The following is a 56229-nucleotide window of genomic DNA, read 5'->3' as shown; positions in this document are numbered from 1 at the left end:
CCAGCCCTCTCCCCCAAGGGGGCGAGGGGGAAAGGGAGCAGATCGGGGTTGTTCAGAATCTGAGTACGACTCGATTTTTCAGGTCGATGTCGAGTGCAAGAACACCTCAATCAGTCCCCTCTCCTTCCGGGAGAGGGCTAGGGTGAGGGTGCCTTTCGGCTTTTCAGCCCTTCATGACCTGCGCCAACAACTCATAGGAATGCACGCGATCGGCGTGTTCGTAGAGATCACTGGTAAAAATCAGCTCATCCGCCTGGGTCTGCTCAACCAGCACCTCCAGCTTCGCGCGAATCTTCTGCGGGCTGCCGACCATCGCCAGACCGAGGAAGTCACCGACGGCTTCACGCTCATGGGGCAACCACAGGCCATCCATGGTTTTCACCGGCGGACGTTGCACCAGACTCTGCCCACGCATCAAGGCGAGAATGCGCTGATACACCGAGGTCGCCAGGTAATCGGCTTGTTCATCGGTATCCGCCGCCACCAAAGGCACACCGAGCATCACGTACGGCTTGTCGAGCACCGCCGACGGCTTGAAGTGATTGCGATAAACGCGGATCGCTTCATGCATGAAGCGCGGGGCGAAATGCGAGGCAAAGGCGTAGGGCAAACCGCGCTCACCGGCCAGTTGCGCACTGAACAGGCTGGAACCCAGCAACCAGATCGGCACATTGGTGCCCGTGCCCGGCATAGCAATCACGCGCTGATCCGGGGTACGCGGGCCGAGGTAGCGCATCAGTTCGGCAACATCTTCGGGGAAATCATCGGCGCTGCCGGAGCGTTCACGGCGCAAGGCACGGGCGGTCATCTGGTCGGAACCCGGCGCGCGGCCCAGGCCGAGGTCGATCCGTCCCGGATACAGGCTTTCCAGCGTGCCGAACTGCTCGGCAATCACCAGCGGCGCATGGTTGGGCAGCATCACACCGCCGGAGCCGACACGAATGGTCGATGTACCGCCGGCCAGATAACCGAGCAGCACAGACGTCGCCGAGCTGGCGATGCCGTCCATGTTGTGGTGTTCAGCCACCCAGAACCGCGTGTAGCCAAACTTCTCGACATGCTGCGCCAGATCCAGCGAGTTGCGCAGCGATTGCGCCGGGCTGCCGTTTTCGCGCACCGGTACCAGATCGAGGGTGGAAAACTTTACGTCGGACAGTTGCTTCATAAACCTGCGTCTCCGAGTCGGGAGGCAGGTTTTTCTTGCGAACGAAAACCTGCCGAATTCATAAGCGTGTTTTGTGCAATGAGGGCATATACCCGAGTTTCAATAGCAGCGATGAAATTTCCTACTAAAAAAGTCAACGATTCAGCCGGGCTGAACTTTGTTCCGACGTCTATCCTCAGAAGCCTTGCAAGTAAAACCACGACGGCGCGGCGTTTCCGCGCCAGATCTTGAGGAGGCAGACATGGCTATCGTGAAGAAAGCATCCGCACATTGGGCAGGCGATCTGAAAACCGGCATCGGCTCGATCTCCACCGAAACCGGTGTCCTCAGAGAAGCCCCCTACGGTTTCAAGGCGCGCTTTGAGGGCGGTAAGGGCACCAACCCGGAAGAGCTGATCGGCGCCGCGCATGCCGGTTGTTTCTCCATGGCGTTTTCGATGATTCTGGGCGATGCGGGCCTCAAGGCCGACAGCATCGACACTCAGGCTGAAGTGACCCTTGATCAGGTGGATGGCGGGTTCGCGATCACCGCGGTGAAGCTGATCCTGAAGGCGAAAATCCCGGGGGCGACTCAGGCGCAGTTCGAAGAGCTGAGCAACAAGGCCAAGGAAGGGTGCCCGGTGTCGAAGGTGCTGAATGCGAAGATTACGCTTGAGGCTTCACTGATTTCTTAAGGTTCGAATCAGGCGTTGCCTTTGCCGACGCCTTCGCGAGCAAGCTCGCTCCCACAATGAACGGGTCTAGCCAGAACCAATGTGGGAGCGAGCTTGCTCGCGAAGGCGATTTCACAATCAACCCGGAGCTTGAAACCGAAACACAACTTGTGAGCGAAGTCAGAACCCTCGCCATCAAAATGTGGTCGAATAAATGACAGCAGCTTCAGCGCACGCCCGTGCGCGCTGCCTCAGGGAGCTTCACTCATGAAACGTATTGGCTTGGCGATTCTCTGCAGTGCACTGGCCACTTCTGTCATTGCGGCGCCCAAAGATTGCGAAGAACTCAAGAAAGAGATCGAAATCAAGATTCAGGCCAAAGCAGTGCCATCCTACACACTGGAAATCGTAAGCAAGGAAGAAGCGGCAAAACATGACATCGCCATGGTGGTCGGTTCATGTGAGAACGGCACCAAAGCGATCATCTATCAGAAGAACGACAGCTGAGTTGCCTCAGATAATGCAGTTGTATTCGTAATCCTCGGCGACGATTTCGCGCTTGGCGTTGTAGAGCCGGGCACTCGGGGTGAACGCCAGCGAACGGCCCTCCAGCGTGTAACGCTGGCCGGCTTCGAAATGGTCGTAGCGGATGTACATGTAACACAACCGCTCTACCGGGCCGTTCATCAAGCTGCCGCCACCACCAAATACTTCGAAATCGAACCGCACGCGCAGTTCGTGACTGCCGGGGGTGACCTGAAAGTAGCGCCCGTCATTCAGTCGTTGTTTGTCTAGACGCTCGGCCATGAGCACTTTACCGCCGGGTGTCGGTGTCGAAAAATCGACCCAGGCCATGTGCGGATCGGCCGGAGGCAAAGGCGTCTGACAACCGGCCAAAAGACTGGAAGCGAGCAACAACAGCAACTGGCGCATGATGAATTTCCACGTATGTGAATCCTCAGCATAGCGCCGATCAGGTGCGCTGACAGCCTGCCGGCGTGCCCTGGCCTACCACTTTGCGCTGCTCGTCATAAAGCTTGGCCCATGGCCGGAAGCCGATACTGCCGGCCTGCAACTGATAACGCTGGCCGGCGTTGAAGTCCTTGAATTTCACGCTCAACTGGCAATCGCGCCACAGCGGCTCGGCGTCGGGACCGATGTTGGTCGCCGCCACCGGAAACTGATAACGCACCTTCAATTCATGGCTGCCGGGCTGCACTTCAAAATAACGTTTATCGTCGGTCACGCTGCTATCGACCTTCAGCGCTTGCAAGGTTGTGTCCTGTTGCCGGGCATCGAGATCGATCCAGGCTTGCGAAGGGTCAGGATCGGGTATTCCGAATCCGGCACAACCGGCCAGCGTCAGCAGGCCTCCTGACAGCATCAACATGCGCATAGCGGTGCTCCTTTAGGCGGGATAGTCTTGCGAACAGACTCTCCGGGGGATTTCTTATTTTGAGCAGGCCGTTTCCAAGCCTTGGGTTACTTGATCGCGTTTTTCGGGTTTTGTTTCCGGGTGTGTTGTTTTTGTTGCTCAACGGTTGCGCCAGCGTCAGCTATTACAGTCAGTTGACCAGCGGCCAACTGCAATTGCTGCGCGCGCGCGAGCCGGTGGACAACGTCATCGCCGACCCGAGCCGCGATGAAAAATTGCGCAGCCACCTGGCCCAGTCGCAAAAGGCCCGTGCTTTCGCCAGCGAGCAATTGCACCTGCCGGACAACCAGAGTTATCGCCTTTACGCCGACATTGGCCGGCCATTCGTGGTGTGGAACGTGTTCGCTACTCAGGAGTTTTCCCTGACACCGCAGAACCATTGCTTCCCGATTGCCGGCTGCGTGGCCTATCGCGGTTACTACAGCCAGAGCGCCGCACGCGGCGAAGCGGCAATCCAGCGATTGCAGGGCATGGACGTGTCGATTGGCGGCGTGGAGGCTTATTCAACACTGGGCTGGTTTAACGACCCGATCCTTAATTCGATGATGGGCTGGGGCGATGAGCGCCTGGCCACGCTGATCTTTCATGAACTGGCGCACCAACGCTTTTATGTGAAGGACGACACCGAATTCAACGAGTCCTTCGCCACGTTTGTCGAACAGGAAGGCACGCGGCAGTGGCGGGCGTTTCGCGGGTTGCCGGCGGATACAGATTCACGGCTGAAGCAGCGCGATCAGTTTATAGAATTGGTCCTAGATACCCGCTCACGGCTGGAAAAGCTCTACGCGCAGTCAATGCCGGTTGAGCAAATGCGCGAGCGCAAAGCAGCCGAGTTCGAACAGTTTCGCCGGGATTATCGGGTGATGAGGGACAGCCAGTGGGCCGGGGACAAGCGTTATGACGCTTGGGTGAATACACCGTTAAACAATGCGCGGTTGTTACCGTTTGGGCTTTATGACCAGTGGGTGCCGGCGTTTGCAGCGTTGTTCAAAAACAACGGGGGGGATTGGCTGAGGTTTTATGCGGAGGTAGAGAAGTTGGGTGGGCTGCCGGTGGCTGAGCGTAAGGCGGCGCTGAAAGCGTTGGCAAAATCCTGATTTCGCATTGGCTGAGCCGGCCCCTTCGCGAGCAAGCTCGCTCCCACAGGGGGAATGCATTCCAAATGTGGGAGCGAGCTTGCTCGCGAAGGCAATTTAATCAGCGCTGCAGAAATGCCTGATGCAACTCGGCCAGTGATTCAAAGTGATAAGCCGGCGCTTCGGCATTCAACTCTTCAAAACTGCCAAACCCATAACCGACCGCCGCTGCATCCAGCCCATTGCTCCGGGCACCGATCAAGTCATGCTTGCGATCGCCAATCATCAGTGTATTCGCAGGATCCAGCCCTTCTTCCTTGATCAGATGCGCAATCAACTCAACCTTGTTGGTCCGCGTGCCGTCGAGCTCACTGCCGTAGATCACCTTGAAGTGCCGGGCAAAACCAAAATACCGGGCAATCTCGCGGGCGAATTCCCATGGCTTTGAGGTGGCGATGTACAACTGCCGGCCTTGGCCACTGAGAGTCTCCAGCAACGGCGTAACACCCTCAAACACACGGTTCTCGTACAGACCAGTGACCTTGAAGCGTTCGCGGTAAAAATTCACCGCCTGCCACGCCTTGGCTTCATCAAAATCGTAGAACTGCATAAACGCCTGCAACAACGGCGGGCCGATGAAGTGTTCGAGTTTGGTCAGATCCGGCTCGTCAATACCGAGCTTGGCGAGGGCAAACTGGATGGAACGGGTGATGCCCTCACGCGGGTCGGTCAGAGTGCCATCAAGGTCGAACAGTACGGTCTGGTAATGCATGAGTATTCCTGAGCAGTCGCGAATTCGATTCAGATTTGGTCGTAGCCTTCGGCCAGGTGCAGATCCTTGAGCTTCACGTAGTTGGCGGCGCTGTAGGTGAAGAAGGCTTTTTCCTTGTCGGTGAGCGGACGGATCTGTTTCACCGGGCTACCCACATAAAGGAAGCCACTTTGCAGACGCTTGCCCGGCGGTACCAGGCTGCCGGCGCCGATGATCACATCGTCCTCGACCACCGCGCCGTCCATGACAACGCTGCCCATGCCGATCAACACTCGGCTGCCAACGCTGCAGCCGTGCAGCATGACTTTGTGGGCGATGGTCACATCATCGCCGATCAGCAGCGGAAAGCCGTCAGGGTTGAACGGGCCGGCGTGGGTGATGTGCAGCACGCAGCCGTCCTGGACGCTGGTGCGCGCACCGATGCGGATGCGGTGCATGTCGCCTCGGATCACGGTCAGCGGCCAGACCGAGCTGTCTTCACCGATTTCGACGTCGCCGATCACCACCGCCGAACCGTCGACAAACGCGCCTTTGCTTAGGCTGGGGGTGTGATTCTGGTACTTGCGAACGGACACGATAATTTCTCTCTCTGTCGCCGATAGCTGCGGATGATGCCGATTGTAATTAAGATGGGGCAATGTTTCCCCAGCCAAGGTGCCAACCGTGAGCGTGAACAACCCTCTGCTGCAGTCCTACGACCTGCCACCGTTCTCCACGATCCGTGCCGAACACGTCCTGCCCGCCATCGAAACGATCCTGGCCGACAACCGCGTCGCCATTGCCGAAATCCTCAAGACCCAAGTCCAGAACCCGACCTGGGCCGGCTTGGTACTGGCGATGGACGAACTCAATGACCGCCTCGGCGCTGCCTGGAGCCCGGTCAGCCACCTCAATGCCGTGTGCAACAGCGCCGAACTGCGCGAAGCCTACGAGTCGTGCCTGCCGGCCCTGAGCGCCTACTCCACCGAGATGGGTCAGAACCGCGAGCTGTTCCAGGCTTATGAAGCGCTGGCCAACAGCCCGGAAGCCGCCGGTTTCGACGTGGCGCAAAAGACTATTCTGGAACACGCCCTGCGTGACTTCCGTCTGTCGGGTATCGACTTGCCGGAAGCCGAACAGAAACGCTACGCCGAAGTGCAGAGCAAACTGTCCGAGCTGGGCAGCCGCTTCTCCAATCAACTGCTCGACGCCACTCAGGCATGGACCAAGCACATCACCGACGAAGCAGCCCTCGCCGGCCTGACCGATTCGGCCAAGGCGCAAATGGCTGCTGCGGCACAAGCCAAAGGCCTCGACGGCTGGCTGATCACTTTGGAATTCCCGAGCTACTACGCAGTGATGACATACGCGCAAGACCGTGCGCTGCGTGAAGAAGTCTACGCCGCCTACTGCACCCGCGCCTCCGATCAAGGCCCGAACGCCGGTCAGAACGACAACGGCCCGGTGATGGAAGAGATCCTCGACCTGCGTCAGGAATTGGCCAAACTGCTGGGCTTCGCCAGCTTCTCCGAACTGAGCCTGGCGACGAAAATGGCCGAGTCCAGCGATCAGGTGCTGAGCTTCCTGCGTGATCTGGCCAAGCGCAGCAAACCGTTCGCCGCGCAGGATCTGCAACAGCTGCGCGCTTACGCCGCCGAACAGGGCTGCGCCGATCTGCAAAGCTGGGACAGCGGTTTCTACGGTGAAAAACTCCGTGAACAACGCTACAGCGTTGCTCAGGAAACCCTGCGCGCCTACTTCCCGATCGATAAAGTGCTGGGCGGTCTGTTCGCCATCGTGCAGCGTCTGTACGGCATCGAAATCGCCGAGCAGAAAGGCTTCGACACCTGGCACCCGGATGTTCGCCTGTTCGAAATCAAGGAAAACGGCCAGCACGTCGGCCGCTTCTTCTTCGACCTCTACGCCCGCGCCAACAAGCGTGGCGGGGCGTGGATGGACGGCGCCCGCGACCGTCGCCGCACGGTTGATGGCGTGCTGCAAAGTCCGGTGGCCAATCTGGTGTGCAACTTCACCCCGGCGGACAGCGGCAAGCCAGCGCTGCTGACCCACGATGAAGTGACCACCCTGTTCCACGAATTCGGTCATGGCCTGCATCACCTGCTGACCCGCGTTGATCACGCCGGTGTTTCCGGTATCAACGGCGTGGCGTGGGATGCGGTCGAGCTGCCAAGCCAGTTTATGGAAAACTGGTGCTGGGAGCCGGAAGGCCTCGCGCTGATTTCCGGTCATTACGAAAGCGGCGAGCCGCTGCCGCAGGATCTGCTGGAAAAAATGCTCGCGGCGAAGAACTTCCAGTCCGGCCTGATGATGGTCCGTCAGCTCGAGTTCTCGCTGTTCGACTTCGAACTGCATGCCACCCACGGTGACGGACGCAGCGTGCTGCAAGTGCTCGAAGGCGTGCGTGACGAGGTGTCGGTAATGCGTCCGCCGGCCTATAACCGCTTCCCGAACAGCTTCGCGCACATCTTCGCCGGCGGTTACGCGGCGGGTTACTACAGCTACAAGTGGGCTGAAGTGCTGTCGGCGGATGCCTTCTCGAAGTTTGAAGAAGACGGCGTGCTCAACGCAGAAACCGGTCGTGCCTTCCGCGAAGCGATTTTGGCGCGCGGCGGTTCGCAGGCACCGATGGTGCTGTTCGTCGACTTCCGTGGCCGTGAGCCGTCGATTGACGCACTGTTGCGCCACAGCGGCCTGAGTGAGGACGCGGCAGCATGAGTGAGGGGCCTGTGATTACCAAAAAACGCTTTATCGCCGGGGCGGTCTGCCCGGCGTGCAGCGAGCCGGACAAGTTGATGATGTGGAACGAAGACAGCGTGCCGCACCGTGAATGTGTGGCTTGCGGTTACTCCGACACGCTCAACGAGCAAGGGCTGTCGGTGCCGAGGGAGCTGGGCACGCGAGTCAATACCAGCGCGCTGAACAAACCTGCGCCGGACAAGAGTGTGCAGGCGGTGCAGTTCTTTCCGAATCCGAAGCTGAAGAAAAAGTCCGAAGACTGATTCGCTGCTTAGCCTTCCACGACGCAATGTCGTGGAAGGTCTCGGTTACTTCAGATTGACCGACTGAAACCAGCTCTTCATCGAGCAGGTGGCGAACGCGCTGGTGCTGCAGTCACCATTGGCAAGCGCCGTGCGCAGCTTGTCGACATCGGCCTGCATCACGTAGCGAACGCTATCGCGAAAATGCCCGCTTTCACCAAATCCGCCTTGGGTCATCTCGCTCAAGGCATCCTCTTTGCTCCAGCCCTGCACTACCACGCGGTACATCGCTGCCATCAGGCCAGTGCGGTCGGAGCCGTGTTTGCAATGCATCAACACCGGACCGTTGGCTTCGGCAGACTGAATAGCCCGCAAGGTCTTGAGCACATCGGCGTCGTCAACGTGGTTAGTGCGATACGGCAGTTGCACCTGGTTAATGCCCGGCTCGGACAACCAGTTGCTGTCGGCTTCCGGGAGGAAGTTGATCACCGTGGCGACCTTGAGATTTTTCAGCAACGGCACGGCGCCGCCATCCGGTAATGCGCTGCGATAGAGCGTCGGCGACATCTGGAACAGGTTGTATTGCACTTCGACCGGTTGCGCCCAATCAGCGGGACGGGCCGTCGCGGTTGCCGCAGCCTGGGCCGGCAGCCAGTGCAGCAGTGCTACAAGCGATAACCATAAAGCAGGGAACAAACGCACTCGGGACATGCTGGGTGACCGTGTCGGGATTCATCGATGAGAGGAGCCGCAGCTTCGATGTTCGGCGGTCAAAGCCCCGTGAGCCATTTGTAAAAGAATCGTGAATCAGCGCTGTTTCATTGAGTTCGGCCAAGAAAAACCGGTCTTTTTTCCACTGAATCGGTTCACCTCGAAGCTTAGCCTGCTACCATTTGTCACACGATGTTGCAGACGCGTCCCCCTTTCCCGGGTCAGACCGAATCCGTCTCGACGATAAATCCTCAAGCCGTTCGCAGAAACGGCCACCCCTGATGCCTGATGAGGTGCACTCCATGTCTGATGAAAGTCGAGACAACCCGCGGCGTGAGTTTTTGCGCAAATCCCTGACCCTGATTCCAGTGGTCACCCTGGCCGGCACCGGTCTGGGTAGCAGCGTCCTGCAAGCTGCGCCTGAAGCGGCACCGGCTGCGCCCGCGCCACAACCGGTTCGTGCTGACGCCAGCGTCTACCAACCGAACTATTTCACCGCCGAAGAGTGGGCGTTCATCAATGCCGCCGTCGCGCAGTTGATCCCCAACGATGCCCAAGGCCCGGGCGCGCTGGAAGCCGGCGTGCCGGAATACATCGACCGGCAGATGAACACGCCGTACGCCGCCGGCGCCCTCTGGTACATGCAAGGCCCGTTCAACGCCGACGCCGCTCCGGAAATGGGCTGGCAGAGCAAACTGGTGCCCAAAGAGATCTATCGCCTCGGCATCGCCGCCACGGATCAGTGGGCAAAATCCCTCAACGGTAAAGTATTTGCTGAGCAAGACAGCGCTACCCGAGACGATTTGCTCAAGCAACTTGAAGCCGGCAAACCACAGTTCGATGCGGTTCCGGCGAAGATTTTCTTCAATCTGCTGCTGCAAAACACCAAGGAAGGGTTTTTCTGCGACCCGATCCACGGTGGCAACAAAGGCATGGTCGGCTGGACCATGATCGGCTTCCCCGGCGCCCGCGCCGATTTCATGGATTGGGTGGAACGCAACGAGCAATACCCCTTCCCGGCAGTTTCGATTCGCGGCGAGAGGGCGTAAGCATGGCAACGGTAATGAAGAAGGTTGACGCAGTCATCGTTGGTTTTGGCTGGACCGGCGCGATCATGGCCAAGGAACTCACCGAAGCGGGCCTCAACGTGCTGGCGCTGGAGCGCGGGCCGATGCAGGACACCTACCCCGACGGCAACTACCCGCAGGTGATCGACGAACTCACCTACAGCGTGCGCAAAAAACTCTTTCAGGACATTTCGAAAGAAACCGTCACCATCCGTCACAGCGTCAACGACATCGCCCTGCCGAACCGCCAGTTGGGCGCGTTCCTGCCGGGCAACGGCGTTGGCGGTGCCGGCCTGCACTGGTCGGGCGTGCACTTCCGCGTCGACCCGATCGAGTTGCGCATGCGCAGCCACTACGAAGAGCGCTACGGCAAAAGCTTTATCCCCAAGGACATGACCATCCAGGACTTCGGTGTCAGCTATGAAGAGCTGGAGCCGTTCTTCGATTTCGCTGAGAAAGTCTTCGGCACCTCCGGCCAGGCGTGGACGGTGAAAGGTCAACTGGTCGGTCAGGGCAAGGGTGGCAACCCTTATGCGCCCGATCGCTCCAACCCGTTCCCGCTGGAAGCGCAGAAGAACACGGTGTCCGCACAGCTTTTCGGCAAAGCGGCCACAGAAGTCGGCTATAAACCTTACAACCTGCCTTCGGCGAACACGTCCGGGCCGTACACCAACCCTTACGGCGCGCAGATGGGTCCGTGCAACTTCTGCGGTTTCTGCAGCGGCTATGTCTGCTACATGTATTCCAAAGCATCGCCGAACGTGAACATTCTGCCGGCGCTGAAGCCGCTGCCGAATTTCGAGCTGCGCGCCAATGCCCACGTGCTGCGGATCAACCTCGACAGCACCAAAAGCAAAGCCACTGGCGTCACCTACGTCGACGGCCAAGGCCGCGAGATCGAGCAACCGGCGGATCTTGTGATCCTCGGCGCGTTCCAGTTGCACAACGTGCGTCTGATGCTGCTGTCCGGCATCGGCAAGCCGTACGACCCGATCAGCGGCGAAGGCGTGGTCGGGCGTAACTTCGCCTACCAGAACATGGCGACCATCAAGGCGTTCTTCGACAAGGACACCCACACCAACAACTTTATCGGCGCCGGCGGCAACGGCGTGGCGCTGGACGACTTCAACGCCGACAACTTTGACCACGGCCCGCACGGCTTCGTCGGCGGCTCGCCGATGTGGGTCAACCAGGCTGGCAGCCGACCGATTGCCGGCACCTCGAACCCGCCGGGCACACCCGCGTGGGGCAGTGCCTGGAAACGTGCAACCGCCGATTACTACACCCACCAGGTGTCGATGGACGCCCACGGCGCGCATCAGTCCTACCGTGGCAACTACCTTGATCTCGACCCGGTGTACCGCGATGCCTACGGTTTGCCACTGCTGCGGATGACCTTCGACTGGCAGGAAAACGACATCAAGATGAACCGCTTCATGGTTGAGAAAATGGGCAAGGTCGCCGAAGCGATGGGGCCGAAAGCGATTGCAGTGATCGGCAAGAAAGTCGGCGATCACTTCAACACCGCGTCTTACCAGACCACGCACCTCAACGGTGGCGCGATCATGGGCACCGATCCGAAGAAGAGCGCGCTGAACCGCTACTTGCAGAGCTGGGACGTGCACAACGTCTTCGTCCCGGGCGCCTCGGCGTTCCCGCAGGGCCTGGGCTACAACCCGACCGGCCTGGTTGCCGCACTGACCTATTGGTCGGCGAAGGCGATCCGCGAACAGTACCTGAAAAATCCCGGCCCGCTGGTTCAGGCTTAAGGAGCGATGACCATGAAAAATCTCATTATCGCGACTTTGGCGCTGCTCGGCAGTGCCTCCATTCATGCGGCCGACGTTGATCAAGCTTTGATCAAGCAAGGCGAATACCTCGCCCGCGCCGGTGATTGCGTGGCTTGCCACACCGCCAAGAACGGCAAACCGTTCGCGGGTGGCCTGCCAATGGAAACGCCGATCGGCACGATCTACTCCACCAACATCACCCCGGACAAGACCGGCGTCGGTGAATACAGCTTCGAAGACTTCGATCAGGCCGTACGCCATGGCGTCGCCAAAAACGGCAGTACGTTGTATCCGGCGATGCCGTATCCCTCCTACGCGCGTGTCAGCGAAACCGACATGCAGGCGCTTTACGCGTACTTCATGCACGGCGTAGAACCGGTGGCGCAGGAGAACAAGGCCAGCGAAATTCCGTGGCCATTGAGCATGCGCTGGCCGCTGATGGGCTGGCGCTGGATGTTTGCGCCGAAGGTCGAGGACTACAAAACGACAAGTGCCGACCCGGTGATCGACCGTGGCGCCTATCTGGTTGAAGGCCTCGGTCATTGCGGCGCCTGCCATACGCCACGCGCGCTGACCATGCAGGAAAAATCCCTGACCGCTGCCGATGGCAGCAACTTCCTCGCCGGCAGTGCACCGCTGGAAGGCTGGATCGCCAAGAGCCTGCGCGGCGATCACAAGGATGGCCTCGGCGGCTGGAGCGAAGAGCAACTGGTGCAATTCCTCAAGACCGGACGCAGTGATCGCAGCGCCGTGTTCGGCGGCATGAGTGATGTGGTCACCCACAGCATGCAATACATGACTGACGCTGATCTGACGGCGATTGCCCGCTACCTCAAATCGCTGCCGGCCACTGATCCGAACGACCAGCCGCATCAGTACGATGAGAAAGCCGCCAAGGCGCTGTGGAACGGTGACGACAGTCAACGCGGTGCCTCGGTGTACATCGACAACTGCGCGGCGTGCCACCGCACCGATGGCCACGGCTATACCCGGGTGTTCCCGGCGCTGGCAGGCAATCCGGTGTTGCAATCGGAAGACCCGACTTCGTTGATCCACATCGTGCTCAAGGGCGGTACGCTGCCTGCGACACACACCGCACCGTCGACCTTCACCATGCCCGGTTTCGCCTGGCGCCTGTCGGATCAGGAAGTGGCGGATGTGGTGAGTTTCATCCGTGGCAGTTGGGGTAATAAAGGTGCGCCGGTCACGGCTGCTGATGTTGCCGAGCTGCGCAAGGAGGATATGAAACACACCTCCAGCGATGACCTCGGTCAGGTGACACAACACAACTGACCAGTCGCCCGACGGCACTAGCCAGATGCGTGACGCCCCGATACTGTGTGCATATACAGTGTCGGGGCGTTTTCATGTCTACTCCATTACCACCTCGCGGTCGCGGCACCGCGACCAATCCGCACAATCGCTTCGCCCCGAATCGCTCGGTGGCGGAGGATGACGGCTGGTATCAGGAAGTGCCGCTGACCCAAGGCACCGAGGTGATGATCGAAACCGCAAAAACCATCATCACCCGCAACACCTCTCCGGATCTGCCTTTCGACCGCTCGATCAACCCTTATCGAGGCTGCGAGCATGGCTGCATCTACTGCTACGCACGGCCCAGCCACGCCTATTGGGACATGTCGCCGGGGCTGGATTTCGAAACCAAGCTGATTGCCAAGACCAACGCCGCCCAAGTGCTGGAAGAACAGCTCGGGAAAAAAGGCTATCAATGCGCGCCGATCAATCTGGGCTCCAATACCGATCCGTATCAGCCGATCGAACGCGAACACAAAATCACCCGCCAGACCCTCGAAGTGCTGCTGCGCTATCGGCACCCGGTGACCATCGTCACCAAGGGTTCGCTGATTCTTCGCGATCTAGATCTGCTGACCGAGCTGGCCCAGCAACGGCTGGTCGCGGTGATGATCAGCCTGACCACGCTGGATGACGAACTCAAACGCATCCTCGAACCGCGCGCCGCTGCCCCCAAAGCGCGGTTGCGCGCCATTCGGGTGATGCGCGAGGCCGGCATTCCGGTTGGTGTGCTGTGTTCGCCAATGATTCCGATGATCAACGACAGCGAGATCGAGAGTCTGCTCACCGAAGCCCACGCCGCCGGTGCGCAAAGCGCGGCCTACATGATGCTGCGCCTGCCGCTGGAAGTGGCGCCGTTGTTCGAGGAATGGCTGCAAGCGCACTATCCACAAAGGGCGGCGCATGTGCTGAGCCTGATCCGCCAGAGCCGTGGCGGCGAGCTCTACGACAGCCGTTTTGGCGCGCGCATGCGCGGTGAAGGGGTGTTCGCCGAGCTGCTCGCGCAACGATTTGCCAAAGCGATCAAGCGTCTTGGCATGAATCATCGCGAAGGCTACAACCTCGATTGCACTGCCTTCTGTCCGCCGGGTCGCCAGATGTCGTTGATTTAGCGACAATTGGCCTATGGTTGAGGGGTTGGAATCCTTCCGCCGAAATCACCCAGTCACGTTTTTTGTGACCTGGAACACACGTTCTAGAGCGTTTGATTCAGTTTGAGTTAAGTTTCGGCGGCTACCTTGTTCATCGAGTGACTGACGGGTCGGGATGACCCGGATGTTTTAAACAGCCACTGGCTTCATACCGGAATACATGGGAATGACTCCCCTAATCCGCCAAAGAGGATGAATCATGAGTGACAAGGATAAACAGCCGTTGGCTGCGTCGGCGCAAACCCCTGAAGCGGAATCCGCCGATGCAGCGCTGCGACAGATCGTAGACGGCTTTTTGCATTTTCATCATGAGGTCTTCCCACAGCAGGAAGAACTCTTCAAGAAACTCGCCACGGCCCAGGCGCCCAAGGCGATGTTCATCACTTGCGCCGACTCGCGCATCGTCCCCGAGCTGATTACCCACAGCTCGCCCGGCGATCTGTTCGTGACCCGTAACGTCGGCAACGTCGTGCCGCCTTACGGGCAGATGAACGGCGGCGTTTCCACCGCAATCGAATACGCGGTACTGGCGCTCGGCGTGCAGCACATCATCATCTGCGGCCACTCCGATTGCGGCGCCATGCGTGCGGTGCTCAACCCGGACAGCCTGGAAAAAATGCCCACGGTCAAAGCCTGGCTGCGCCACGCTGAAGTCGCGAAAACCATGGTGCATGAAAACTGTAACTGCGCCGACGAAAAAGAAAGCATGCCGATCCTCACCGAGGAAAACGTCATCGCCCAATTGCAGCACTTGCGTACCCATCCTTCGGTAGCCTCGCGCATGGCGAACGGTCATCTGTTCATCCATGGCTGGGTCTACGACATCGAAACCAGCGAAATCAAAGCTTACGACGCGGATCAGGGCCGTTTCCTGCCGCTCGACGGCAGCCATCCGATTCCGGTGGCGACGCCCAAAGCGCGCTTCTAAATCCTCCTAAACATCTGTGTGGTTTGACGCCGGTCGCTGATTCAGCGACCCGGCCTTGCCATGCCTGAAGAAAACTTCGGGAGAATCGCCATGCGTGCGGCTCAATTGAAAGCGGTGTTGCCACGGGAGCTGCTCGCTTCAGTGGTTGTGTTTCTGGTCGCCCTGCCTCTGTGCATGGGTATTGCGATCGCCTCAGGATTGCCGCCGGCCAAGGGTTTGATCACCGGGATCATCGGTGGTCTGGTGGTTGGCTGGCTGGCGGGGTCGCCGTTGCAGGTCAGCGGGCCGGCGGCGGGTCTGGCGGTGTTGGTGTTCGAACTGGTGCGCCAGCACGGCATCGAGATGCTCGGACCGATTCTGCTGCTCGCCGGTTTTCTGCAACTGGTCGCCGGCCGCTTGAAACTGGGTTGCTGGTTTCGGGTCACGGCGCCAGCGGTGGTGTACGGGATGCTGGCGGGGATTGGCGTGTTGATCGTGCTGTCGCAGGTGCATGTAATGCTCGATGCGTCACCGAAGCCCTCTGGGCTGGATAACCTGACGGCATTCCCGGCAGCCGTGGCGCAGGCCTTGCCGTCGTTCGGCTGGCAGGCCGGGCTGCTCGGGCTGTCGACGATTGCGGTGATGTGGTTGTGGGAGAAGTTTCGTCCGCATTCGCTGCGCTTCGTGCCTGGGGCATTGCTCGGCGTCGGTCTGGCGACCGGGGCGAGTCTGTTGCTGGCGTTGCAGGTGAAACGCGTCGAGGTGCCGGCGAATCTGGCGGAAGCTATTGATTGGCTGAAACCGGCGGACCTGCTCAGCCTGGCCGACCCGACGCTGCTGATTGCTGCGTTTGCGGTGGCGTTTATCGCCAGCGCGGAAACCCTGTTGTCCGCCGCAGCGGTGGATCGCATGCACAGCGGCGTGCGTTCGGACTTCGACCGTGAACTGTCGGCGCAGGGTGTCGGCAACATGCTCTGCGGTCTGCTCGGCGCGCTGCCGATGACCGGGGTGATCGTGCGCAGTTCGGCTAACGTCCAGGCCGGCGCGACCACGCGTTACTCGACGATCTTCCATGGTCTGTGGCTGCTGGCGTTCGTGTTGCTGCTGTCGAGTGTGCTGCAAAGCATTCCGGTGGCGAGTCTGGCGGGGGTGCTGGTGTACACCGGTTTCAAACTGGTGGATCTCAAAGCGTTTCGAGGTCTGAGTCGTTATGGACGCATGCCGATGTTCACCTACGCGGCGACGGCGCTGGCGATCATCTTCACTGACCTGCTGACAGGCGTGTTGATCGGTTTCGGTTTGACGATGTTGAAACTGGCGTTCAAGGCGTCGCGCCTGAAGATCAGCCTGATCGATCTGCCGCAGGATGGCGAGATGGAGTTGCGTCTGGTCGGCGCGGCGACATTCCTCAAGGTGCCGGCGCTGACGCAAGTGCTGGGCAGTATTCCGCAGGGGACGACGGTACATGTGCCGCTCAATAACCTGAGCTACATCGACCATTCGTGTCTGGAGTTGCTGGAAGAGTGGGGCCGGGCAAATGCGGCGAAGGGGTCGAAGCTGTCGATCGAGTCGCGGGGGTTGAAGCGCAGGCTTGAGGGACGGATTCGCACAACAACAGGCATCGGTGCAGCCGGCTAAATTTGCTGGCTGAACTCAACCGCTGTAGGAGCTGCCGCAGGCTGCGATCTTTTGATGTTGTTTTTAACAATCAAGATCAAAAGATCGCAGCCTGCGGCAGCTCCTACATTGGATCGGGTGAACTCAGGCAGCAGGCTGGTCGAGTTCCAGGCCCACACCCAGTCGGCGGCCCATGCACGGCCAGCGTTTCCACGCCGCACCGGTGTCCGGGCTGCTGAGTTTGCCGCGGTAGGCTTCTACCGATTCCAGCGCAAAACTCTCGTCGTTGAGCATCTCGTCGATCGCGTGATGCACCGCTTCGTCCAGTTGGTTGGCAAATTCCTCACCGATCAATTGGTGAGCAATCAAGTTGGCGACCGTCATGTCCAAGGGGATCAGTGGCTGGCCGAAATGCTTGATGTACAGGTCGTTGACCTCTTCGACAAAACGGTGCGCCAGATAGGCTTCGTCGAGCAGGCTGTCCAGGCCAACGTGCCCGGCCATGATGGCTGGCGGCTGGAGGAAATACTGCTCGGCGATTTTCAGCACCGGTTTGATCTGCGATTCGATTCCCGCTTCCCTGGCAACTTCATTGGCTGCATCCAGCAGGTCTGGCACTTCATCGATATAGGCGGCGACAAAACGCGTCAGCACACCATTGGCGTCGGCTTCCGGCAATTGGATCGCCGGGTGTAAATGAGGCAGCTTGCTTTCCAGCTGACGGGTCAGCAGGCCGGTTTCTTTTTCGTGTTGTTGGGCTTTTTGGATCTGCTCGCGCAATGCGGCGGTGTTCATGAAAACTCCAGGAAACAAGGCAATGAAATAGGGAAGACATAACTTAGCTGGCTTACGAAAAATGCTAAGACGCATTTGTCATAATTATTTCATCCTTGATGCACCTGCGTTATATCGGTTTGCCACCACTCGTCTGCATCCTTCTCCATTCGTGCCCTTGAACGCAAGTGCCAGCTGTTTCAGTTCATTTACGTGTGCACATTGCAATTTCCCGTCGCTGTCTATACTCGCCATTGAATGGAGTTAGCTGATGACGCCCGACTGCACCCGCAGCAAGGCCCGGCGATTCAAGTTCGTAGTCTGATGCAGCCGCTCCCTTGCCGCAGGCGAAAGCCGGCGGGATAACAAGAACGATAAGGGGAACCCGCAATGATGCGACATCCACACGTCTGGATGGGCCTCCTGTTGTGGTCGATTTTCAGTCCGGCGCACGCCGCCTGGACTGTGAATATGGCGCCTGGAGCGACTGAAATCAGTCACGCAGTATTCGACCTGCACATGACCATTTTCTGGATCTGTGTGGTGATCGGGATCATCGTCTTCGGCGCCATGTTCTGGTCGATGATGGTGCACCGCCGTTCTACCGGGCAGGTCGCCGCAAAATTCCACGAAAGCACCACCGTCGAAATTCTCTGGACCGTCGTACCGTTTCTGATTCTGGTGGCGATGGCCGTGCCGGCGACCGCCACCCTGATCAAGATGTACGACACCAGTGAGCCGGATATCGATATCCAGATCACCGGTTATCAGTGGAAGTGGCACTACAAATACCTGGGTCAGGACGTCGAGTTCTTCAGCAACCTGGCCACCCCCGCCGAGCAGATCCACAACAAGGAAGCCAAGGGCGAGCACTACTTGCTCGAGGTCGACAAGCCGCTCGTGCTGCCGACCGGGGCCAAGGTGCGCTTCCTCGTGACCTCCGCCGACGTTATTCATTCGTGGTGGGTGCCGGCCTTCGCGGTGAAACGCGATGCGATTCCGGGGTTCGTCAACGAGGCGTGGACGCGCATCGACAAGCCCGGCATTTACCGTGGCCAGTGCGCCGAATTGTGCGGCAAGGATCACGGCTTCATGCCGATCGTGGTCGAGGTCAAAGAGAAGGCCGACTACGACAAGTGGCTCGCCGAGCGCAAAGCCGAAGCTGCGCAGCTCAAAGAACTGACCAGCAAGGACTGGACCCTCGATGAACTCAAGGAGCGTGGCGACAAGATCTATCACACCACCTGCGTGTCCTGTCACCAGGCCGAAGGTCAGGGCCTGCCGCCGATGTTCCCGGCGCTCAAGGGCTCGGAACTGATCATGAAAGGCAGCAAGGCCGATCACCTGCATCGCGTGGTCTTCGGCAAACCGGGCACCGCCATGGCGGCCTTCGGCAAGCAGCTGTCGGAAGTCGATATCGCAGCGGTCGTGACTTACGAACGTAACGCCTGGGGCAACAACAAGGGCGACATGGTCACGCCAAAAGAAGTGCTGGAGATGAAACAGGCGGGGGACAAATGAGCCGGCCTATCGCATCTACCCGCCACGGTTCGCGGCTCAGCGCCGCGAACCACCTCGCCTGTTCACGTAAAGGAGACCGGCCATGAGCGCTGTAATCGATGACCATGGTCATGCCGACCACGCCCACGGCCCCGCCAAAGGCCTGATGCGCTGGGTGCTGACCACCAACCACAAGGACATCGGCACGTTGTACCTGTGGTTTGCGTTCTGCATGTTCCTGCTCGGCGGTACGTTCGCGATGGTGATTCGCGCCGAACTGTTCCAGCCGGGGCTGCAAATCGTCGAGCCGGCTTTCTTCAACCAGATGACCACCATGCACGGCCTGGTGATGGTCTTCGGTGCGGTGATGCCAGCGTTCGTCGGCCTCGCCAACTGGATGATCCCGTTGATGATCGGCGCGCCAGACATGGCCCTGCCGCGGATGAACAACTTCAGTTTCTGGCTGTTGCCGGCGGCATTCCTGATCCTCGTCTCGACCCTGTTCACCCCCGGTGGCGGGCCGAACTTTGGCTGGACGTTCTATGCGCCGCTGTCGACCACTTACGCGCCGGAAAGCGTGACGTTCTTCATCTTCGCCATCCACTTGATGGGGATCAGTTCGATCATGGGCGCGATCAACGTGATCGCGACCATCCTCAACCTGCGCGCCCCCGGCATGACGCTGATGAAAATGCCGCTGTTCGTCTGGACCTGGCTGATCACCGCGTTCCTGCTGATCGCGGTGATGCCGGTACTGGCCGGCTGCGTGACGATGATGCTGATGGACATCCACTTCGGCACCAGTTTCTTCAGTGCCGCCGGTGGCGGTGACCCGGTGTTGTTCCAGCATGTGTTCTGGTTCTTCGGGCACCCCGAGGTGTACATCATGATCCTGCCGGCGTTCGGCGCCGTCAGCTCGATCATCCCGACCTTCTCGCGCAAGCCGCTGTTCGGCTACACCTCGATGGTCTACGCGACGGCGAGCATCGCCTTTCTGTCGTTCATTGTCTGGGCGCACCACATGTTCGTGGTCGGCATCCCATTGGTGGGCGAGCTGTTCTTCATGTACGCCACGCTGTTGATCGCGGTGCCGACAGGGGTGAAGGTGTTCAACTGGGCCAGCACCATGTGGCAAGGCTCGCTGACCTTTGAGACACCGATGCTGTTTGCCGTGGCGTTCGTGATCCTGTTTTCCATCGGCGGTTTCTCCGGGTTGATGCTGGCCATCGCCCCGGCGGACTTCCAGTATCAGGACACCTACTTTGTGGTCGCGCACTTCCACTACGTGCTGGTGCCGGGGGCGATTTTCGGGATCTTCGCTTCGACCTATTACTGGCTGCCGAAATGGACCGGCCACATGTACGACGAAACCCTCGGCAAGCTGCATTTCTGGCTGTCGTTCGTCGGCATGAACCTGACCTTCTTCCCGATGCACTTCGTCGGTCTTGCGGGGATGCCGCGACGGATTCCGGACTACAACCTGCAGTTCGCCGACTTCAACATGGTCTCCTCGATCGGCGCGTTCATGTTTGGTGCGACGCAGATCTTCTTCCTGTTCATCGTTATCAAGACCATACGCGGCGGCCCGCCAGCACCGGCCAAACCGTGGGATGGCGCGGAAGGCCTGGAGTGGAGCGTGCCGTCACCGGCGCCGTATCACACCTTCACCACACCGCCGGAAGTGAAATGACTGTGGGAGCGAGCTTGCTCGCGAAGAACGATAACTCGGTTTCACTGAGAAACCGCAGCGCCTGCTTCGCGAGCAAGCTCGCTCCCACAGAGATTCATGTGGAGGCTGAAAATCATGGCTGACTCGATCTCGCTGAAAAAACTCGTCACTCGTCTGCTCGGTGTAGTGGTGGCGATGTTTGTCTTCGGTTTTGCCCTGGTGCCGATCTACGACGTGATGTGCAAAGCCTTCGGCATCAATGGCAAGACTGCCGGGCAGTACGAGGGTGAGCAAGTGGTCGACACTTCCCGCCAGGTCCGTGTGCAGTTTCTCTCGACCAACACCGCCGATATGCCGTGGGACTTCTACCCCAAGCATGACGAACTCACCGCCAATCCCGGCGCGGTCAACGAGATGATCTTCATCGCACGCAACCCCACCGATAAACCGATGAGTGCGCAAGCCGTGCCGAGCATCGCGCCGAGCAATGCGGCGGCGTACTTCCACAAGACCGAATGCTTTTGCTTTACCCAGCAGGTGCTGCAGCCCGGTCAGCAGATCGAGATGCCGGTGCGCTTCATTGTTGACCGCGACATGCCCAAGGATGTGAAGCACCTGACGCTGTCCTACACGCTGTTCGATATCACCGCCCGACATCCGCCGGTGGCTGTAAACACTGGCGGTTGAGCGTGCCCGATAAGGAGAACAATAAATGGCAACTCATGAGCACTATTACGTACCGGCCCAGAGCAAATGGCCGATCATCGCCACTTTCGGCATGGCCATTACCGTGTACGGCCTCGCCACCTGGTTCAACGATCTGAAAGCGGCGCGCCCGGAATCCCACGGCCCGTACATCTTTTTCGTCGGTGGCCTGTTACTGGCGTACATGCTGTTCGGCTGGTTCGGTACGGTGATCAAGGAAAGCCGCGCGGGACTTTACAGCGCGCAGCTGGATCGCTCGTTCCGCTGGGGCATGAGTTGGTTCATCTTCTCCGAGGTGATGTTCTTCGTCGCCTTCTTCGGCGCGCTGTTTTACGTGCGCCACGTCTCCGGCCCGGCGCTCGGCGGGGAAGGCACCAAAGGCATCGCGCATATGCTCTGGCCGAACTTCCAGTTCACCTGGCCGCTGCTGCACACGCCGGATCCGAAACTGTTTCCGCCACCGAAAGAAGTCATCAGCCCCTGGGGCCTGCCGCTGATCAACACGATTCTGCTGGTCAGCTCCAGCGTGACCATCACCATCGCCCACCATGCTTTGAAAAAGGGCCATCGCGGCGCGCTGAAAATCTGGCTGGCGATCACCGTGCTGCTCGGCTGCGCGTTTCTCGGTTTCCAGGCTGAAGAATACATGCACGCCTATCACGAACTGGGGCTGACCCTCGGTTCGGGCATTTATGGCGCAACGTTCTTCATGCTCACCGGTTTCCACGGCGCCCACGTGACCATCGGCACAATCATTCTGTTTGTGATGCTGATGCGCATCATGAAGGGCCATTTCGACAACGAGCACCAGTTCGGCTTCGAAGCGGCGAGCTGGTATTGGCACTTCGTCGACGTGGTGTGGATCGGCCTGTTTATCTTCGTCTACGTACTTTAACAACAGCTGCAAGCCACAACAAAAGCTGCGAGCTGCAAGCTTCAAGGCAAAGCGGTAAGGCTTTTAACTTATAGCTTGCCGCTTGCCGCTAGTGTCTACCACGTCACGTGCGACACCAATTGGCCGCTGTAAAAGCCCCAGGCGATCAAGCCGACGGTGGCGGCGGCCAATGCCACCCGAACACTCAAGGCGATGACCAGGCGATTGGAGCTGCTGTCGTCCTTGACCAGGAAAAACAGGCCGCTGAACAGGCTGATCACCGTGGCAATCAGCATCAGGACGATCGCTGTTTTGAGCATGGGAAGAACTCCGGGGGACAGGCGATGCAGTTGAGTATAGCGATCGCGACGACTGACTTTGTGGCGCAGCCATGAAGCGTTTTCGTCCGGGCGTAATTCCCACCGTAGTGGTGGCGTTGTTGCTGCCGCTGCTGGTGTCGCTGGGCTTCTGGCAACTGAGCCGGGGCGCCGAGAAAACCGCCCTGCTCGCCAGTTACGCCGAACGCCGCGCGGCCGAACCGATGGCCAGCACCGAGTTGCCGAGCAGCGCCGATCCGGCTTATCGCCGCGTGCATCTGCACGGCCAGTTCGATGCTGCGCACAGTTTGTTGCTGGATAACCGCCAACGTAACGGCAAGGTCGGCGTCGAGTTGCTGCAACCGTTTCAGGATCAACGCACCGGTCTTTGGATGCTGGTCAATCGCGGCTGGTTACCGTGGCCGGATCGCCGCGTGCCGCCGCAATTCACCACGCCCACTGATGCATTGAATGTCGATGCCTGGGTCTACGTCGCCCCCGGCGCTACTTTTCAACTGCACGCCGATCCGGACAGCAGCACCTGGCCGCAAACCATCACCGCCGTCGAACCCGCCAAGCTGTGGAAAACCCTCGACCGCGACGGCTTCGCCTACGAATTACGCGCCGAACCCGGCCCGGCCAGCTACGAGGCCGATTGGCCGGTGGTCGCCATGGGCCCGGAAAAACACCTCGGTTACGCCGTGCAGTGGTTCGCCATGGCCACCGCCCTGCTCGGCCTCTACGTCTATTTGGGCTTGCACAACGCAAAGGAGAAACACCATGGGAACGGCCATGAATCCACCCAGCATGTCTGAGGCGAAACCTGCCGCCAGCCGTCGTCGCGGGCGCATTCAATTGCTGCTGATATTGCTCGGCGTGATTGGCCCGATGGTGCTCGCCACCGGCATGTACAAATTGCAGTTCTGGGTGCCGGAAGGTCGCAGCTATCACGGCGAACTGATCGGCAACGGCCAGACCCGCGCCGACCTCGGTGTGCAGGCCGATGAAGAGCGTTGGCAGATCCTGGTCACCGCGCCGAAGGATTGCGCGGTGGACTGCCAGCAACTGGTGTACCTGGCGCGGCAGATCCAGATCGGCCTCGGTCGTGATGCCGGCCGCGCCAGCCATGCCCTCGCCGCTGCGCAACCGGTCAGCGCTGATTACGACGCCAAGCTGAGCCGCGAATACCCGCAACTGCAACGCTATCCGCTGGACGCCAGTGTGTTCAGCAAGACCACGGGCGATAAAGCCACGCCGCAACTGTGGATCATCGACCCGCACGGCAACCTCGTGCTGCGCTACGAGCCGAATGTGAAAGGCAAGGATCTGCTCAACGACCTGCGGCACCTGCTGAAACTGTCGAACATCGGATAAGGGCATCGTCATGGCCAAACCTGGATTTCGCCTCGCGCTGTTTGCCACCCTGCTGGCACTGATTGTGGTGCTGCTCGGCGCCTACACGCGCCTGACCCACGCCGGCCTCGGCTGTCCGGACTGGCCGGGTTGCTACGGCTTTATCAGCGTGCCGAAAAGCGAAGCCCAACTGGCCCATGCCGAACTGCATTACCCCGACTCGCCGGTAGAGGCGCACAAGGGCTGGAACGAGATGATCCACCGCTACTTCGCCGGCACCCTCGGCATGCTGATTTCGATTCTGGCCGGGCGGGCGTGGGTCAATCGACGTCATCCGGGGCAGCCGTTGAAACTGCCGTTGTTTCTGCTCGCGGTGGTGTTCGCACAAGCGGCGTTCGGCATGTGGACGGTGACGCTCAAGCTTTGGCCGCAGGTGGTCACCGGACATTTGCTCGGCGGGTTTGCGACCTTGAGTCTGTTGTTTTTACTGACGTTGCGATTGTCCGGGGTGCTGCCGGCGCTGACCGTGCCCAAGCGTTTGCAGTATTGGGCGACGGCGGGACTGTTGTTGGTGATTGGTCAGATTGCACTAGGTGGCTGGGTCAGTTCCAACTACGCGGCGGTGGCGTGCATCGACTTCCCGACCTGCCACGGGCAGTGGTTGCCGACAGCGGATTTCGCCAATGGCTTTCATCTGACGCAACACATCGGCCCGAATTATCTCGGCGGGCAACTCGACAGTGATGCGCGCACGGCGATTCATCTGACTCACCGGATCGGCGCGCTGCTGGTGACGTTGGTGCTGCTCGGTCTTGCGTGGCAATTGAAAGTGGTCGGCATGACAAGGCTGGCCGGTCTGGTGCTGATCGCCCTCGCGGCGCAGATCACCCTCGGCATCAGCAACGTGTTGTTCCATCTACCGCTGCCAGTGGCGGTCGCACATAACGCTGGCGGTGCGGCGCTGCTGCTGACCATGGTGCTGGTCAATTATCACGCGCGAACCAGTCTCGTTCGGGTCAAACAACCGGTGCTCGCACGCTGGCGCCTCAGCCCGCGCAAACATTCCGCCGCGCCCATCACAATAAAAGGAGAAACGCCGTGGCGATTCTGATTGGCGAACGCCCGCATCAGGCGATCTGGCGTGATTACCTGGAACTGACCAAACCGAAAGTCGTGGTGCTGATGCTGATCACCTCGCTGGTCGGCATGTTTCTGGCAACTCGTGCCGGGGTGCCGTGGACGGTGCTGGTGTTCGGCAATCTGGGTATCGCGTTGTGTGCTGGTGGGGCGGCGGCGGTCAATCATGTGGTCGATCGGCGCATCGATGCGGTGATGGCGCGCACGCACAAACGGCCGCTCGCTGAAGGACGGGTTTCGCCGGCGGCGGCGCTGACCTTTGCGTTGGTACTGGCGCTGCTCGGTCAGGCCTTGTTGCTGACCTTCACCAATCCGCTGACGGCGTGGCTGACGCTCGCTTCACTGCTCGGTTACGCGGTGATCTATACCGGTTTCCTCAAACGCGCGACGCCGCAGAACATCGTCATCGGTGGCCTCGCCGGCGCCGCCCCGCCACTGCTCGGCTGGACAGCTGCCACTGGCCACGTCAGCGCCGAACCGTTGCTGCTGGTGCTGATCATCTTCGCCTGGACGCCACCGCACTTCTGGGCGCTGGCGATTCATCGCAAAGAGGAATACGCCAAAGCCGACATTCCGATGCTGCCGGTCACTCACGGCGAGCACTACACCAAAGTGCACATTCTGTTGTACACCTTCGCGCTGCTGGCGGTGAGCCTGCTGCCGTACGTGATCCACATGAGCGGCGTGCTCTACCTGATTTGCGCGCTCGCTCTGGGCGCAAGGTTTCTGCAATGGGCCGTGGTGCTGTACCGTGGCACTCGGCCGCACGCGGCGATCAACACCTTCAAGTACTCTATTTGGTACTTGTTTCTGCTGTTCATCGCCCTGCTCGTAGACCACTACTTACTGTTGAACCTATGACTCGAACCCAGAAAACCGTCTTCATCCTCGTCGCCGTGATCGCGCTGATCCTGGGACTTACCGTCAACAAAGTGCTGAGCGGCAAGGGCCAGGGCGACCCGACGGCGCTGATCGACGCCGGCATCATCCTGCTGCCGCAGAGCCGTAATTTGCCGGACGTGACGATGACCGATCAGGACGGCAAACCGGTGGCGATCAATGAGTTGAAAGGTAAATGGAGCCTGTTGTTCTTCGGCTACACCTTCTGCCCGGACATCTGCCCGACCACGCTGGCGCAGCTGCGGCAGATCAAGAGCGAGTTGCCCAAAGACGCTGTGGACAAGTTGCAGATCGTGCTGGTCAGCGTTGACCCGAACCGCGATAACCCCAAGCAGTTGAAGCAGTATCTGGGTTACTTCGATCCGCAGTTTGTCGGCCTGACGCCGACCTCGATTGAAGAGCTGCAGAAGGTCGCAAATGCGGTGAGTATCCCGTTTATTCCGGCGGATACCAGCAAGCCGAATTACACCGTCGACCATAGCGGAAACCTCGCGGTAATCGGGCCGGACGGGACGCAGCGGGGGTTTATTCGGGCGCCGTTGAACAACGCCAAACTGGTTGCGCAACTCCCGGTCATGCTTAACCGTAAGTGACAGTTTAAAAGCCAAGAGCCCCTCACCCTAACCCTCTCCCGGAGGGAGAGGGGACTGAATGGGGGATGGTGAAGAAATACGCCGACCTGTAAGCGCTGTGCTGAATCCATAATCGCCAGGATCGTTCAGGTCGATGTGCTGTGTCGAATCCATAATCGACTGGATCTTTCAGGTCGATGTAGAACGCAAGACACCTCGGTCTGCCCCCTCTCCCTCTGGGAGAGGGCTGGGGTGAGGGGCCGCTTCACTGCAGGTTCAAAGCCAAACACCAGACACAAAAAAGGGGACGCTCATGGTGTCCCCTTTTCGTTGCAGCCACCCAAATCAGAACGCCGGCAACACCGCGCCTTTGTACTTCTCGGTGATGAATTTCTTCACTTCCGGGCTGTGCAGGGCTGCAGCCAGTTTCTTCATCGAGTCGCTGTCCTTGTTGTCCGCACGGGACACGAGGATGTTCACGTACGGCGAATCATTACCCTCGATCACCAGTGCATCCTTGGACGGATCAAGCTTGGCTTCCAGCGCGTAGTTGGTGTTGATCAGCGCCAGATCGACCTGGGTCAGCACGCGCGGGATGGTCGCGGCTTCCAGTTCACGGATCTTCAGATCTTTCGGATTCGTCGCGATGTCTTTGACGGTCGACAGGATGTTGGTCGGATCCTTCAAAGTGATCACGCCAGCCTTGGCCAGCAGCAACAGCGCACGGCCGCCGTTGGTGGCGTCGTTCGGAATCACCACGTTGGCGCCGCTTGGCAGATCCTTCAGATCCTTGAGCTTGCTCGAGTAGGCGCCCAGTGGCTCCAGGTGCACACCGGTCACGGCGACCAGGTTAGTACCCTTGGCCTTGTTGAACTCATCGAGGTACGGCTGGTGCTGGAAGAAGTTGGCGTCCAGACGCTTTTCGGCGACCTGTACGTTCGGCTGAATGTAGTCGGTGAAGACCTTGACCTTCAGATCCACGCCTTCTTTGGCCAAGGCCGGCTTCACGAACTCGAGGATTTCCGCGTGCGGCACCGGAGTGGCGGCAACGGTCAGGGTTTCGGCGTGGGCCGAGAATGCTGCAACGGCAGCAAAAGCAGCGATCAGTTTTTTCATTCAGCTAACTCCTTATGAGGCGCCCGTCTGGCGCCTGCCAGCGAATGGCCGGCTCATCTGTTCAATACACAACCGGTTATTTGCGCGAGAAATGCACGACCAGTCGATCACCGACCATTTGCAGCACTTGCACCAGAATCAGCAGCAACACCACGGTGACGATCATCACGTCAGTCTGGAAACGCTGGTAGCCGAAACGGATGGCCAGATCACCCAGACCACCGGCACCGACCACACCGGCCATCGCCGTGTAGGACACCAGTGTAATCGCCGTCACCGTAATCGCCGCGAAAATGCCCGGGCGGGCTTCCGGCAGCAAGGCGTTCATGATGATCTGCCGCGTGGTCGCGCCCATCGACTGGGTCGCTTCGATGATGCCGCGATCGACTTCACGCAGCGCGGTTTCCACCAGACGCGCGAAGAATGGTGTCGCACCGACCACCAGTGGCGGAATCGCACCAGCCACGCCCAGCGACGTGCCAGTGATCAGCACGGTGAACGGGATCATCACGATCAACAGAATAATGAACGGCAGCGAACGCAGGATGTTCACCGCCAGCGACATGAACGCATAGAGGCCACGGTTTTCCAGCAACTGGCGCGGGCTGCAGAGGAACAGCAACACGCCCAGCGGCAGGCCGAGCAACACGGTGAACAGCAGCGAACCGCCGAGCATCAGCATGGTGTCGCCAGTGGCCAACCAGATTTCGTACCAGTCGATATTGGTGAAGAAACTGATCAGGTCTTCCATTAGCGCAATACCTCCATGTGAACGTCAGCGGCGGTGAAGCGGGCGAAGGCCGCTTCCATGTCGCCACCGGTGACGGCGAGGGTCAATTGCCCGTACGGAATGTCTTTGATGCGGTCGATGCGACCGGCAAGGATGCTGTAGTCGACGCCGGTTTCCCGGGCGACGGTACCGAGCAACGGCGCGTAGGTCGCTTCGCCCTGGAAGGTCAGACGCACGATGCGGCCTGGCACGTGAGCGAAGTCATCACGCTGTTCGCTCTCGTCGATCTGCTCGCTTTCCTGAACGAAACGCTTGGTGGTCGGGTGCTTGGGATGCAGGAACACATCGGCCACCGAACCTTGCTCGACGATCACGCCGGCGTCCATCACTGCCACCTGGTCACAGACGCGACGGATCACATCCATCTCGTGGGTGATCAGGACGATGGTCAGTTTCAGTTCGCGGTTGATCTCGGCCAGCAATTGCAGAACCGATGCGGTGGTCTGCGGGTCGAGGGCGCTGGTGGCCTCGTCGCACAGCAGAATTTTCGGCTTGGTTGCCAGGGCGCGAGCGATGCCGACGCGCTGCTTCTGGCCACCGGACAATTGCGCCGGGTACTTTTTCGCGTGGTCGGACAGGCCAACCCGCGCCAGCAACTCGGCAACGCGCTTGTCGATCTCGCTGCCCGACAGTTCGCCGGCCAGGGTCAGCGGCAACGCAACGTTGTCGGCCACGGTCTTGGAGGCGAGCAGGTTGAAGTGCTGGAAGATCATCCCGACTTGCTGGCGGAAACGGCGCAGGCCGTTGGCGTCCAGTGCGGTGACTTCTTCGCCATCGACGATGATCTTGCCGCCGCTGGAGCTCTCCAGGCGATTGATCAGACGCAGCAGGGTACTTTTGCCCGCGCCGGAATGGCCGATGAGGCCGAACACCTGCCCGTTCTCGATGGAGAGACTGGTCGGGTGCAGCGCGGGAATGTCCTTACCGGCGACGCGGTAAGTCTTGTGGACGTTTTGAAACTCGATCACGTAGCGAACCTTGTGGGGCGCGTTAGAAAAGGATCAGCGGTTAGCCGGGCGCGCATTTTAGCCTGTCCGTATAGAGGTTCTTAGCATTTATTTCGCAATTAACCTTCGATTTGGCAATAACAAGATCAAAGGTCATAAAAAAGGAACGTCCAAAGCAGCCCATCAGTCACTAAGTAAGCGACTTGAATACCCTGGGTGCCGTGCCCGGGAACCACTCAAGAGTCCCCGGCGAGCATCGGGGTCAACCGAGGAGTTTACGACTGATGAGCAAGAAGCCTACGACCGATAAAAGCCAGATGGCCGGAACCGATGCCCCGGATCGCGCCAACACCAACGCCAAACTCGACAGCCTGGAAAAGTTTCGCTCCGATGCCACCGGCCAGGCCCTGCGAACGAACCAAGGCGTGAAGATCGCCGACAACCAGAACACCCTTAAGGCCGGTCCGCGCGGACCGTCGTTGCTTGAAGACTTCATCATGCGGGAAAAAATCACGCATTTTGACCATGAGCGCATTCCGGAACGCATCGTCCACGCACGCGGCACCGGCGCGCATGGTTTCTTTCAAGCCTACGAGAACCATTCGGAGCTGACCAAGGCGGGTTTCCTACAGGATCCGGGGAAAAAGACGCCCGTGTTCGTACGCTTTTCCACGGTGCAGGGCCCGCGTGGTTCCGGCGATACCGTGCGTGACGTGCGCGGCTTCGCGGTGAAGTTCTTCACCGACGAAGGCAACTTCGACCTGGTCGGCAACAACATGCCGGTGTTTTTCATTCAGGACGCGATCAAGTTTCCCGACTTCGTTCACGCGGTAAAACCTGAGCCGCACAATGAAATCCCGACTGGCGGCTCCGCCCACGATACGTTCTGGGATTTCGTTTCGCTGGTACCGGAATCGGCGCACATGGTCATCTGGGCGATGTCCGACCGGGCGATCCCGAAAAGCCTGCGCAGCATGCAGGGCTTCGGCGTGCACACCTTCCGGCTGATCAACGCCGAGGGTAAATCGCGCTTCGTCAAATTCCACTGGCGCCCTACTGCCGGCACTTGCTCGCTGGTCTGGGACGAGGCGCAGAAGCTCGCCGGTAAAGACACCGACTACCACCGTCGCGACCTCTGGGAAGCGATCGAGATGGGTGACTACCCGGAATGGGAACTCGGCGTGCAGATCATCGAGGAGGAAAACGAGCACGACTTCGATTTCGACATCCTCGACCCGACCAAGCTGATCCCCGAAGAAATCGTGCCGATCACCCCGCTCGGCAAAATGACCTTGAACCGCAACCCGGACAACTTCTTTGCCGAGACCGAGCAGGTCGCGTTCTGTCCTGGCCACATCGTGCCGGGTATCGATTTCTCCAATGACCCGTTGCTGCAAGGCCGGCTGTTTTCCTACACCGATACGCAAATCAGCCGACTTGGTGGGCCGAATTTTCACGAGTTGCCGATCAACCGGCCGGTGGCGCCGTTCCACAACGGCCAGCGCGATGCGCAACACCGTACGGTGATCGACAAGGGTCGCGCTTCTTATGAGCCGAACTCGATTGATGGCGGCTGGCCGAAAGAAACTCCGCCTGCCGCGCAGGACGGTGGCTTCGAAAGTTATCCAGAGCGCATTGATGCGAACAAGATCCGCCAGCGCAGCGAGTCGTTCAGCGATCACTTCTCCCAAGCGACGTTGTTCTTTAACAGCATGAGCGACCACGAGAAAGAGCACATCATTGCCGCCTACAGCTTCGAGCTGGGCAAGGTTGAGCGCGAGTTCATCCGGGCGCGGGAAGTGAACGAGATTCTGGCCAACATCGACCTGGAGCTGGCCAAGCGTGTGGCGGCCAATCTGGGTCTGCCTGCGCCGAGTAAAGGTACGGTCGATGTACGCAAGACGTCGTTCGATCATTCGCCGGCATTGAGTCAGGCGAACCTGTTGCCAGAAAATATCAAGACACGAAAAGTGGCGATTCTTGCTGCTAACGGTGTCGATGGTGCAGCGATTGATGCGATGAAAAAAGCATTGGCCGCTGAAGGCGCACACGCCAAGTTACTTGGGCCGACTTCGGCACCAGTGAAGACCGCTGACGGCAAAATGTTGCCCGTGGATGCTTCTATGGAAGGCATGCCATCAGTAATCTTCGATGCGGTGTTCGTGCCGGGTGGCGCGGCGTCGGTCAAGGCATTGAGCGGCGACGGTGTGGCTTTGCATTACCTGCTGGAGGCGTACAAGCACTTGAAGGCGATTGCGTTGCACGGGGATGCCAAGCAGTTGCAGGATCTGCTGAAGCTTGAGGCGGATGCTGGATTGCTGCAAGGCAAGGATGTGCCGGCGTTGACCAAGCCGTTCTTTGCGGCGATCGGGCAGCATCGGGTTTGGGCGCGGGAGCCTAAGGCGAAGGCCATTCCGGCTTAAAAGCAAAAAAGATCGCAGCCTTCGGCAGCTCCTACAGGGTGTACCTCAATCCCATGTAGGAGCTGCCGCAGGCTGCGATCTTTTTACGGTTTACGCGGGCTCAAAACCATCTGCGCCGGCACGGTGCGCACGATCTGCTTCTCAATTTCCAGATCAAAATCCGGATTCAATTTCTTGACCCGCTTGGTCAGCAACGTCGCCAACCAAGGATAGTCATTCGTGCGTGGCGCCTGAATGGTCACCCCACACTCATAATTCACCACATCAGCGGCGATCGCATCGAGTTGACGACGAAGTTTGCGGCTATCGGTGATATTCAGCGCAACCGTGGTGCTCTCGGCCGTCGGATCGATCACCCTGGCTTTCGGCTTGGCTTCGGCGGCCAGCAACGCAGCCTCAGCCTTTTCCAGCTCAACCTTGCGCGCTTCAGTGATGGCACCATTGACGCCACCGGTCAGCGCCGGGGCTTTCGGCATTAGCGCACGGGCACGGCTCAACGCTGTGGCGGCGGCATTCACATCACCCTTCTGCAGCACAATCTGGCTGCGACGCAGATACGCCTCGGCCAATTGCCGCTGGTATTGCTCAAGGGATTGGTCGTTTGGAGTTTCTTTCTGCAAAGCGGCCAATTGGTCTTCTGCCGTGGCCAGTTCGCTGCTGGCCAGGCTTTGCTCCAGCTGTGCGATGGCCGTAGCCCGCGCATCGGGGGCTTCGGCCACCGGCGGCGTGCTTTGGCAGGCGCCCAGCAGCACTGAAAATGCGACAAGGAGCAGATAACGGGAGGCGAACGGCTTCATTCCTGCGACTCTCTATTTGCGCAAAAAGCGGCCAAGTCTACACCCCACGACGGGGCAGAACAAAACTCAGCAGAAACAGTGCGGCCGCCGTCACAACGATTGACGGCCCCGCCGGAGTGTCCTTGAACCACGACAAGGCCAGCCCGCCACACACCGCGAGCATGCCCAGCAGGCTCGCGCCCAGCGCCATCTGCTCCGGCGAGCGGGCGTGACGCTGTGCCGCAGCCGCCGGGATGATCAACAGCGACGTAATCAGCAACACACCGACGATTTTCATCGCCACCGCGATCACCACCGCAATCAACAACATCAGCGCCATGCGCAGACCTGCAACCGGCAAGCCTTCGACTTTGGCCAGTTCTTCGTGCACGGTGATCGCCAGCAATGGCCGCCACAGTGTCACCAGCAACACCAGCACCGCCGCGCTGCCGCCGAGAATCCAAGCCAGATCGGTCGGGCTGATCGCCAGCAGGTCGCCGAACAGATAGGCCATCAGGTCGATCCGCACTTCATGCATGAAGCTTAGTACCACCAGGCCGAGAGAGAGCGTGCTGGGTGCGAGAATTCCCAAAAGCGTGTCAGACGCCAGCGGTTGGCGCTGTTGCAAAGTCACCAAAAGCACCGCCAGCAGCAGGCAGCCTACGGTGACCGCAACGGTCGGGCTGACATCCAGCAAAAAGCCCAGCGCCACGCCGAGCAGCGCCGCGTGGGACAGGGTGTCGCCGAAATACGCCATGCGCCGCCAGACCACGAACGAACCCAGCGGACCTGCAACGATCGCCAACGCCAGACCTGCAAGCAGGGCATACAACAGAAAATCAGCCATGCTTGCAGTTGTCTCCGTGAACGTGAGGTTGGCCAATAACCGGCCCTTTGACCACCGAACCGTGCAGGTCGTGAGCGTGGTCGTGATGGTGGTGATAGACCGCCAGGCTCTGCGCGTTCTTGCCGAATAGTTCGACGAACGCCGGATCGCCGCTGACCTGCTCGGGATGCCCGGAGCAGCAGACGTGGCGGTTGAGGCAGACCACCTGATCGGTGGTGCTCATCACCAGATGCAAATCGTGGGACACCATCAACACGCCGCAGCCGTGGCGGTCGCGCAGACGGGTGATCAGGCTGTACAGCTCGGCCTGGCCGGCGACGTCGACGCCTTGCACCGGCTCGTCGAGCACCAGCAATTCCGGCTCGCGCAGCAACGCTCGCGCCAGCAGCACACGCTGCATTTCACCGCCGGAAACGCTTTGCACCGGGCTGTCGATAACATGCTCGGCGCCGACTTCTTTCAACGCGGCCAACGCACGCGGACGGTCAACGCCCGGCACCAGACGCAGAAAGCGCAGCACCGACAGCGGCAAGGTTGGATCAACGTGGAGTTTTTGCGGCATGTAACCGACGCGCAGTTTCGGCTTGCGCCAGACGCTGCCGCTGTCCGGCTTCAACAGCCCGAGCACGGCGCGCACCAGCGTGGTTTTGCCGGCGCCATTGGGGCCGATCAGGGTGACGATCTGGCCGGGCTCGACGCTCAGCTCGATGTTGTCCAGCACAGCCTGCCCGGCAAACGTGACGGCGACCTGTTCCAGACGGATCAGCGCATTGCTCATCAAGCCCCCTGGCAACCGGAGCACAGGCCGACGACTTCGACGGTCTGCGCTTCGACGATGAAACCGACATCCTTGGCGCTGTTGATGATCGCGTCGCTGATCACTTTTTGTTCAAGTTCGATGGCCGCGTGGCAATCGCGGCAAATCAAGAACTGGCCTTGATGCGCGTGTTCCGGGTGCACACAGCCAACGAAGGCGTTGAGCGAGGAGATGCGGTGCACCAGGCCGTTTTCCAGCAGGAAATCCAGCGCACGGTACACGGTTGGCGGCGCGGCGCGGCGGCCGTCCTGCTCGCTGAGCACGGCGAGAATGTCGTAGGCGCCCAGCGGTTTGTGGCTTTGCCACACCAGTTCCAGCACCCGGCGGCGCAACGCGGTCAGGCGCAAGCCTTTCTGGGCGCACAAGGTATCGGCCTCGGACAAAGCGCTGTGCACGCAATGAGAGTGGTCGTGGGGACGGCTGGCGATCGGTGTAATAGGCATGGGCGGCGACGAGTTTTGATAGAGACGTTATTATGTTACCCGTTCTCGCCTCCTTGAGTGGTCATCGTGTCCCGACTTTTTTCTGTTTTTGTGGCTTTTGTCGCCAGTTTTCTGCTGATCGGTTCGGCTCAGGCCGAGGTCAAAGTCCTCACCAGCATCAAACCGCTGCAGCTGATTGCAGCGGCCGTGCAGGACGGCGTAGCGATTCCCGAAGTGCTGCTGCCACCGGGCGCCTCGCCGCACAATTACGCCCTGCGGCCATCCGACGTACGGAAGGTGCAATCGGTCGATCTGCTCTACTGGATCGGCCCGGACATGGAAGGTTTCCTGCCGCGCGTGCTGAATGGTCGTACGCTGCCGAGCGTCGCCGTGCAGGATCTGCCGGGGATGAAACTGCGGCGTTTTGCTGAAGATAGCCACTCCCACGCGGAAGAGGCCGACGAGCATGATCACGACCACCGTCCGGGCACGCTCGATGCGCATTTGTGGTTGTCGCCGGTCAATGCGCGGGTGATTGCCGACAAGATGGCGGCAGATTTGAGCGCTGCCGACCCGGCCAACGCCGAGCGTTATCAGAGCAATGCCAAGGCGTTTGACGCGCGTCTGGATGCACTGGATCAGCGTTTGAAGAAGCGTCTGGCCAGTGTTGAAGGCAAGCCCTACTTCGTCTTCCACGAGGCGTTTGATTACTTTGAAGAAGCTTATGGCCTGAAGCATGCCGGTGTGTTCAGCGTGGCTGCCGAAGTGCAGCCGGGCGCGCAGCATGTCGCGGCGATGCGCAAGCGTTTGCAGGAAGTGGGCAAGACTTGTGTGTTCAGCGAGCCGCCGTTGCGTCCGCGTCTGGCGGAGACGCTGGTGGCTGGCCTGCCGGTGAAACTGGCTGAGCTGGATGCGTTGGGCGGGTACACCCCGGCGACGGCTCAGGGCTATGAGCAGGTGTTGGAGAAGCTGGGTAACGATCTGGCCGGGTGCCTGGAATCTCTGTAGCCCCATAAAAAAAGATCGCAGCCTTCGGCAGCTACAGGATGTACACCAATCCCATGTAGGAGCTGCCGAAGGCTCGGGCCGCGTTCGGACGATCTTTTGATCTTAAAGCGCGAAAGGCAAAGGTGTGTGAACCTGCTGCCGCTGCGCCAAGCGCTGTTCAAACTCCTGCGGATCGTGAATCAACACATCCTGCCCGGCGAATTGCTCCGCCGCGATCAACCGCGACAACCAGAACCGCACACACGCCACGCGCAGCATCGTCGGCCACAACTCAGCCTCCGCCGCCGTAAATGGTCGCAGCGCCGCATAAGCGCCAAGGAATGCGCGAGCACGCGGGCCATCAATCAGACCGTCCTCGTCCGAACACCAGTCATTCAAGGCAATCGCCACGTCATACAGCATCGGCCCCGAGCAGGCGTTGTAGAAGTCGATCAGCCCGGTTAGGTGCGTGCCTTCAAACATCGCGTTATCGCGGAACAGGTCGGCATGAATATTCGCCCGAGGCAGCGCGAGGATCTTGTCTTTACCCTCGGTAATTTCATCCAGCGCCTTCTGCAGCAAGGCACGCGGCTCATCGCTCAGGTGCGAGAGAAACTCGGTGCCCTCTTCCAGCATCCAGTCCAGGCCTCGATCGGTCTTGCGCTTGATCATGCGCTCGCCCTGGGTCGCCAGGTGCAGGTGCGCCTGCAACTCGCCGACCTGCGCGCAATGCTGGGCATTGGCGACCTTGATGTGCTTGCCGGACAGCCGCGGTTGCAACAGTGCCGGTTTACCTTTCAGCTCACGCAGCGCCACGCCGTCGGTGGTGCGCAATGCGTACGGCACCGGCAGATCGGCTTCGTGGAGCACATCAAGCAGGTCGATGAAGAACGGCATCTCCTGCACCGGGCCGCGCTCGACCAGGGTCAGGACGAATTCGCCCTGCTCCAGGCTGATAAAGAAGTTGGTGTTTTCGCTGCCGGCGGCGATCCCCTGGAAATCAAGCAGACGGCCAAGCCCGTAAGGGGCGAGAAAGGTTTCCAGCTCGGGCCGAGCCAGGGGAGTGAACACAGACATGTTTTAACTGCCAATACGGGCGCCGCCAATCGCGGCGCCGGGTGAATTAAAAACTTACTTCCATTCGAAAATCTTCCATGACGGAATCAGCATATCCGGCTGATCCGAGCGGATGAAGTTGGCATCCGTCCCGTCTGCGCGCACCAGAAAGTACGGTGGTGCGCCCTTCGGCGTGACTTTGATCGCGTACAGGAAGCCGTTTTGACGGTACTCCTGAATCGTCTTGTCGCCTTCCGTGCGAATGGTGACTTCAGGATCTCCCGACGGTGCATCATCCGCCGCCATCGCGGCCAACGGTGAGGCAGCAATCAGACCGACCAGCAGCAAGCGATTTAACGTACGCATGATAACCTTGTCCCTTTGTCGTCAACGGTCCCGCTATTCTAGCGCCGGACCCGCCGAAAAGGTTGATCCTGCTCATGAGCCAAGCCCCCCTCGTCCTGGTGGACGGTTCGTCTTACCTGTACCGCGCCTTTCACGCGCTGCCACCACTGACCACTTCCAAAGGCCTGCCGACCGGTGCGGTCAAAGGCGTGCTGAACATGCTCAAGAGTCTGCGCAAGCAGTACCCGGACAGCCCGTTCGCCGTGGTGTTCGACGCCAAGGGTGGGACATTTCGCGATGAGATGTACGCCGAATACAAAGCCAATCGCCCAAGCATGCCCGACGACATGCGCGTGCAGATCGAGCCGCTGCACCAGAGCGTGATCGCCCTCGGTTTCCCGCTGCTCTGCGTGGAAGGCGTCGAGGCCGACGACGTCATCGGCACCCTCGCCCGCAGCAGCGCGGCGGCGGATCGCCCGGTGGTCATCTCCACCGGCGACAAGGACATGGCACAACTGGTCGATGGCCACATTACCTTGGTCAACACCATGTCCGGTAGCTCGATGGACGTCGAAGGCGTGAAGGAGAAATTCGGCGTCGCACCGGAGCAGATCATCGATTATCTGGCGCTGATGGGCGATTCGTCCGACAACATTCCGGGCGTTCCGGGCATTGGCCCGAAGACCGCTTCCGGCCTGCTGGTCGGCGTCAACGGTGGCCTCACCGAGCTGTACGCCAATCTCGACATCGTCCCGACCCTGCCGATTCGCGGCGCAAAAACCCTGCCGGCCAAGCTCGAAGAGCACAAGGAGATGGCGTTCCTTTCCTATCAACTGGCGACCATCAAGGTCGACGTGCCGCTGGACGTCGAACTCGACGATTTACAGATGGGCGCGGAAGACCCGGCCAAGCTTTACGAGCTGTACTCGCTGCTGGAATTCAAAAGCTGGATCAACGATCTGGATCGCGACGCCAAACGTCTGGAATTGAGCGCGACCAGCGAGCCTGCACCGGCCGGCGATCTGTTCAGCGCGCCAGACATCGAAACTCCCGCTGCTCCGACCGAAGCGGCGTACGAGACGATCCTCGATCAGGCGCGTTTCGACGTCTGGCTGGAAAAACTCAACAACGCCAAACTGTTCGCCTTCGACACCGAAACCACCGGCATCGACGCGCAACAAGCGCAACTGGTCGGTCTGTCGTTCGCCGTGCAGGCCAACGAAGCCGCATACATTCCGCTGACCCACTCCTACATCGGCGTGCCGGAGCAGCTGGATCGCGACACCGTGCTGCGCGCGTTGAAGCCGCTTCTGGAAGACCCGAGCAAGCTCAAGGTCGGCCAGCACGCCAAGTTCGACATGAACATCCTGGCCAACTGCGCCATCGGTGGCGACCAGAACAACGGCATCACCGTGCGCGGCATCGCTTTCGACACGATGCTTGAGTCTTACGTGCTCAACTCCACCGCCACCCGTCACGACATGGACAGCCTCGCGCAGAAGTACCTGGATCACACCACCGTGAGCTTCCAGGACATCGCCGGCAAAGGCGCCAAGCAGCTGACCTTCGACCAGATCGCGCTGGAGCAGGCCGGGCCGTATGCCGCCGAAGACGCTGATATCACCCTGCGTCTGCACCAGACCCTGTTCGAAAAACTCAGCGCCATCCCGAGTCTGGCCAGCGTTTTGACCGACATCGAGATCCCGCTGGTGCCCGTTCTCGCGCGCATCGAGCGTCAAGGCGCGTTCGTTGATGCTGAACTGCTCGGCATCCAGAGCATCGAGTTGGGCAACAAGATGGTGGCGCTGGAGCGCGAAGCGTTCGAAATCGCCGGGGAAGAATTCAACCTAGGTTCGCCGAAGCAATTGGGCGTGATTCTCTACGAGAAGCTCGGTCTGCCGGTACTGAAGAAGACCGCCAAGGGTCAGCCGTCAACCGCTGAAGAAGTGTTGGCGAAACTCGCCGAAGACGATCACCGTTTGCCGAAGGTGCTGATGGAGCACCGCTCGATGAGCAAGCTGAAAAGCACCTACACCGATCGCCTGCCAGAGCAGATCAACCCACGCACCGGCCGTATCCACACCTCGTATCATCAAGCAGTGGCGTCGACCGGTCGCTTGTCCTCCAGCGATCCGAACCTGCAGAACATTCCGGTGCGTACCGCTGAAGGCCGGCGCATTCGTCAGGCGTTCGTCGCGCCGAAAGGCTACAAACTGCTCGCGGCGGACTATTCGCAGATCGAACTGCGGATCATGGCGCACCTGTCCAAGGACGAAGGCCTGATGAACGCCTTCCGCAACAATCTGGACGTGCACACCGCCACCGCTGCCGAAGTGTTCAAGGTCGAACTCAACGAAGTGACCTCCGACCAGCGCCGTGGCGCCAAGGCGATCAACTTCGGTCTGATCTACGGCATGGGCGCGCAGAAGCTCGGCAAAGACATCGGCGTCGACACCAAGACCGCCAAGGCTTACATCGACACCTACTTCGCCCGTTACCCAGGCGTTCGCGAGTACATGGATCGCACCCGCGCGCAGGCTGCGGATCAGGGCTATGTCGAGACCTTCTTCGGTCGTCGTCTGTATCTGCCGGAGATCAACTCGAACAAGCCGCAGGAACGCGCTGCCGCGGAACGCACGGCGATCAACGCGCCGATGCAGGGCACTGCTGCCGACATCATCAAGAAAGCCATGGTGGCGGTGGATGAGTGGCTGGCGACGTCCGGGCTGGACGCTCGCGTCATCCTGCAGGTACACGATGAATTGGTGCTGGAGGTTCGCGAGGATCTGGTCGAGCAAGTCAGCGCCGAAATCCGCGTGCACATGAGCGAAGCGGCGAAACTGGATGTGCCGCTGCTGGTCGAAGTCGGTGTGGGCAACAATTGGGATGAGGCTCACTGAGCCTTTTGAACACGGTTTGCCGCGACCTGTTGTCGCGGCAACGCCGGTAAAACCGGCTTATTTCAAAAAGCGCTTGGGATTATTCCAAAGCTTTTTGAAAAAAATCTGAACTAATCTGGAAGGACACCACTCAGAGTTACTGAATGGCTGGTGAAGCCCTTCGATGCTCCTATGTTGTGTTAAGTGTTGGCAGATATCTGAACCCCGCCCTAGCGGTTCGGAACTTAAACCCCGGAACTTCTCCCTCCCCAATGAAGTCCGGGGCTTTTTTTGCCCCAAAACTGGCTGTGATGCCGTCATGCTGCGTTAAAAGCACCGCTAAAAATGCTCATTTAGGTACCCTAAACTCCGCTTTTTAGCGGTGCTTTCGCCTTGCCTGACAGCACCACAGACAGTTTTGAAATTGTCTTACTCGGCTGCCGCCTCGGCGCCTTTGTCTGCGAGTTCCATCCAGCCGGCCAGTACAGTGTAGGCCTCTTCCAGGCCCATGCGTTTTGGCGCGGAGAACAGCTGGATGGTGACCAGATCACCCCAACCCTTGCGGATTTCCGACTGCACTTTGAGCAAGGTGTTCTTGGCCGCGCCGTAAGTCAGCTTGTCGGCCTTGGTCAGCAGGATGTGCATCGGCATGCCGGCCGCAACGGCCCAGTCAAGCATCAGCAAGTCGAAGTCGGTCATTGGATGACGGATGTCCATCATCAGAATCAAACCCTTCAAACTCTCGCGGCCACCGAGGTAAGCCTCAAGGTGACGCTGCCAGTGCATCTTCAACGGGATCGGTACTTTTGCGTAACCGTAGCCCGGCAGGTCGACCAGACGGCGATCTTCGTCTAGCTTGAAGAAGTTCAACAGCTGTGTGCGACCCGGGGTTTTCGAGGTTCGCGCCAGGCTGGCGTGAGTCAGGGTGTTCAGTGCGCTGGATTTGCCGGCGTTGGAACGGCCGGCAAACGCTACTTCAAAGCCTTCGTCGTCAGGGCATTGATCGACTTTGGCGGCACTGAGCATGAACGTGGACTGTTGGCACAGGCCGAGGATGGGATTCTTGAGTTGCATGGGATTTCCGATGTGGGCGGCGCCGGGATTGGGCGCGGAACGCGGTGTCGCTTCCGTTTCAGTGACGCCAGTATATAATGCCGCAGATTTTGTGTGTGCTTTGTCCCAGCGTAGGATGAAGTTCACGAGAGCGACAGACCTTGATTGCGCATTAGAACGCAGAACGCTCTCAACCCTGAAAAGGTCGTTTTATGACGAAATGGCTGCTGGCTGCCGGAGTCTTGATGCCGCTTTACAGCGCACAGGCTACACAGGATCCGGAAGCTGTGTACAACCGTGTTTGTGGTGCCTGTCATTCCGGCCAACTACCCATGGCGCCCAAAAGAGGCGATCAGGAAGCTTGGACGCCGAGGTTGGCGAAAGGTATGGGGACGCTGGTGCAACACGTGACCCAGGGTTTCAAGGCGATGCCGCCGCGTGGTTTGTGCATGGACTGCAGTGCCGAGGATTACCAAGCCATCATCCTTTGGATGAGCGAGTAAACCCGGTCCATAACTTAACCCTTAGCCGTAGTTGGATTAGCTGATGAACAAATTGATCGTGAGTCTGCTGTTGACCGTGGGAATTTCAGGCTTCGCCCATGCTGCTGGTGATGCCGCAGCGGGCCAGGCAAAAGCCGCCGTCTGCGGAGCCTGCCATGGCCCGGACGGCAACAGCATGGCGCCAAACTTTCCGAAACTGGCCGGTCAAGGTGAACGCTACCTGACCAAGCAACTGCACGACATCAAGTCGGGCAAGCGCACCGTTCTGGAAATGACCGGGCTGCTGACCAACCTGAGCGATCAGGACCTGGCCGACATCGCGGCGTACTTCGCCAGCCAGAAAGGCAGCGTCGGCGCCGCTGATCCGAAGATCGTCGCACGCGGTGAAGCGCTGTTCCGTGGCGGCAACCTCGCCAAGGGCCTGCCAGCCTGCACCGGCTGCCACTCGCCGAATGGCGCCGGCAACGCCGCTGCCGGCTTCCCGCACCTGGGCGGCCAACACGCTCAATACATCACCAAGCAACTGACCGATTTCCGCAAGGAAGAAGGCGGCCGCACCAACGACGGCGATACCATGACCATGCAGACCATTGCCAAGCGCCTGAGCGACGAAGACATCGCTGCGGTCTCCAGCTACATTCAGGGTCTGCACTAAGCGCTTCGTATCGGGCGTTGAGCGAGGCTGAAGATCAAAAGATCGCAGCCTTCGGCAGCTCCTACAGGGGGGTTACGCTACTCAATGCAGGAGCGGACATCTCCTGCAACGTTAACGCTCGATTAATCCGTCGCAGCAAGTATAAAAAGGGTGGCTTTGGCCGCCCTTTTTTGTGGCCGCTGCCGTTACACTACAGAACTCATGCCCGCCAGGATCTGTCTGAAAACAGGTCGCGCGAGGCGACCAAAATTGTCCAGGAGTAAAGCATGCGTAATCTGATCATCAGCGCCGCTCTCGTCGCTGCCAGCCTGTTCGGCGTGACCGCTCAAGCCGCCGAAGCACCTGCCGCCCCTTACGTGGAGCTGGCCAACCCGGTACCGGTTGCAGAGCCTGGCAAGATCGAAGTGGTCGAGCTGTTCTGGTACGGCTGCCCGCACTGCTACGCCTTTGAACCGGTGATCAACCCTTGGGTTGAAAAACTGCCCTCCGACGTCAACTTCGTGCGCATCCCTGCCATGTTCGGTGGCCCGTGGGATGCTCACGGCCAGATGTTCCTGACCCTCGAAGCCATGGGTGTCGAGCACAAGGTTCACAACGCCGTGTTCAATGCGATCCAGAAGGAACACAAGAAGCTGACCGACAAGAACGACATGGCTGACTTCCTCGCCACCCAAGGCGTGGACAAGGACAAGTTCCTCGCCACTTTCGACTCGTTCGCCATCAAAGGTCAGATCGTAAAAGCTCGCGAACTGGCCAAGAAGTATGAAATCACTGGCGTGCCAACCATGATCGTCAACGGCAAATACCGCTTCGACATCGGCTCTGCCGGTGGTGCCGAGCAAGCTCTGCAACTGGCTGACCAACTGGTTGCCAAAGAGCGAGCGGCAACCAAGGCTGCTGCCAACTAAGCGCGGCAACCGCCATGCGCCGCTGGAAGTCTGAACGCATCGTTGGCCTGCATGACCCGCAGGTCAACGAGCATCACCTGGAATCCACGGGCCTGCCCGCAGACCAGCGTCTGCGTCTGCTCAGTTTCAATATCCAGGTCGGCATCAGCACCGAGCGCTATCGGCATTACCTGACCCGTAGCTGGCAGCACCTGCTGCCGCACAACGGCCGCTCAGGCAACCTGCAAAAGATCGGCGATCTGCTCGGCGACTTCGATCTGGTCGCCCTGCAGGAAGCTGATGGCGGCAGCCTGCGTTCGGGCTACGTCAATCAGGTCGAACATCTGGCCCATCTCGGCGCCTTCCCCTACTGGTATCAACAACTAAATCGCAACCTCGGTCGGCTGGCCCAGCACAGCAATGGCGTGCTCAGTCGCTTGAAACCGTGGGCGATCGAAGATCACCCGCTGCCCGGCCCGAAAGGTCGTGGCGCGATTCTGCTGCGTTTCGGCGAAGGCCCGGAAGCGCTGGTGGTAGTGATGATGCACCTGGCCCTCGGCGCGCGTACGCGCAGCCTGCAACTGGGCTACATTCGTGAGCTGATCGGCGGCTATAAACATCAAGTATTGATGGGTGACATGAACACCCACGCCAGCGATCTGCTACAACACTCTCCGTTACGCGATCTCGGCCTGCTGGCCCCACAGGTGGAAGCGACATTCCCCAGCTGGCGTCCACAGCGTTGCCTTGATCATATTTTGCTCAGCCCGACCCTGACCCTGGAAAAGGTCGAAGTGCTGGCACAACCGATTTCCGATCACCTGCCGGTCGCGGTAGAGATTCGTCTGCCGGGTTCGCTCACGGCCGATGCATTGCCCGCGTTGAGTCCTGCCCCTCGCGGAAACCCTGAATGAGCGACGACGCCCAGCGCTGGAAAGAGAAGTACCTCAAAAGCATCGAACAACAGGACAAACTCGAACGTCGCTGGGCCGCCAGGCTCGACTTGCTGCGTCGCGGCCTGGTGCGCAGCACGCTGGCGGCTGAAGGCACCGATAAAGTCGTTGATCAGTGCATGAAAGAGATGCGCGACGTGGTGCGCACTGATGACATGGACGCCGGCCTCGCCGCCCTCCTGCCGCGCCTGGAAAAAGCCGTGCTCGATTCCGAGCAACGCCGCGAAACCCGCATTGATCAGGTCAGCACCGCGCTGACATCGCTGGTTACCCAGTTGCAGGCGTTGCCGCTGCCGCGTGAAGTCGCCCAGCCCTTGAAGAAGTTCGCCAAACAACTGGATGGCCGCGTCGGCTCTGCGCGAGAAATGCCATTGCTGCTGAGCGAACTCAGCGGCTTGCAGGGTAAGGCATTAAGTCAGTTGGACACCCCGGCAGAGCCGGGTCGCCCGAGTCTGCTGCAACGGCTGTTCGGTAGCCGCGACAGCGAAGAAGCGCCAGCGACAGAAGCACCCGCGCCTCTGCAAGCCACGCCGCCACAACCGCTTGCCCCTCCGGCGCCTGAAGCAGAAGCCGCACAGCCCGCCCCTGTCGCGGCGATCGAAGCCGTGACGGCACCTTCTGCCATCGAAGCACCAGTACCTGCCGAAACAACGACGCCAGCCGCCCAGGCTCAGTTGGAACCGGAACCGGCAGAAGTGGTTACCTTTGTGCCACCGAAGGTCGTCAGCACAGACAGCAGTCCTCCGGTCGAACAGCAGACTGAGCACTTCGAGCCCGAGCCTGTTTTCACCCCGGCTGCTGCTCAGAATGAAATCGCGCCTGCCGCCTTCAATCCTGATGAACTGATCCACCCCGGCGATCCGACACCACTGATCCTGGACAGCCTGCCACTGCCCGAGCCAATTGCCCAGGCACTGGCCGCCATCGACCCGGAGCAGCCCGAGCACGACATCCTGTTCGCCCTGCCGGACACCCCCGAGCCATCCTATAGCTCCGTGGCCAAACACATCGAAGACACCCTGATCGGGCTGCTCGACGACCTGACCCTGCCGGAACGCCACCGTCCGCAAGCCGAAGCCATGCGCGAACGGCTCAAACACGGTTTGAACTGGTACGAACTGATCCCGATCCTCGACGATCTTGCGACGTTGATGCTGGCGATTACCGACAGCGGCCAGCACGAATTCGAAGCCTACCTGCAGCAACTCAACGAACGCCTCGAAGCATTCCAGAGCAATCTGCAAGCCGCCAGCGAGGGCCATGCCGACAACAGCTCGGCGGCCCGGGCCATGGACACGCAGATCCGCGAGCAAGTCGACGGCTTGCAGACCAGCATGCAGGAAGCCGCCGACCTGGACGACCTCAAGCAAGTGCTGGAAAACCATCTTGAAGGCCTGATTGGCACCATGGACCAGCACCAGAAGCAGCGCGACGCCCGCGAGCAGGAAGTGGCAGCGCGGCTCAAAGGCCTGTCCGAACGCGTGGCGCATATGGAGCAGGAAGCCCAGGGTTTCCGTGAACACCTCGAAGAACAGCGCCAGAAAGCCTTGATCGACCCACTCACCGGCCTGCCCAATCGCGCTGCGTGGAGCGAACGCCTCGAGCATGAAATCAAGCAGTGGCAGCAGCACGGCAACACCTTGAGTCTGGCCATGCTCGACCTCGATCACTTCAAACGCATCAACGACAACTACGGCCATTTGGCCGGCGACAAGGTGCTGAAGATCATTGCCACCGTGTTGCGCAAACGCCTGCGCGGCTCCGACTTCATTGCCCGTTTCGGCGGGGAAGAGTTCGTTTTGTTGATGCCGGCAACGCCGCCGGCAGTCGGCGCCAAACTGTTGGAAACCCTGCGCGCAGCGATCGAAGCCTGCCCTTTCCACTTCAAGGGCGAGCGGGTGACGATCACCATTTCCATGGGACTGGCAACTTTCCGTGCAGGTGAACACAGTGATCTTGTGTTGAAAAGAGCCGATCAGGCGCTATACCGCGCTAAAAATGCAGGACGCAACCGGGTCGAGCTCGGCTAAGCAAATTGTTCCATTTTGTTTAAATCCGCCCGCTGACCGTCGAGACGCAAGGCAGTACGTTACACTGTTGCATTATTGTCTTGCGTGTACTGCCTTCTGCCATGAAATTCTTTGCCCTCCTCGCGTCGCTGCTGGTTCTGGCCGGTTGTGCCAGCGCTCCGCGTTACAACACCAGCCATCCTTCGGCCAATTACGACAGCCGCATCCAGTTCGTGATCGTGCATTACACGTCGGCTTCGCTGGAGCGCTCGCTGCAATTGCTGACCCACGGTGAAGTCAGCAGCCATTACCTGATTGGCGACGACAAGAGCGGCACCGTCTACAAGCTGATGGACGAAAACCAGCGCGCCTGGCACGCCGGCGAAAGCCAATGGCAGGGCCGCACCTGGCTCAATTCCAGTTCGATCGGCATCGAAATCGTCAATCCAGGCTTCAAGGACACTCCGACCGGGCGTCTGTGGTATCCGTACAGCGAAGCGCAAATTCAGTCGCTGATCGCCCTCCTCAAGGACATCAGCAAGCGTAACGGCATCAGCCCGCGCCATATCATCGGTCACAGTGACATCGCACCGCTGCGCAAACTCGACCCGGGCCCGTTGTTCCCGTGGAAGCGTCTTGCCGCTGAAGGCTTGGGCGTGTGGCCAAACGAAGCAGCGGTGAAGCGTCAGCAAGCGCTGTTCAACAGTAGTGAACTGCCGAGCATCAGCTGGTTCCAGGCGCAATTGGCGCACCTGGGCTACGACACGCCGCAGACCGGCGAACTGGACGTTGCGACGCGCCATGTCCTCGCCGCGTTCCAGATGCACTTCCGTCCTTCGCGCTTCGATGGCACGCCGGATGTGCAAACGGCGGCGTTGTTGCTGGTCCTCAATCAGACAAAATAATGACGCCCGCCCGACGGTCAGGGCGAAATCGCAATCAGCAGCTATAACTCATTGGTAATTCTTCGGATATTCCATGATGGTTGCTACCCGAGAGACGCTGCGTAGCTGGTTTTATCGCCCTTGGTTTTTGGCGATGATCGCTGCTGTCCTTAGTGCCAGCCTGTTGATCGCCGGCGGAATGTTCGTGGCAATGCGTCAGGTCGAGCAAAGCGAAAGTCAGGAAATGAACGCGCAAGGCGAACGTTTCCTCGCCCGCCTCGAACAATTGTTCGGCCAGTTGCGTGAAAGTCTCGACGATCTCGAAGCGCAGCCATTGCGCAGTTGTGACGATGAAATGATCGCCACCTTGCAGCAAGTCACCTTCAACTATCGCTTCGTCTACGAAGCGGCTTACATGGACGCCTCACGGATCTGTTCCAACCGCCCACGCCAGGAAGGTCTGTCGGTGGTTCGTGCGCCCGATATCAAAGGCCCAACCTATAGCTATTGGCTGAACACCACCACTGAACCCGATGAAAACCGCGCGGCGCTGATGCTCGGGCGCGGCAATTTCCGAGTGGCCACGTCACGCGGTCATCTGACCGACATGGTCGATCTGTCCCCCGGCAGCAGCCTTTTGGTAGTGCTCGATCACGGCACCCGGGCCATCCCGGTGCTCGGCATGGCGCAAGACTGGCCACCCACGGAACACTGGCCACCGAAAAGCCACGATGCCCTGCAAGTCACGCAAACCCGACTGATCTACCGCATGCCCACCGACAACCCGGAGTATCAACTGGTCCTGATCACACCCAGAACCGGCATGCATATTCCGGCTATCTGGTGGTGGATGATCCCGGCCTGTCTGCTGCTTGGGGCATTTTTGGGGTTCTTCGTTTTTTTGCTGGTGCGCCAGCGCCAGTCACTGGACGCCGAACTGCACGGCGCGATCCGGCGCGGCGAGCTGCAGGTGCTCTATCAGCCCATATTCGATCTCGACAGTCGTAACTGCGTCGGCGCCGAGGCCCTGCTGCGCTGGCGCCGCCCCGATGGCACGCTGACCAGCCCCGATCTGTTTATTCCTATGGCGGAAAACACCGGGCAGATCCGCCAGATGACCGACTTCGTCCTGCAGCGCCTGCTGGAGCAACTGGGCCAGTTGCTGCGCGCCAATCCGCAACTGTATATCTCGGTTAACCTCGCTGCCTGCGACGTGATGGTGCCGCGCATCGGTCAGGTCATGGCGCGGCTGCTCACACTGCATCGGGTGGCCGCGCGGCAGATTGCCTTCGAGGTCACCGAACGTGGCTTGATTGACGTGGTGGTGGCGCGGGAAAACCTGCAAGCCTTGCGCGATGTCGGCCATCAGGTATTGATCGACGATTTCGGCACCGGCTATTGCAGCCTCGCCTACCTGCAAACCTTGCCGGTCGATTGCCTGAAGATCGACAAGGCCTTTATCGACGCCCTCGGCCATGACGCAGCGAGCAGCGGCGTCGCCCCGCACATCATTCATATGGCCCAGGCGCTGGATCTGAAGGTCATTGCCGAAGGCATAGAGCTGGAATCACAGGCGCAATTGCTCAGCAGCGAAGGCGTGAAGTTCGGCCAGGGCTGGTTGTTCGCCCATGCACTGAGCGCGGTGCAATTCATCGAACTGATTACACGTGGCCGACGCCTCGCGGGAAGGCGTATGGACGACGAAGCCTAAACGGCGAGCGCCATATAGAACTGCGTGCCCTGCCCCGGCCGCGAATAAACCCCCATACGGCCGCCATGCAGCTGGACGATTTCCTTGCACAGCGCCAGACCCAGTCCGGCGCCGCCCTTCTTGCGCCCCACCTGCACGAACGGTTCGAAGATCCTTCCTTGCTGGCCGTAGGCAATGCCTTCGCCGTTGTCTTCGACGCTGATGATCACCCGCTCGCCATGCCGACGTGCCTGCAAGCGGATCTGGCCGTCACGGGCGGTATGGCGCAAGGCGTTGTCGATGAGGTTGTCGAGCACGCGGTCGAGTTGCGCCTGATCCGCCTGCAAACGCGGCAGCGGGCTCTGCACTTCAACATTCAAGGCGATGCCTTTTTCGGCAGCCGACTCGGCAAAACGCAGCTGCGCTTGTTCCAGCAAGTCCTCGATGGAGCATGGCGCCAGGGTGAGTTTCTGCAAACCGTTCTGGTAGCGCGAGAAATTCAGCAAGTCGTTGATCAACTGCATCAAGCGCTGCATTTCTTCGTTGACCGTGTCGAGCAGGTCGGCTTCGCGGGATTCCGGGGCAAACTTCGCCCGCTCGCGGAACAGCCCGAAGGCCATGTGCATGCCGGTGACCGGTGTGCGCAATTCATGGGACGCGCGCAGGACGAATTCGCTGCGCACGCGTTCAAAGGCGCGTTGCTCGGTGACGTCATGCAAGACCATCACCGCACCGAGAATATGCCCTTGCGTGTGGCTCACCGGCGTCAGACTGTAAGTGAGCAGACGTGATTCGCCGTCGACCTCGATGCTCAGGTCTTCCGGTGCGCGTTCCAGCGTACCGCCGCGCAACACCAGTTGCAGCTGTGCATCCAGCTCCGGCCGCTGCAACGCCGTGCCCAAGCCTTGGCCGAGGCGATCATCGTCCCAACCCAACTGGCGTTGAGCGACCGGGTTGAGGTGCTCCAGATGCCCCTGGCGGTCGATCATCAGCAAGCCGTCATCGATGCTGTCGAGCACCGCTTGCAAGCGTTGCTGACCGGCCAACAGTTCATCGACGTTAGTCGCCTGATGCTCACGCAGTGCTTCGGCCATCAGGCCGAAGCGTTTGGTCAGCTGATTCATTTCCATCGCTGACGAAATCGGCAGGGTCACTTCAAAATTGCCTTGACCGATATTGTCCGCCGCTTGCGCCAGCGCCTCGATTGGCGCGCCGAAACGCCTGGCAATGCCGTGGGCCGTGATGAAACCGATGATCAGCACCGCCAATCCGACAAATCCAAGCAGACCCGCAATCAACAAGGCACGGTCCCGCGCCTCACGTTGTACCGCGTTGATGTTGTCCAGTGCATGCTTGTGTTCGGTGATCAGTCCGTTGCGCAAGGTGTTGAAGCGCTCCCGGAAGTCGGCGCTGCTGCTCATCGAGCTGGCCGGGTCACGGGACAAATCGAAAGCTTCCAGGAAGCTCAGATAATCCGCTTTTGCCCGACTGAAGCCGTATAGCCGACCATCGCCCTCTTGCTCTTGGGCGATGCCTTGGTCCAGCAACTCGAAGTAATGCTGTTTCGACGCTTCGAACGCCACGGGATCAGGCTTTTCCGCGAGCATGATGATCAGTTGATCACCCAGCGTCTGGCGCAACTTGAGCCCCAGATCCAGAGTGACGAAGTTGCTGCGCACCAAAGCCTCTTGAGTGCCGGCCATCTGCATCACGCTGACCAGCCCGAGCAGCAGCCCGAGCAACGCCACAGTGATCAGCGCGGAAATACTCAAAAACAAACGGGTCCGCAACTTCATCGCCAGTTTCATCGCCCGACACTCACAGGTTGTACTGCTTGCGCTTGCGATACAGAGTCGAAGCGTCGATTCCGAGGGTTTTCGCCGCTTGATCGAGGGTGCCGGCGGTAGCGAGAACTGCGCCGATGTGGGCTTTCTCCAACTCGTCGAGACTCAGCGCTGCGCCGACGCGAGGAGCGTTGTTGGCCGGTTGTTCGGCCATGCCGAGGTGGCTGATTTCCACGCGCTCCTGCGGGCAGATGATGCTCGCCCGCTCGACCACGTTACGCAGCTCACGAATGTTGCCTGGCCAGCGATAGCCCAACAGCGCCTCACGAGCCTCGTCGCTGAAGCCCCGTGCCGGACGCGCGTACTCTTTGACGAAACGGGCGAGGAAGCGATCGGCCAGGGTCAGGATGTCCTCGGCGCGCTCGCGCAGTGGCGGCAGGTGCAGAGTGATGACATTCAGGCGATAGAGCAGGTCCTCACGGAAACGCCCGTCACGGACCATGTCTTCAAGGTTGAGATTGGTCGCCGCCAAAATGCGCACGTCGGCGCGGCGGGTGACCGGATCCCCTACCCGCTCGTATTCCTTGTCCTGAATGAAACGCAGCAATTTTGGTTGCAATGTCAGCGGAAAATCGCCGATCTCGTCGAGAAACAGCGTTCCGCCGTCAGCCTGATTGACTCGACCCAAAGTGCTTTCGCTGGCGCCAGTAAACGCACCGCGACTGTGACCGAACAGCTCGCTTTCCATCAATTCCGCCGTCAGCGACGGGCAGTTGATGGTCACGCAGGATTTCTTCTCGCGCTTGCTCCAGCCATGAATCGCTCGGGCCAGCTCGCCTTTACCAGTACCGGACTCACCGAGGATAAGAATGTTGGCGTCGGTGCCGGCGACCTGGCGGGCGGTTTCCAGTACGACTTTCATCGCCGGGCTGTGGGAATCGAGCCCGTCTTTCGGCTTGCGGATCTCACCCTCCAGCGCCTCGAGGCGCGCTGACAGTTGACGCACTTCCAGTTGCTTGGCGGTGGCCAGGCGCAACTGATCCGGGCTGCACGGTTTGACCAGATAGTCGGCGGCGCCAGCCTGGATCGCATCTACAGCAGTATCGACAGCCGAATGCGCGGTCACAATCACCACACGCATCCATGGTGCCTGAATGCGCATCTGCGCCAGCACGTCGAGGCCGTTGTCTTCGCCCAGGCGTAAATCAAGGAAGCACAGGTCGAAGACCTGACGTTGCAACAAGGCATCGGCCTGAGCCGCGCTGTTGGCTGTGGCAACCGTATAGCCTTCATCTTCGAGGCAATAACGGAAGGTACGCAGGATGGCAGATTCGTCGTCTACCAGCAGAATGCGGCCTTGATGCTCAGTGGCAGATTCCATTTTTCCTACGCTCCATAGTGATTGGTCTTGGGTTAGTCCCGGAAAAATCGGGCAAGTTGCATGGTTGATTCTGAACGATGCCAGCCATAGGAGGGTAGCTCTCTCCTGCCCTTACAGCCAATACCTTGATTTTGTTGGTTTTTTAAACAAATTCAGATTTGCAGGGCATTCCCTGCGTACTTTTCTGACATCTTCGCCCTGCTCTCAATTCCATAAGAATGAAATCTCCTACGAAAAAATCGTGCATTGCGCACGATCCCAGAGGACCCATCGTGCAGGATGCGTCGCCAAGGCTTTTTGCAGCACTTGTAACCTATTGTTTTTATTGAATATTTTTCAAATAAAAAACTGGCATGCAGGCTGCAATACCTCATTCAGCCCGGGCAGAACATGAACTGCCCCAACCGAATAAGAGTGAGGAACCCAGGATGACTCGCCAACGTGCCGCCCAAGTGCGTATCTCGCCACTGCACATCCAGCAAGGTCTGTTTGGCGTACTGGCGCTGTTGATCACCCTGATCGCCTGTCAGCAATACCTGCTTTGGGAAAACAGCCAACAGGTTGAACCGCTGATCTCGATCCAGCACAGCACGCAAACGCACTTCAGCGCCGTCAGCAGCAGCCAGGCCGAAAGCGCCTCAATGCGCATGATGGACGTCGATCAGGCGCAGCCACTGGATCAACTGCCACGTGAAGAGCGTTGGGTTTTCTAAAAAACAATCGAATTCGGGCGCACAGCGCCGGAACACGTAACACCCCTAAATAGAGAAGTAAGGAGAATCACCATGTTGAGCTGGGCAATTACATTCTTGATCATTGCCATCATCGCTGCAGTATTGGGCTTCGGTGGTATCGCGGGCACCGCCACGGGTATCGCCAAGATTCTCTTTGTCGTGTTCCTGGTGATGTTCATCGCTTCCTTCTTCTTTGGCCGTCGCGGCCGAGGTTAACGATGAGTGCGTTAAAGACACTGGCAGCCGCCCTGCTTCTGGGCGGTAGTGCCATGGCGATGGCGGCCAATGACGGCCAGACGCGAGTCAACGAACTGTTGAGTTCCGATCCGCAATACCGGGAAACCTGGGAAGGCGTGGTAAAGAAGGAGGAACGCCTGCCGGAATGGGTGATGAACCTGTCCGGCACTTCCGAACAGCAGATGAACGCGGTGGAAGAAGATGGCGACAAGTATCTGGTTGGCCCGCTCTGCGAGAACGCAGACAAGTGCCTCAACCATCGCTTGATCGTCGCGTTCAGCTTCGACAAGGACGATGCCTACGGCATGCTGGTTGATGTACCCGAAGGCCTGCCGTCCGACAAGTCGCCGACGCGACATGCGACCTATCGCTTCTTCGGCAAACCCGATCAGGGCATGCAGGATCTGCTGATGGAAACCCTGAAGAAAGATCCAAACTGGTACTGATTCGAACATGAAGGCAGCAGCCCTGCTGCTTTCCATTGCGCCCACCTGAGGAAGGCAGGCGCATGACCAAGGGGCCGGGACGTTCTGACTGTTGCAGGGTCGGAGTGACCTACGGGTACAGGGAGTGCCTGCGCAAGGGCCGGGTCAGGGTAAAAGCTGCGCCGCAGGTTCGCCGACCCACAGTGGTTCGACGAACTTGCGCTGAGCTTTCAATCAGACGAAACATTGATCCAGAGCGTCCAGCTCGTTGATTTTATCGCTGACACTGCGCGCGAAAACATTACGCGGTGTTTCCTGGCGACCGTATATCGACAAAAAAAACGTTTAAACAGTAGGACTTCTAGTCTTCCCACGTAGGCTTTTTCCTAAATTTTTTGTCGATTTTTCTTGTTCAAAAAACAACCAACCTACGCTGTGATGGCCGGTTCACGGCACTTATGCCGGCCGAAATGTCACAATCGAACCGGTTGGGACGCCAGTTTCATTAAAAAAAGCTCATGCCGATTCGGCATAGGGTAGGCGTTTACGGCATTAGACGGCGCAACCTTGCATCGGAATAGTTGCGCCTTTTTTCGCCTGCCGAAGAGCCGTAAATACTCGCTTCGGGGCACCTTATACGGAGGCAGATGCACAGACTTTTCCGCTAAAGAGCGTTCCAGTTCCTGCATGTGCCTGAGTCAAACGCAAGTAAGGGTAAAGATAATGAAGAAGGCAAAAATTAGCCTCGCCTGGCAGATCCTCATCGGTCTGGTTTTGGGTATTGCAATTGGTGCGTTGCTCAACCACTTCAGTGCCGAGAAGGCCTGGTGGATCAGCAATGTCCTGCAACCGGCAGGCGATATCTTTATCCGTCTGATCAAGATGATCGTGATCCCGATTGTCATCTCTTCCCTGATTGTCGGCATTGCCGGCGTGGGCGACGCCAAGAAGCTCGGGCGTATCGGCCTGAAGACGATCATCTATTTCGAAATCGTCACCACCATCGCCATCGTCGTCGGCCTGTTGCTGGCCAACCTGTTCCATCCGGGCACAGGCATCGACATGAGCACCCTCGGCACGGTGGATATCTCCAAGTACCAGGCGACCGCCGCCGAAGTGCAGCATGAACACGCGTTCATCGAGACCATCCTCAACCTGATCCCGTCGAACATCTTCGCGGCCATGGCCCGCGGCGAAATGCTGCCGATCATCTTCTTCTCCGTGCTGTTCGGTCTCGGCCTGTCGAGCCTGCAGTCGGACCTGCGCGAGCCGCTGGTGAAGATGTTCCAGGGCGTCTCGGAAAGCATGTTCAAAGTCACCCACATGATCATGAACTACGCGCCGATCGGCGTGTTCGCCCTGATCGCGGTGACCGTGGCCAACTTCGGCTTCGCTTCCCTGCTGCCGCTGGCGAAACTGGTGATCCTGGTTTACGTCGCCATCGCCTTCTTCGCCTTTGTGGTACTGGGACTGATCGCCAAGCTGTTCGGCTTCTCGGTGATCAAGCTGATGCGCATCTTCAAGGATGAGCTGGTGCTGGCCTACTCCACCGCTTCCTCGGAAACCGTGCTGCCACGGGTGATCGAGAAGATGGAAGCCTACGGCGCACCGAAAGCCATCTGCAGCTTCGTGGTACCGACCGGTTACTCGTTCAACCTCGACGGTTCGACCCTGTACCAGAGCATCGCGGCGATCTTCATTGCCCAGTTGTATGGCATCGACCTGTCGATCAGCCAACAACTGCTGCTGGTACTGACTCTGATGGTCACCTCCAAAGGCATTGCCGGTGTACCGGGCGTGTCGTTCGTGGTGCTGTTGGCCACTCTGGGCAGCGTCGGTATTCCGCTGGAAGGTCTGGCGTTCATCGCCGGTGTCGACCGCATCATGGACATGGCGCGTACTGCACTGAACGTGATCGGTAATGCCTTGGCCGTGCTGGTTATCGCACGCTGGGAAGGCATGTACGACGACGCCAAGGGCGAGCGCTACTGGAACTCCCTGCCACACTGGCGCAGCAAGGAAAAACTGCCGGCAGGTGAAATCTCCAAGCCGTAATGCAAAACCCTGTGGGAGCGAGCTTGCTCGCGAAGAGGCCGGCACATTCAACAATTGTGTTGATTGACCCACCGCCTTCGCGAGCAAGCTCGCTCCCACAGTGATTGATGCAAGGCTTACCAACGAACCCCGGAGAAATCCGGGGTTTGTCGTTTCTGGCGACCCCGCTATCATTCGCGGCATTCTTCGGGGGATTTGACTGATGCTTAATGGCCTGTGGCTTGGCTTCTTCATCGTGGCAGCCGTATCGGCGCTGGCGCAGTGGCTGATCGGCGGCAACGCCGGGATCTTTGCGGCGATGGTGGAAAGCATTTTCGCCATGGCCAAGCTCTCGGTCGAAGTCATGGTGCTGCTGTTCGGCACCCTCACCCTGTGGCTGGGTTTCCTGCGCATTGCCGAGAAGGCCGGGATCGTCGAATGGCTGGCCAAGGTGCTCGGCCCGCTTTTCCTGCGGCTGATGCCGGAAGTCCCGGCCGGTCACCCTGCCCTTGGCCTGATCACTCTGAACTTCGCCGCCAACGGTCTGGGCCTCGACAACGCGGCCACGCCGATCGGCCTGAAAGCCATGAAGGCGCTGCAGGAGCTCAATCCCAGTGCCACCATCGCCAGTAACGCGCAAATCCTCTTCCTGGTGCTCAACGCCTCCTCACTGACCCTGCTGCCGGTGACGATCTTCATGTACCGCGCCCAGCAAGGCGCGCCGGACCCGACGCTGGTGTTTCTGCCGATCCTGCTGGCGACCAGTTGCTCGACGATTGTCGGCTTCCTCTCGGTGGCGTTCATGCAGCGGCTGCGGATCTGGGATCCGGTGGTGTTGGCTTATCTGATTCCCGGCGCGCTGATTCTCGGTGGCTTCATGGCACTACTGGGTACGCTTTCGGCAACGGCTTTGGCGGGATTGTCGTCGATTCTCGGCAATCTCACGCTGTTCGGGTTGATCATGCTGTTTTTGCTGATTGGCGCGTTGAAGAAGGTCAAGGTTTACGAGGCGTTTGTTGAGGGCGCCAAAGAAGGCTTCGACGTCGCGAAGAATCTGCTGCCGTATCTGGTGGCGATGCTCTGCGCGGTGGGCGTGCTGCGTGCTTCCGGGGCACTGGATTTTGGTCTCGACGGCATTCGTCATCTGGTCGAGTGGGCC

The 56229-nt window shown here is 59.5% G+C and carries 55 protein-coding genes (1 of these 55 running past the window's edge); 35 read left to right on the top strand and 20 right to left on the bottom strand.

Annotated features, from left to right (window positions below; all coding sequences use genetic code 11):
* Positions 1 to 163: 163 nt before the first annotated feature.
* Positions 164 to 1165, bottom strand: a complete 1002-nt coding sequence (locus FGA82_RS04025; RefSeq protein WP_141126101.1) for an LLM class flavin-dependent oxidoreductase — start codon at positions 1163 to 1165, stop codon at positions 164 to 166.
* A 241-nt stretch (positions 1166 to 1406) separates the two neighbouring features.
* On the opposite strand from FGA82_RS04025, the gene FGA82_RS04020 reads away from it, so the two are divergent.
* Positions 1407 to 1838 carry an OsmC family protein gene (locus FGA82_RS04020; protein ID WP_122842068.1) on the top strand — a complete coding sequence of 144 codons (432 nt, stop codon included), beginning with the start codon at positions 1407 to 1409 and terminating at the stop codon, positions 1836 to 1838.
* Between the two features lie 246 nt (positions 1839 to 2084).
* A complete protein-coding gene (locus FGA82_RS04015) occupies positions 2085 to 2324 on the top strand; it encodes a DUF1161 domain-containing protein (RefSeq protein ID WP_034152272.1) in 240 nt (79 codons plus the stop codon).
* 6 nt (positions 2325 to 2330) lie between these two features.
* Here the strand turns inward: FGA82_RS04015 and FGA82_RS04010 are convergent, their stop codons facing one another.
* Both FGA82_RS04010 and FGA82_RS04005 read right to left on the bottom strand, forming a co-directional pair.
* Positions 2331 to 2750 carry a hypothetical protein gene (locus FGA82_RS04010; RefSeq protein ID WP_141126100.1) on the bottom strand — a complete coding sequence of 140 codons (420 nt, stop codon included), beginning with the start codon at positions 2748 to 2750 and terminating at the stop codon, positions 2331 to 2333.
* Between the two features lie 40 nt (positions 2751 to 2790).
* Positions 2791 to 3213: a hypothetical protein gene (locus FGA82_RS04005; RefSeq protein WP_141126099.1), complete on the bottom strand. Its 423-nt coding sequence runs from the start codon at positions 3211 to 3213 to the stop codon at positions 2791 to 2793.
* Positions 3214 to 3272: 59 nt separating this feature from the next.
* On the opposite strand from FGA82_RS04005, the gene FGA82_RS04000 reads away from it, so the two are divergent.
* The gene (locus FGA82_RS04000; RefSeq protein ID WP_141126098.1) at positions 3273 to 4349 is read left to right on the top strand and encodes an aminopeptidase; all 1077 of its coding nucleotides are present in this window, start codon (positions 3273 to 3275) and stop codon (positions 4347 to 4349) included.
* Between the two features lie 100 nt (positions 4350 to 4449).
* On the opposite strand, the gene FGA82_RS03995 is transcribed toward FGA82_RS04000, so the two are convergent.
* Both FGA82_RS03995 and FGA82_RS03990 read right to left on the bottom strand, forming a co-directional pair.
* Complete coding sequence (locus FGA82_RS03995; RefSeq protein WP_141126097.1) at positions 4450 to 5100, bottom strand: HAD family hydrolase; 651 nt, start codon at positions 5098 to 5100, stop codon at positions 4450 to 4452.
* A 29-nt stretch (positions 5101 to 5129) separates the two neighbouring features.
* Entirely contained in the window at positions 5130 to 5675 is a 546-nt protein-coding gene (locus tag FGA82_RS03990) for a gamma carbonic anhydrase family protein (RefSeq protein WP_141126096.1), read from the bottom strand.
* An 88-nt stretch (positions 5676 to 5763) separates the two neighbouring features.
* Here FGA82_RS03990 and prlC point away from each other — a divergent pair, with 88 nt between their 5' ends.
* Both prlC and FGA82_RS03980 read left to right on the top strand, forming a co-directional pair.
* Complete coding sequence (gene prlC / locus FGA82_RS03985) at positions 5764 to 7815, top strand: oligopeptidase A (RefSeq protein WP_141126095.1); 2052 nt, start codon at positions 5764 to 5766, stop codon at positions 7813 to 7815.
* Complete coding sequence (locus tag FGA82_RS03980) at positions 7812 to 8099, top strand: YheV family putative zinc ribbon protein (protein ID WP_141126094.1); 288 nt, start codon at positions 7812 to 7814, stop codon at positions 8097 to 8099. Before prlC ends, FGA82_RS03980 begins: the two co-directional genes overlap by 4 nt.
* A gap of 45 nt (positions 8100 to 8144) precedes the next feature.
* On the opposite strand, the gene FGA82_RS03975 is transcribed toward FGA82_RS03980, so the two are convergent.
* Positions 8145 to 8789: a dual specificity protein phosphatase family protein gene (locus FGA82_RS03975; protein WP_141126093.1), complete on the bottom strand. Its 645-nt coding sequence runs from the start codon at positions 8787 to 8789 to the stop codon at positions 8145 to 8147.
* A 302-nt stretch (positions 8790 to 9091) separates the two neighbouring features.
* Between FGA82_RS03975 and FGA82_RS03970 the strand changes: the two genes are divergently transcribed.
* From FGA82_RS03970 to FGA82_RS03945, 6 genes are all read left to right on the top strand, one after another.
* Positions 9092 to 9838: a gluconate 2-dehydrogenase subunit 3 family protein gene (locus FGA82_RS03970; RefSeq protein WP_141126092.1), complete on the top strand. Its 747-nt coding sequence runs from the start codon at positions 9092 to 9094 to the stop codon at positions 9836 to 9838.
* 2 nt (positions 9839 to 9840) lie between these two features.
* On the top strand, positions 9841 to 11625 hold the full coding sequence (locus FGA82_RS03965) for a GMC family oxidoreductase (protein WP_141126091.1): 1785 nt from the start codon (positions 9841 to 9843) through the stop codon (positions 11623 to 11625).
* Positions 11626 to 11637: 12 nt separating this feature from the next.
* Complete coding sequence (locus tag FGA82_RS03960; protein WP_141126090.1) at positions 11638 to 12939, top strand: c-type cytochrome; 1302 nt, start codon at positions 11638 to 11640, stop codon at positions 12937 to 12939.
* Between the two features lie 74 nt (positions 12940 to 13013).
* Complete coding sequence (locus FGA82_RS03955; protein WP_141126089.1) at positions 13014 to 14072, top strand: PA0069 family radical SAM protein; 1059 nt, start codon at positions 13014 to 13016, stop codon at positions 14070 to 14072.
* Positions 14073 to 14310: 238 nt separating this feature from the next.
* Positions 14311 to 15039, top strand: a complete 729-nt coding sequence (locus FGA82_RS03950) for a carbonic anhydrase (protein ID WP_007911720.1) — start codon at positions 14311 to 14313, stop codon at positions 15037 to 15039.
* A 90-nt stretch (positions 15040 to 15129) separates the two neighbouring features.
* The gene (locus tag FGA82_RS03945; RefSeq protein WP_141126088.1) at positions 15130 to 16656 is read left to right on the top strand and encodes a SulP family inorganic anion transporter; all 1527 of its coding nucleotides are present in this window, start codon (positions 15130 to 15132) and stop codon (positions 16654 to 16656) included.
* Between the two features lie 123 nt (positions 16657 to 16779).
* Here FGA82_RS03945 and FGA82_RS03940 read toward each other — a convergent pair whose 3' ends face one another.
* Positions 16780 to 17430, bottom strand: coding sequence for a hypothetical protein (locus FGA82_RS03940; protein ID WP_093429493.1), 651 nt, complete (start codon positions 17428 to 17430; stop codon positions 16780 to 16782).
* Between the two features lie 369 nt (positions 17431 to 17799).
* On the opposite strand from FGA82_RS03940, the gene coxB reads away from it, so the two are divergent.
* The 4 genes from coxB to FGA82_RS03920 all read left to right on the top strand — a co-directional run bounded on the left by coxB (position 17800) and on the right by FGA82_RS03920 (position 22178).
* A complete protein-coding gene (gene coxB / locus FGA82_RS03935) occupies positions 17800 to 18930 on the top strand; it encodes a cytochrome c oxidase subunit II (protein ID WP_141126087.1) in 1131 nt (376 codons plus the stop codon).
* Positions 18931 to 19012: 82 nt separating this feature from the next.
* Positions 19013 to 20599, top strand: coding sequence for a cytochrome c oxidase subunit I (gene ctaD / locus FGA82_RS03930; protein WP_016986466.1), 1587 nt, complete (start codon positions 19013 to 19015; stop codon positions 20597 to 20599).
* Between the two features lie 114 nt (positions 20600 to 20713).
* Positions 20714 to 21265 (top strand): cytochrome c oxidase assembly protein, encoded by a 552-nt coding sequence (locus FGA82_RS03925; RefSeq protein ID WP_038365040.1) that lies wholly within the window; start codon positions 20714 to 20716, stop codon positions 21263 to 21265.
* Between the two features lie 25 nt (positions 21266 to 21290).
* Complete coding sequence (locus FGA82_RS03920) at positions 21291 to 22178, top strand: cytochrome c oxidase subunit 3 (RefSeq protein ID WP_141126086.1); 888 nt, start codon at positions 21291 to 21293, stop codon at positions 22176 to 22178.
* Between the two features lie 95 nt (positions 22179 to 22273).
* Here the strand turns inward: FGA82_RS03920 and FGA82_RS03915 are convergent, their stop codons facing one another.
* Complete coding sequence (locus FGA82_RS03915) at positions 22274 to 22477, bottom strand: twin transmembrane helix small protein (protein ID WP_102902573.1); 204 nt, start codon at positions 22475 to 22477, stop codon at positions 22274 to 22276.
* Positions 22478 to 22548: 71 nt separating this feature from the next.
* Between FGA82_RS03915 and FGA82_RS03910 the strand changes: the two genes are divergently transcribed.
* The 5 genes from FGA82_RS03910 to FGA82_RS03890 are packed head-to-tail and all read left to right on the top strand — an operon-like array spanning position 22549 to position 26457.
* Positions 22549 to 23289 (top strand): SURF1 family protein, encoded by a 741-nt coding sequence (locus FGA82_RS03910; protein WP_141126085.1) that lies wholly within the window; start codon positions 22549 to 22551, stop codon positions 23287 to 23289.
* Positions 23255 to 23848, top strand: coding sequence for a hypothetical protein (locus FGA82_RS03905; RefSeq protein ID WP_141126084.1), 594 nt, complete (start codon positions 23255 to 23257; stop codon positions 23846 to 23848). Before FGA82_RS03910 ends, FGA82_RS03905 begins: the two co-directional genes overlap by 35 nt.
* 10 nt (positions 23849 to 23858) lie before the next feature.
* Positions 23859 to 24938, top strand: coding sequence for a COX15/CtaA family protein (locus FGA82_RS03900; RefSeq protein WP_141126083.1), 1080 nt, complete (start codon positions 23859 to 23861; stop codon positions 24936 to 24938).
* A complete protein-coding gene (gene cyoE, locus FGA82_RS03895; RefSeq protein WP_038365028.1) occupies positions 24926 to 25825 on the top strand; it encodes a heme o synthase in 900 nt (299 codons plus the stop codon). Before FGA82_RS03900 ends, cyoE begins: the two co-directional genes overlap by 13 nt.
* The gene (locus tag FGA82_RS03890; protein ID WP_007911741.1) at positions 25822 to 26457 is read left to right on the top strand and encodes an SCO family protein; all 636 of its coding nucleotides are present in this window, start codon (positions 25822 to 25824) and stop codon (positions 26455 to 26457) included. Before cyoE ends, FGA82_RS03890 begins: the two co-directional genes overlap by 4 nt.
* 324 nt (positions 26458 to 26781) lie before the next feature.
* Here FGA82_RS03890 and FGA82_RS03885 read toward each other — a convergent pair whose 3' ends face one another.
* From FGA82_RS03885 to FGA82_RS03875, 3 genes are all read right to left on the bottom strand, one after another.
* On the bottom strand, positions 26782 to 27552 hold the full coding sequence (locus FGA82_RS03885) for a MetQ/NlpA family ABC transporter substrate-binding protein (protein WP_141126082.1): 771 nt from the start codon (positions 27550 to 27552) through the stop codon (positions 26782 to 26784).
* A 76-nt stretch (positions 27553 to 27628) separates the two neighbouring features.
* Positions 27629 to 28303, bottom strand: a complete 675-nt coding sequence (locus tag FGA82_RS03880) for a methionine ABC transporter permease (protein WP_016986455.1) — start codon at positions 28301 to 28303, stop codon at positions 27629 to 27631.
* Positions 28303 to 29310: a methionine ABC transporter ATP-binding protein gene (locus FGA82_RS03875; protein WP_141126081.1), complete on the bottom strand. Its 1008-nt coding sequence runs from the start codon at positions 29308 to 29310 to the stop codon at positions 28303 to 28305. Before FGA82_RS03875 ends, FGA82_RS03880 begins: the two co-directional genes overlap by 1 nt.
* Before the next feature lie 260 nt (positions 29311 to 29570).
* Between FGA82_RS03875 and katE the strand changes: the two genes are divergently transcribed.
* Positions 29571 to 31712 (top strand): catalase HPII, encoded by a 2142-nt coding sequence (gene katE / locus FGA82_RS03870; RefSeq protein ID WP_141126117.1) that lies wholly within the window; start codon positions 29571 to 29573, stop codon positions 31710 to 31712.
* Between the two features lie 83 nt (positions 31713 to 31795).
* Here katE and FGA82_RS03865 read toward each other — a convergent pair whose 3' ends face one another.
* Genes FGA82_RS03865 through FGA82_RS03850 form a run of 4 tightly spaced genes read right to left on the bottom strand, consistent with a single transcriptional unit; the run spans position 31796 to position 34595 of the window.
* Positions 31796 to 32509: a PA5502 family lipoprotein gene (locus FGA82_RS03865; protein ID WP_141126080.1), complete on the bottom strand. Its 714-nt coding sequence runs from the start codon at positions 32507 to 32509 to the stop codon at positions 31796 to 31798.
* Between the two features lie 37 nt (positions 32510 to 32546).
* Complete coding sequence (znuB, locus tag FGA82_RS03860) at positions 32547 to 33335, bottom strand: zinc ABC transporter permease subunit ZnuB (RefSeq protein ID WP_007911758.1); 789 nt, start codon at positions 33333 to 33335, stop codon at positions 32547 to 32549.
* Positions 33328 to 34113: a zinc ABC transporter ATP-binding protein ZnuC gene (gene znuC, locus FGA82_RS03855; RefSeq protein ID WP_007911759.1), complete on the bottom strand. Its 786-nt coding sequence runs from the start codon at positions 34111 to 34113 to the stop codon at positions 33328 to 33330. The genes znuB and znuC overlap by 8 nt, the downstream gene beginning before the upstream one ends.
* Positions 34113 to 34595: a Fur family transcriptional regulator gene (locus FGA82_RS03850; RefSeq protein ID WP_007911760.1), complete on the bottom strand. Its 483-nt coding sequence runs from the start codon at positions 34593 to 34595 to the stop codon at positions 34113 to 34115. Before FGA82_RS03850 ends, znuC begins: the two co-directional genes overlap by 1 nt.
* A 66-nt stretch (positions 34596 to 34661) precedes the next feature.
* Here FGA82_RS03850 and FGA82_RS03845 point away from each other — a divergent pair, with 66 nt between their 5' ends.
* Positions 34662 to 35582 carry a zinc ABC transporter substrate-binding protein gene (locus FGA82_RS03845; RefSeq protein ID WP_141126079.1) on the top strand — a complete coding sequence of 307 codons (921 nt, stop codon included), beginning with the start codon at positions 34662 to 34664 and terminating at the stop codon, positions 35580 to 35582.
* Positions 35583 to 35684: 102 nt separating this feature from the next.
* Here FGA82_RS03845 and FGA82_RS03840 read toward each other — a convergent pair whose 3' ends face one another.
* On the bottom strand, positions 35685 to 36638 hold the full coding sequence (locus tag FGA82_RS03840; protein WP_141126078.1) for a homoserine kinase: 954 nt from the start codon (positions 36636 to 36638) through the stop codon (positions 35685 to 35687).
* 54 nt (positions 36639 to 36692) lie between these two features.
* A complete protein-coding gene (locus FGA82_RS03835) occupies positions 36693 to 36983 on the bottom strand; it encodes a DUF2782 domain-containing protein (protein ID WP_064389732.1) in 291 nt (96 codons plus the stop codon).
* A gap of 74 nt (positions 36984 to 37057) precedes the next feature.
* Here FGA82_RS03835 and polA point away from each other — a divergent pair, with 74 nt between their 5' ends.
* Positions 37058 to 39862, top strand: a complete 2805-nt coding sequence (gene polA / locus FGA82_RS03830; protein WP_141126077.1) for a DNA polymerase I — start codon at positions 37058 to 37060, stop codon at positions 39860 to 39862.
* 408 nt (positions 39863 to 40270) lie between these two features.
* Here polA and yihA read toward each other — a convergent pair whose 3' ends face one another.
* A complete protein-coding gene (gene yihA, locus FGA82_RS03825; RefSeq protein WP_008081236.1) occupies positions 40271 to 40915 on the bottom strand; it encodes a ribosome biogenesis GTP-binding protein YihA/YsxC in 645 nt (214 codons plus the stop codon).
* A gap of 191 nt (positions 40916 to 41106) precedes the next feature.
* Between yihA and FGA82_RS03820 the strand changes: the two genes are divergently transcribed.
* The 7 genes from FGA82_RS03820 to FGA82_RS03785 all read left to right on the top strand — a co-directional run bounded on the left by FGA82_RS03820 (position 41107) and on the right by FGA82_RS03785 (position 48496).
* Complete coding sequence (locus tag FGA82_RS03820; RefSeq protein ID WP_038365005.1) at positions 41107 to 41397, top strand: c-type cytochrome; 291 nt, start codon at positions 41107 to 41109, stop codon at positions 41395 to 41397.
* 43 nt (positions 41398 to 41440) lie between these two features.
* Complete coding sequence (locus FGA82_RS03815) at positions 41441 to 42052, top strand: c-type cytochrome (protein WP_095113107.1); 612 nt, start codon at positions 41441 to 41443, stop codon at positions 42050 to 42052.
* A 266-nt stretch (positions 42053 to 42318) separates the two neighbouring features.
* Positions 42319 to 42960 (top strand): thiol:disulfide interchange protein DsbA/DsbL, encoded by a 642-nt coding sequence (locus tag FGA82_RS03805; RefSeq protein WP_077575197.1) that lies wholly within the window; start codon positions 42319 to 42321, stop codon positions 42958 to 42960.
* A gap of 14 nt (positions 42961 to 42974) precedes the next feature.
* Positions 42975 to 43853 (top strand): endonuclease/exonuclease/phosphatase family protein, encoded by an 879-nt coding sequence (locus FGA82_RS03800; protein ID WP_141126075.1) that lies wholly within the window; start codon positions 42975 to 42977, stop codon positions 43851 to 43853.
* Complete coding sequence (locus FGA82_RS03795; RefSeq protein ID WP_141126074.1) at positions 43850 to 45922, top strand: GGDEF domain-containing protein; 2073 nt, start codon at positions 43850 to 43852, stop codon at positions 45920 to 45922. Before FGA82_RS03800 ends, FGA82_RS03795 begins: the two co-directional genes overlap by 4 nt.
* A 101-nt stretch (positions 45923 to 46023) precedes the next feature.
* Positions 46024 to 46806 carry an N-acetylmuramoyl-L-alanine amidase gene (locus tag FGA82_RS03790; protein ID WP_141126073.1) on the top strand — a complete coding sequence of 261 codons (783 nt, stop codon included), beginning with the start codon at positions 46024 to 46026 and terminating at the stop codon, positions 46804 to 46806.
* Positions 46807 to 46882: 76 nt separating this feature from the next.
* A complete protein-coding gene (locus FGA82_RS03785; protein ID WP_171057237.1) occupies positions 46883 to 48496 on the top strand; it encodes an EAL domain-containing protein in 1614 nt (537 codons plus the stop codon).
* On the opposite strand, the gene FGA82_RS03780 is transcribed toward FGA82_RS03785, so the two are convergent.
* The gene (locus tag FGA82_RS03780) at positions 48493 to 50283 is read right to left on the bottom strand and encodes an ATP-binding protein (protein ID WP_141126071.1); all 1791 of its coding nucleotides are present in this window, start codon (positions 50281 to 50283) and stop codon (positions 48493 to 48495) included. The genes FGA82_RS03785 and FGA82_RS03780 overlap by 4 nt on opposite strands.
* Positions 50284 to 50293: 10 nt before the next feature.
* Positions 50294 to 51640: a sigma-54-dependent response regulator transcription factor AlgB gene (gene algB / locus FGA82_RS03775; protein WP_007954049.1), complete on the bottom strand. Its 1347-nt coding sequence runs from the start codon at positions 51638 to 51640 to the stop codon at positions 50294 to 50296.
* Positions 51641 to 52068: 428 nt separating this feature from the next.
* Here algB and FGA82_RS03770 point away from each other — a divergent pair, with 428 nt between their 5' ends.
* The 5 genes from FGA82_RS03770 to FGA82_RS03745 form a co-directional block, all read left to right on the top strand.
* Complete coding sequence (locus FGA82_RS03770) at positions 52069 to 52353, top strand: hypothetical protein (RefSeq protein WP_141126070.1); 285 nt, start codon at positions 52069 to 52071, stop codon at positions 52351 to 52353.
* A 72-nt stretch (positions 52354 to 52425) separates the two neighbouring features.
* Positions 52426 to 52590 carry a DUF1328 domain-containing protein gene (locus FGA82_RS03765; RefSeq protein ID WP_003177151.1) on the top strand — a complete coding sequence of 55 codons (165 nt, stop codon included), beginning with the start codon at positions 52426 to 52428 and terminating at the stop codon, positions 52588 to 52590.
* 2 nt (positions 52591 to 52592) lie between these two features.
* On the top strand, positions 52593 to 53057 hold the full coding sequence (locus FGA82_RS03760) for an inhibitor of vertebrate lysozyme family protein (RefSeq protein ID WP_141126069.1): 465 nt from the start codon (positions 52593 to 52595) through the stop codon (positions 53055 to 53057).
* Positions 53058 to 53759: 702 nt separating this feature from the next.
* Positions 53760 to 55091 carry a glutamate/aspartate:proton symporter GltP gene (gene gltP, locus FGA82_RS03755; protein WP_141126068.1) on the top strand — a complete coding sequence of 444 codons (1332 nt, stop codon included), beginning with the start codon at positions 53760 to 53762 and terminating at the stop codon, positions 55089 to 55091.
* A gap of 202 nt (positions 55092 to 55293) precedes the next feature.
* Positions 55294 to 56229 carry the 5' portion of a nucleoside recognition domain-containing protein gene (locus tag FGA82_RS03745; RefSeq protein ID WP_007911793.1) on the top strand. Its footprint extends 294 nt past the window's final position, so only the first 936 of its 1230 coding nucleotides appear in the window; the start codon lies at positions 55294 to 55296; its stop codon lies beyond the right edge, outside the window.

Source organism: Pseudomonas fluorescens, assembly GCF_005938625.1.
Classification (GTDB): Bacteria; Pseudomonadota; Gammaproteobacteria; order Pseudomonadales; family Pseudomonadaceae; genus Aquipseudomonas; species Aquipseudomonas fluorescens_BD.
This window is presented reverse-complemented; position numbering and strand designations above follow the sequence as displayed.

Coding starts and splice junctions, on each gene's coding strand:
- FGA82_RS03955 (WP_141126089.1), top strand. CDS start 13,014: ATGTCTACTCCATTACCACCTCGCGGTCGCGGCACCGCGACCAATCCG.
- FGA82_RS03980 (WP_141126094.1), top strand. CDS start 7,812: ATGAGTGAGGGGCCTGTGATTACCAAAAAACGCTTTATCGCCGGGGCG.
- FGA82_RS03910 (WP_141126085.1), top strand. CDS start 22,549: ATGAAGCGTTTTCGTCCGGGCGTAATTCCCACCGTAGTGGTGGCGTTG.
- FGA82_RS03940 (WP_093429493.1), bottom strand. CDS start 17,430: ATGAACACCGCCGCATTGCGCGAGCAGATCCAAAAAGCCCAACAACAC.
- FGA82_RS03995 (WP_141126097.1), bottom strand. CDS start 5,100: ATGCATTACCAGACCGTACTGTTCGACCTTGATGGCACTCTGACCGAC.
- FGA82_RS04020 (WP_122842068.1), top strand. CDS start 1,407: ATGGCTATCGTGAAGAAAGCATCCGCACATTGGGCAGGCGATCTGAAA.
- FGA82_RS04015 (WP_034152272.1), top strand. CDS start 2,085: ATGAAACGTATTGGCTTGGCGATTCTCTGCAGTGCACTGGCCACTTCT.
- FGA82_RS03905 (WP_141126084.1), top strand. CDS start 23,255: ATGGGAACGGCCATGAATCCACCCAGCATGTCTGAGGCGAAACCTGCC.
- FGA82_RS03760 (WP_141126069.1), top strand. CDS start 52,593: ATGAGTGCGTTAAAGACACTGGCAGCCGCCCTGCTTCTGGGCGGTAGT.
- FGA82_RS03840 (WP_141126078.1), bottom strand. CDS start 36,638: ATGTCTGTGTTCACTCCCCTGGCTCGGCCCGAGCTGGAAACCTTTCTC.
- FGA82_RS03800 (WP_141126075.1), top strand. CDS start 42,975: ATGCGCCGCTGGAAGTCTGAACGCATCGTTGGCCTGCATGACCCGCAG.
- polA (WP_141126077.1), top strand. CDS start 37,058: ATGAGCCAAGCCCCCCTCGTCCTGGTGGACGGTTCGTCTTACCTGTAC.
- FGA82_RS03820 (WP_038365005.1), top strand. CDS start 41,107: ATGACGAAATGGCTGCTGGCTGCCGGAGTCTTGATGCCGCTTTACAGC.
- FGA82_RS03890 (WP_007911741.1), top strand. CDS start 25,822: ATGACTCGAACCCAGAAAACCGTCTTCATCCTCGTCGCCGTGATCGCG.
- algB (WP_007954049.1), bottom strand. CDS start 51,640: ATGGAATCTGCCACTGAGCATCAAGGCCGCATTCTGCTGGTAGACGAC.
- FGA82_RS03960 (WP_141126090.1), top strand. CDS start 11,638: ATGAAAAATCTCATTATCGCGACTTTGGCGCTGCTCGGCAGTGCCTCC.
- FGA82_RS03880 (WP_016986455.1), bottom strand. CDS start 28,303: ATGGAAGACCTGATCAGTTTCTTCACCAATATCGACTGGTACGAAATC.
- FGA82_RS04005 (WP_141126099.1), bottom strand. CDS start 3,213: ATGCGCATGTTGATGCTGTCAGGAGGCCTGCTGACGCTGGCCGGTTGT.
- FGA82_RS03885 (WP_141126082.1), bottom strand. CDS start 27,552: ATGAAAAAACTGATCGCTGCTTTTGCTGCCGTTGCAGCATTCTCGGCC.
- FGA82_RS03975 (WP_141126093.1), bottom strand. CDS start 8,789: ATGTCCCGAGTGCGTTTGTTCCCTGCTTTATGGTTATCGCTTGTAGCA.
- FGA82_RS04010 (WP_141126100.1), bottom strand. CDS start 2,750: ATGCGCCAGTTGCTGTTGTTGCTCGCTTCCAGTCTTTTGGCCGGTTGT.
- FGA82_RS03970 (WP_141126092.1), top strand. CDS start 9,092: ATGTCTGATGAAAGTCGAGACAACCCGCGGCGTGAGTTTTTGCGCAAA.
- FGA82_RS03945 (WP_141126088.1), top strand. CDS start 15,130: ATGCGTGCGGCTCAATTGAAAGCGGTGTTGCCACGGGAGCTGCTCGCT.
- yihA (WP_008081236.1), bottom strand. CDS start 40,915: ATGCAACTCAAGAATCCCATCCTCGGCCTGTGCCAACAGTCCACGTTC.
- FGA82_RS03790 (WP_141126073.1), top strand. CDS start 46,024: ATGAAATTCTTTGCCCTCCTCGCGTCGCTGCTGGTTCTGGCCGGTTGT.
- znuB (WP_007911758.1), bottom strand. CDS start 33,335: ATGGCTGATTTTCTGTTGTATGCCCTGCTTGCAGGTCTGGCGTTGGCG.
- FGA82_RS03780 (WP_141126071.1), bottom strand. CDS start 50,283: ATGAAACTGGCGATGAAGTTGCGGACCCGTTTGTTTTTGAGTATTTCC.
- FGA82_RS03915 (WP_102902573.1), bottom strand. CDS start 22,477: ATGCTCAAAACAGCGATCGTCCTGATGCTGATTGCCACGGTGATCAGC.
- FGA82_RS03965 (WP_141126091.1), top strand. CDS start 9,841: ATGGCAACGGTAATGAAGAAGGTTGACGCAGTCATCGTTGGTTTTGGC.
- FGA82_RS03765 (WP_003177151.1), top strand. CDS start 52,426: ATGTTGAGCTGGGCAATTACATTCTTGATCATTGCCATCATCGCTGCA.
- FGA82_RS03815 (WP_095113107.1), top strand. CDS start 41,441: ATGAACAAATTGATCGTGAGTCTGCTGTTGACCGTGGGAATTTCAGGC.
- FGA82_RS03835 (WP_064389732.1), bottom strand. CDS start 36,983: ATGCGTACGTTAAATCGCTTGCTGCTGGTCGGTCTGATTGCTGCCTCA.
- FGA82_RS03785 (WP_171057237.1), top strand. CDS start 46,883: ATGGTTGCTACCCGAGAGACGCTGCGTAGCTGGTTTTATCGCCCTTGG.
- gltP (WP_141126068.1), top strand. CDS start 53,760: ATGAAGAAGGCAAAAATTAGCCTCGCCTGGCAGATCCTCATCGGTCTG.
- FGA82_RS03950 (WP_007911720.1), top strand. CDS start 14,311: ATGAGTGACAAGGATAAACAGCCGTTGGCTGCGTCGGCGCAAACCCCT.
- FGA82_RS03865 (WP_141126080.1), bottom strand. CDS start 32,509: ATGAAGCCGTTCGCCTCCCGTTATCTGCTCCTTGTCGCATTTTCAGTG.
- FGA82_RS03850 (WP_007911760.1), bottom strand. CDS start 34,595: ATGCCTATTACACCGATCGCCAGCCGTCCCCACGACCACTCTCATTGC.
- FGA82_RS03920 (WP_141126086.1), top strand. CDS start 21,291: ATGGCAACTCATGAGCACTATTACGTACCGGCCCAGAGCAAATGGCCG.
- ctaD (WP_016986466.1), top strand. CDS start 19,013: ATGAGCGCTGTAATCGATGACCATGGTCATGCCGACCACGCCCACGGC.
- znuC (WP_007911759.1), bottom strand. CDS start 34,113: ATGAGCAATGCGCTGATCCGTCTGGAACAGGTCGCCGTCACGTTTGCC.
- FGA82_RS03900 (WP_141126083.1), top strand. CDS start 23,859: ATGGCCAAACCTGGATTTCGCCTCGCGCTGTTTGCCACCCTGCTGGCA.
- coxB (WP_141126087.1), top strand. CDS start 17,800: ATGATGCGACATCCACACGTCTGGATGGGCCTCCTGTTGTGGTCGATT.
- FGA82_RS03795 (WP_141126074.1), top strand. CDS start 43,850: ATGAGCGACGACGCCCAGCGCTGGAAAGAGAAGTACCTCAAAAGCATC.
- FGA82_RS03805 (WP_077575197.1), top strand. CDS start 42,319: ATGCGTAATCTGATCATCAGCGCCGCTCTCGTCGCTGCCAGCCTGTTC.
- FGA82_RS03925 (WP_038365040.1), top strand. CDS start 20,714: ATGGCTGACTCGATCTCGCTGAAAAAACTCGTCACTCGTCTGCTCGGT.
- FGA82_RS04025 (WP_141126101.1), bottom strand. CDS start 1,165: ATGAAGCAACTGTCCGACGTAAAGTTTTCCACCCTCGATCTGGTACCG.
- FGA82_RS03770 (WP_141126070.1), top strand. CDS start 52,069: ATGACTCGCCAACGTGCCGCCCAAGTGCGTATCTCGCCACTGCACATC.